This is a genomic window from Bacillus cereus group sp. BfR-BA-01383 (assembly GCF_022663495.1).
GTDB lineage: Bacteria > Bacillota > Bacilli > Bacillales > Bacillaceae_G > Bacillus_A > Bacillus_A cereus_AU.
Window position 1 is genome coordinate 1 of the sequence record NZ_JAKUFP010000010.1, and the last position, 57,671, is coordinate 57,671.

The following is a 57,671-nucleotide window of genomic DNA, read 5'->3' on the forward strand; positions in this document are numbered from 1 at the left end:
CTTGTTTGTCTTGTTTGTCTTGTTTGTCTTGTTTGTCTTGTTTGTCTTGTTTGTCTTGTTTGTCTTGTTTGTCTTGTTTGTCTTGTTTGTCCTGTTTGTCTTGTTTATCTTGTTTGTCTTGTTTATCCTGCTTATCTTGTTTGTCTGGTTTACCTGGCTTACCTGGTTTACCTTGTTTGTCTTGTTTGTCCTGTTTGTCCTGTTTATCTTGTTTATCTTGTTTGTCTTGTTTGTCCTGTTTGTCTTGTTTGTCTTGTTTGTCTTGTTTGTCTTGTTTGTCCTGTTTGTCCTGTTTGTCTTGTTTATCTTGCTTGTCCTGCTTATCTTCAGTTTCTTGCTGGTCTAGCTCAAATTTGTCAGAGTCTAATTCAGAAGGCTTGTCTTTTTTAAAGCTCGTTATTCTATAAATCTTTATTTTGTTCTGTTTTCTATGTTTTGGCATAGGAATCCCCTTTCGAATTGTGTTATTTTATTCTATTTTATGTAATTTAGTAGCGTGTGCTTGGACGATAGTTAGACGAGTATCTTGAATAGGTATTTGTTTTTGATTTGAGTCGAAATATTATATTTTTCGTTATTATATTTTCACGCTTTTAAAAAAAATTAGTGTTTTTTGTTTTAAACAGAACTAGACAACTAAACACTAACCTATTTTCATACAGTTATGTGTTAAAAGCGTGTTGTTTTATAACACACTGTGTGTTTTTTGAGGGACACACTAATTGAAAGCGTTAACACACAAGGGGAATGCCCGGAAAAGCGTTGATTTTAGTGGTTTTAAAAAGTTGGCACGCTAATTGCATTAATAAATAGCGTAAAGAAAAATAAATAAACATAAATTTTTTATACTACACAAGGGGGATTTTCAAATGAATATTTTATTATGTTGCTCAGCAGGGATGTCTACAAGTTTACTAGTTACAAAAATGGAAGCGGTTGCAAAAGCTCGCGGTCTAGAAGGAAAGATTTGGGCTGTATCTGGGGATGCAGTAAAAACGAATATCGATCAAGCAGATGTATTATTACTAGGACCACAAGTTCGTTACATGCTTTCTTCAATGAAAACGCTTGCTGATGAGAGAAACGTTGGAATCGATGTTATTAATCCAATGCACTACGGCATGATGAATGGAGAAGCAGTTTTAGATCACGCATTAACACTTAAAAAATAATTAGGGGGGAAGCGAAATGCAAAAGTTTATTGCATTCATGGAGAAATATATTGTTCCTGTCGCTGGTAAAATCGGATCGCAACGTCACTTAGCTGCGATCCGTGATGGATTTATTGCAGTTATGCCACTTATTTTAGTTGGTGCACTGGCATCACTAATTAATGGTTTTCCATCTGAAGCTTTCCAAGATTTCATGAAAGGTTTGTTTGGTGAAACGTGGAAACAAGTTGGCGGTGGAATGTGGACTGGTTCTTTCGCGATTCTAGCACTAATCATAGCATTTACAACAAGTTATAACTTAGCAAAATCTTACGGCGTTGATGGTTTGTCAGCAGGTATTATTTCATTTGGTGCGTTAATTATTCTTACGCCAACAACACCGAAAGAAGGCGGATTGAACTTAGCTTGGACAGGTGCACAAGGGTTATTCGTAGCAATTATTGTGGCACTCCTTGTTACTGAGGTATTCCGTTTCTTTGTACAAAGAAATATTACTTTTAAAATGCCTGATGGAGTACCACCAGCAGTTTTAAGATCTTTCGCAGCTATAGTTCCAGCATTTGTTATCTTAACAGTAGTTGCAGGTATTCAATTAGCAGTGAAATTAGCTGGTACAAGTGTTCATGAATTTATCTTTAATACGATTCAATCACCACTGCAAAGTTTAGCAGGGACATTACCAAGTGCAATTGTCATTGTACTCCTTGTTCATCTTCTTTGGTTCTTCGGTTTACATGGTCCAAATATCGTTGGTGGTATTATTGAGCCATTATACTTACCGGCATTAGAGAAAAACATGAAGTTATTCCAAGGTGGTACATCTGCATTTGATGTTCCAAACATTATTACAAAACCATTCTTTGATACTTTTGTATATCTTGGTGGTTCTGGTGCAACATTAGCATTCTTGGTAGTGGTATTACTTGTAGCAAAAAGTGCACAACTACGTGGTGTATCGCGTCTATCAATTGGTCCAGGTGCATTCAACATTAACGAACCAGTAATCTTTGGTACACCAATTATTTTAAATCCAATTTTATTCTTACCGTTTATCCTAACACCAATTATATTAGTAATTACTTCTTATACAGCTATATCTATTGGTTGGGTACCAAAAACAGTTGTGATGATTCCATGGGCAACACCACCAATTATTAGTGGGTATCTTGTAACAGGTGGACATATTTCTGGTGCAATTCTACAGTTATTCAACTTTGTAATTGCGATGGTAATCTATTATCCATTCGTTGTATTATGCGACCGTTCTGTTGTTCGTACTGAAAAAGCAGCAGCACAAGGCAATAATAATTCTTTACCTATGTAACATAGAAATTGTTCTCACAGACAACATCGTCTGTGAGAACAATTACCTTTATATCATGTTCAAAAAGATGAAATACATCTATAAGAACACCAAACTATCATCAATAAAATAATAATTTAATAGACATGTTCAAACTGAAGGGGTATTTAAATCGGTTGAACCATAATAGAGAGGGCGGTAATTATGATGACTACAGCAGAACAAATTCCATTCCAATTGATTTTAAATAGTGGTAATGCACGAAGCTTTGCAATGGAGGCACTTCAATTTGCCAAACAGGGGAAAATGGCGGAAGCGGATGAAGCGATGGTAAAGGCGAAAGAAGCGATTAATGAAGCGCATCATTTCCAAACAGAGCTCATACAATCAGAAGCAAGAGGAGAAAAAACAGAGATTAGCGTTCTTTTAATTCATGCACAAGATCACTTAATGAATGCGATTACAGTGAAAGAATTGGCAGCAGAATTTATCGACCTTTATAAAAAGCTTGAAGCGAAAGGGGAATAAAGCATGACTGGAATTAAAATTGCTACAATCGGCGGTGGATCTAGTTATACACCAGAGTTAATTGAAGGATTTATTAAACGTTATGATGAGCTTCCTGTTCGGGAAATTTGGTTAGTAGATATTGAGGCAGGAAAAGAAAAGTTAGAAATCGTTGGTAACTTAGCGAAACGTATGGTGAAAAAATCAGGCTTACCAATCGAGGTGCACTTAACACTTGATCGCCGCGAGGCATTAAAGGATGCTGATTTCGTAACAACGCAGCTTCGCGTTGGTTTATTAGAAGCGCGTGCAAAAGATGAAGCAATTCCCTTAAAATATGATGTGATCGGTCAGGAAACGAATGGCCCTGGTGGTTTATTTAAAGCACTGAGAACGATTCCTGTTATTTTAGATATTTGTAAGGACATGGAGGAACTTTGTCCAAATGCATGGCTTATTAACTTTGCAAATCCAGCAGGTATGGTAACTGAAGCTGTACTTCGCTATACAAATATTCAAAGAGTAGTTGGTCTATGCAACGTTCCAATCGGAATTCGTATGGGTCTTGCGAGATTACTTGAAGTAGATGCAAGTCGCGTACATGTAGATTTCGCTGGTTTAAATCATATGGTATACGGACTAGATGTATACTTAGATGGCGTAAGTGTAATGGATCGTGTGTTAGAGCTTGTAACAGATCCAGAAAAGCAAATTACGATGGAAAACATTGCTGCGCTTAACTGGGAGCCAGACTTTATTCGCGGTCTTCGTGCAATTCCATGTCCATACCATCGCTACTACTACAAAACACGTGAGATGCTAGAAGAAGAGAAAGAAGCTTCGATTGAAAAAGGTACACGTGCAGAAGTAGTAAAACAATTAGAAGATGATTTATTCGAGTTATATAAAGACCCGAATTTAGATATTAAGCCACCACAATTAGAAAAACGTGGCGGAGCTTATTATAGTGACGCGGCATGTAGTTTAATTACTTCTATTTACAATAATAAAGGTGATATCCAGCCTGTTAATACACGAAACAACGGAACAATTGCAAGCTTACCACATGATTCTGCTGTTGAAGTGAACTGTATTATTACGAAAGAAGGTCCAAAACCAATTGCAGTTGGAGATTTTCCAGTACCAGTTCGCGGTTTAGTACAGCAAATTAAATCATTTGAGCGCACAACAATTGAAGCTGCTGTTACAGGGGATTATCATAAGGCGCTGCTTGCTATGACAATTAATCCACTTGTACCATCAGATAAAGTTGCAAAACAAATTTTAGATGAAATGTTAGAGGCTCATAAAGAGCATCTTCCACAATTCTTTAAAAAGATAGAGAAGTGAAAAGCGGCGCTATTTAGCCCGCTTTTTTTATTTCGATAGGAGGTATTAGGATGATTAAGTTAATTGTAAATGCAGACGATTTCGGTCTTACAGAAGGTACAAATTACGGCATTATTGATGGACATAAAAACGGGCTCGTAAATTCAACGACGATGATGATGAATATGCCAGGGACAGAGCATGCGGTAAGCTTAGCGAAAGAATATAAAACGCTAGGAGTAGGAGTGCATCTCGTATTAACGGCAGGAGAACCACTTCTTAAAGACGTTCCAACACTGGTGAGTAGAGACGGAGCATTTCATAAACAAAACGTCGTATGGGAAGGAAATATAAGTCCAGAAGAGGTAGAAAGAGAATGGACTGCTCAAATTGAGAAGTTTTTATCTTACGGATTAACACCGACTCATTTAGATAGTCATCATCATGTACATGGATTAAAGATTTTACATGATGTTCTTGAGAGATTAGCAAGTAAATATCATGTTCCGATTCGTCGTTGTGAGGAAGAGCGAGCGGTACGTCCATTTTCAGATGTGTTTTACAGTGATTTTTACGCTGAAGGTGTGGCGGAAGATTACTTTGTGAAGTTAAAAGAAAGAGTACAAGTTGAACAAACGGTAGAAATCATGGTACATCCAGCTTATATTGATCCAGAGCTTGTGAGACGTTCTTCTTATGTAATGGATCGTGTGAAAGAATTGCGCATTTTAACGGAGAGTGAGCTGCCTGAGGGAATGGAGCTTGTGAAGTTTTAATAGGGAAACGACGGTTAAATAGGGCCGTCGTTTTTTGAATTACAAAATGGAAAGAAAATATCCGCCGAAGGCACCGAGTATAACGATAACCCAAGGTGGCGCTTTCCAAAAAGCGAGTAAGCAAAAAAGAAGAGAAGCAAATACGAAATCTACAGAATTCATAATTGTACTCGTCCAAATTGGATCATAAAAAGCTGCAAGTAAAATACCGACAACGGCTGCATTTACTCCAAGTAGTGCGCCTTGTATGTAAGGTGCTTTCCTTACGCTGTCCCAAAATGGTAAAACACCAATAACGAGCAGGAAGGCAGGAAGAAAGATAGCGATTGTTGCGATTACTGCCCCGGCGGTTCCATTTAGCACTGCTCCTATATAAGAGGCAAATGTAAATAGTGGACCTGGCACCGCTTGGGTTAATCCGTATCCAGCTAGAAATTGTTCTTTTGTCATCATCCCGTTTTGTACGAACTCGCTCTCAAGAAGGGGAAGTACGACGTGTCCTCCGCCAAATACAAGTGCACCAGAGCGATAGAAGCTATCAAATAAAGAGATGAAATAAGAGAACGGCCTTAACATGGGTAGCAGTAGTAATAGCCCGAAGAATAAGACGAGACAAGAAACTGCTATCGTTTTTGAAATAGGCACTTTTATAGTTTGAGATTGGCTAATTGGTTGGTTACGATATAAAAACCAGCCGATACAGCCAGATATTATAATGAGAATGACTTGTGTCCAGCTATTTGGCCATAATAAGGCGATTGCAGCAGTGACAATAGCAATCGTTGCACGATTTCGGTCTGGTGTTAACTTTTGAGCCATTCCCCATATTGCATGTGCGACAATTGCGACTGCAACAAGTTTCAGTCCGTGAATCCAGCCGGAACTTCCAAGTTCGAACTGATTAAGGAATGAAGCAAAGAAAACTAAAACGAGCACAGATGGTAGAGTGAATCCAATCCATGAAATAATGGCTCCTAATAATCCGCCGCGTAATAACCCAATCCCCATACCGACCTGGCTACTAGCAGGTCCAGGAAGAAATTGACATAGTACTACTAAGTCGCCGTAACTTCGTTCATCTAGCCATTTTCTTTTTTTTACGTATTCGTGATGGAAGTAGCCGAGATGGGCGACAGGGCCTCCAAATGAAGTAAGTCCTAATTTAAATGATACGAGAAAAATTTCTATTAATGATTGAATAGAATAGTTGTTGTTTTTCAAAACTACCTCCTAGAATGTTGTTCTAAGTGCATTATACAAGAGGCTATAAAACAAAAGAAACGATTCTAATGTAAAGATTGTGTGAATCTTTTCTTCGTAATTAAAATTGAAAAAGTCATAAATGATTATGTCTAAACCATAAAGTAGTAGAAGTAGTGCTGGGAAATTTATATAAGGAGAATGCCTTATGACAACACACTTTTTTGCTAGGCTAATGGGGAAGAGAGAAGTACCTCCTGTAAATACAGAAGCTTTTGGGGTAGCAGAGTTTATTTTCAGTGATGATTTAACGAAGTTGCATTACAGAGTAATACTAAAAAATATAGAAAAGGTCACATCGTGTCAAATTCATTTAGGAAAATCTGCTCAAATTGGCCCTATTGTTTGCTATTTATACGGTCCGCTAGAACAGGGGATTAGTTTGAACGAGGGGAGTATTACTGGTGTTATGAATGCGGAGGATTTCGAGGGGCCTTTACAAGGGAAATCATTTGTTCATTTTCTCCAAGAAATTATTCAAGCTAATGTATATGTTAATGTTCATACGAAATCACATAAAAGGGGAGAAATAAGAGGGCGGATTAGAAAAATAAAGAAGTAAATGAAAAGGCTGTTCATTTTGGAACAGCCTTTTCTTCTTATATAAGGTGCTATTTTTAGCGATTATTGTCAGTAAATTGATATATTTTGAAAATCGCTCGTATAATTTCACTTACTACGTATTACACTATCGCTTAGTTTAATTTTTAACAGGTTGATTTTTGATGAAGAAGTCCATGACATAAAATACTTCATCATCCGGTATTTGTATTTCAAATGTATTTTCAATCGGTTGTAATGCTTTTTTCACTTTCATATACATCCAGTATTCATCTTGTCTTCTTTTCTCTTTATCTGGATGAGGGAGGAGACTTTCTCCTTTTTGAAGACGGTCAACCATACAGCTCATATGAAGAATTACCCCCATTAAACTATCAGGAGTTAGTTGTAAGGAAATTAATTCTTGAATTGTATTTAGTGCGTAACGAATTGTTTTGATAAGTAATACGCCATCGTTACGCTGCATTTGTTGTTCAAGAATATCAGCCATTTTTACATATGTTTCCTCATACGTAATTAATTCTTGAATTGGCTGGATCGCTGTGTAGTTCACAATATCTTGGAAATGATATGTTAAGCATGGTACTTGCACATCGAAATTCGTGACGATACAAATGATATTACGCTCTTTTTTTATGTTTTCAATCATTTTCGTTAAATCTTTTTCATGGATGATACTAATCGGAATAATTTCAATTAATTCTTTATCAAATCGCAAATAGTTCTCTAACATTTTTTGAATTGCTAAAGCACTTCCTTCACCAGTTAAACAAGCTGTTAAAATAACAGATTTCATTGGAGAGAGTGGCTTTTTCTTTTCTTCTTGTACGTTTAAGTAAAACGGTGTTAAATTTTTCACTGTCTCATATAGTGCGTCTAATGAATAACCGAGCTGAGCTTTTCGTGCTGCTTCCAGTGCGTGTGGTGTACTTGTCATAGAAAGAACACGTACAGGAATTTTGAACTCGGTTTCTAATATATCACCGATATAAGCGAGCGACCCCATATCAACAAGTAAGAGAAGCCCATTTACATTTTGAAGTGTTTTCATATACATTTTCACACGCTCTAAGAAATCTTTCGGTGATTCATGTAACGGCATATCAATACCGGTTACTTCTTCAATGCCGAGAAGTTCATTTGCGACGTTTGCCATTTCTGTTGCGATGCCATTACCGTGTGCTAATATTAATACTTTTACTTCTGTTTGTGAGGCAGGGATTGGATCAACAACGAAGAACATTGTTAAAAAGCCCGCTTCATCAATAGGCATTGTTATTTGTAATTCTTCCTCGAGTAGTTGAATGCATTGCATAGCTACGGAAAAAGCTTCTTTATATTTCGTACGAATTTGATTCAATTGCGGGTGGTGAATTTGTTTCCCGCTTTGTAAGCGTTGTAGAGTTGTCTGTACATGTAAACTTAAAGCGAGAAATACTTTTTCATCAAACGTCTTAGATAAATGTTTTTCAGCGAGCTCCGCGATTTTTTCACATACGGAAACGATATTGCGATCCACAATTTTAAAAACATTTTCATGACTTGTCTTTTTAGACATTTGGTTAAAATATTGTACGAAAAAGCTTTGAATATCATTTTCTATTAGTAGTTCTAATTCTTCCTCTTCAATACCGCGTGCTTGAAGTTCTTCGTATTTATAATCAATGTAATCGTAAATAGAAGAACGTTTTTCATCTTCTGTTTTATGGTTACTCCAGCCTTCATCAACTGTAAATACAAATGTTTCATTTGGTATTTGGTACAGGTGACGGCTCTTTCTTTCAATAAACAGTCCTTCCTTCATATACCAAGGTAAATCTGTACTTGAAACATAGACAGAATCACGTTTCTTTGTCACAAAATCCGAATAAGCTTTCGCACAGGCAATTTGTACATCCGTTTTTAATTGACCGATGTTATTGGGACAATTATAAAAGACGAAAGCACGCATTGCATTCGGGCTAACATGAATTTCTTTCCTTAGACGAATTGCTTCATTTGTGAAAAATAGTTGCAGTAAAGCAAAGCGTTCTTTATGTGTACGCTCACGAAGTGGTGGAAGCGTGACAGTCATCGGTATACGTCTTGTAAATGTTTTTAATAAAAATGAATTTGGTTCTTCTGTTGTTGCAGTAATGATTAATACTTGTGCCCTTCGCTCATTTTCTGTTTCTCCAAGGCGGCGGTATACCCCGCGGTCAATAAAGGTGAAAAGCATTTCTTGCCCCTCTGGAGGAAGACGATGTACTTCATCCAAGAAAAGAATCCCTTCATGTGCTTTTTCAATTAACCCTTTTTGATCACTTGCACCTGTGTAAGCTCCTTTTTTAATCCCAAATAACTGTCCAAGTAGTAACTGTGGATTGTTTGCATAATCAGCGCAGTTAAAGACGATAAATGGTGCATTTTTGGGAAGTTGTTCAACTTCAATTGCATATTCGTGCATTAAAGAAGCGAACATAGATTTTCCGACCCCTGTTTCTCCTAGCAGTAAAGTATGCATACCATTTGGAGGATAGAGAATAGAAGCTTTCGCTTTTTCAATTGCGATTTTAAGGCTTGTATTTTCAGTTGCAAATGTATCTAATGAAGTGACATCCCTTGAATGCGTTTCCAACGAAGTGTTCGTTTCTATATAAAAACGAACAGGGCGCGTATTTGTTTTTAATAAACGTTTATCTTTTACAAGTTTGTTTAAGTCGCTACTTACATTGGCACGATCTAGTTGTAGAAGGGTAGCAAGTTCTGATGCGGTTACACCTTCTGTATAATTCCCTTCTTGTATTGCGTTAAAAATGAGATCTATTCGTTTCATTTCTATTCACCTCGAAACTTCATCACTATTTAAAATTTTACACAAAAATGGGAAGGGTGGGAAGAGAAAAATAAAACAGCTTTAGTACATAAGCACTAAAGCTGTTACAACCTTGTGTCTTTCCAAAAATTCACTTCGAGATGGGAAGATGGATTATAGGGAAGAAGTTTGTATCCTTGTGATTGTAAATAATCAATTACTTTTGGAAGGATTTGTACGGTGACACTCGAATCATGCATTAAAATAACTTCAACTTGTTCATCGCTCTGATTACGCACTCTTTCTAGTATGGCAGAAGGGTTGTCATAGCTTTTCCAGTCATATGTATCAATGGTCCAATCCCACATTTTATACTCGGCTGATACAAGTGCGTCACGGTAATTCTTTTTTAAGTAAGGCATACTACCGTATGGGACACGAACGAGGTGTGTATTTAACTTTGTAATTTGCTGGACAATGTTTTGCGCTTGTTCCATTTCTGTAATTAAAGTAGAAGGATCGCCAGTGTAAAGGCGTTTTACATCGTGTGACATGCTATGAAGCCCGATATAATGTCCGTCTTTAATTAATCGCTGCATTGTCGTTTTGTAGTGCGGTACTTTTCCTCCAATAACAAAGAAAGTTGCCTTTCCGTTCTTTTCTTTTAAAATGTTTAAAATTTGCGTAGTATATTTGTTTGGTCCGTCATCAAATGTTAAGTACGCAATTTTTTTTGTAGGAGAGGTAGTTTGAGTGTTTTGGTAATCTTCTGCTTGAATGTCTGTAGTTGCTTCTGTATTAGATGATGCGTACATAGTAATAGTTAAAAATAAAATTATACATTGAAGTAATCGCTTGATCATAACATTCACCCTCAGTTTGACAATCAAGATGTAAAAAAGAAAATGTGATTCTTTTCTTATTATGTATATCTTTCTCCAATAGAGGAACTCTCAAACAATCTATATTTTGGAAATATAAAGCGAAACAATAATCAGTGGGGGTTTTGTTCATCCCCCACTAATTATTAGACCACACCAATCAGGATAAAATAAGGATAAAAAATAGCATCCTCTTCAAAGAAAGAGGATGCTATTTGAATATTTCATAATTGTAAAGGCTATACTATAATTAGTCTTCACGTTTCTTCACTTTTTTATAGAAGGAAATAATTGGTTTGTAACGTTCGTGTACAAGACCGATTACTTCAGCAATAATTTCTGTAAAGAAGATTAAAACGAAAAGAAGAATAATGGATAACCATAATGTCGCACTACTGAAAATAATAGCATTTACGCTAAAGAAAATACCAAATGCGTAAATAATTAGTACCGTTTTACGATGAGAGAATCCCATTGCAAGTAAGCGGTGATGTAAATGCGATTTATCTGGTGCTGAAATAGGTTTTTTATTGACGATACGGCGAATGATTGCAAATGTCGTATCAAATACAGGTACACCTAAAATGATAACTGGAACGATAAAACTGAATAACGTTACGCTTTTGTATAATCCAAGTAACGATATAACAGAAATACAGTATCCTAAAAATAGTGCCCCTGTATCTCCCATGAAAATCTTCGCTGGATGGAAGTTATAGAATAAAAATCCAAGTGTACTTGCAAGTGCAATTAGTGCTAGAGGTAAAATGATAGCTGTTCCAGTACCCCATGGGCTAGTGAAGGCCATATATGCTAGCGTTGCCAGTACAATAGATGAAATACCAGCAGATAATCCATCTAAGCCGTCAATTAAGTTAATTGCATTCGTAATACCTACAATCCAAAATACTGTAATTGGATAAGCAAGCCATCCAAGTTCAGTGTCCCCAAGGATTGGAATATATAATACTTGCACTAATAATCCACTTTTTACAATCATGAGGGCAACTAATAGTTGTCCACCGAATTTTACCTTCGCAGATAGTTCGTACATATCATCTAAAATCCCGATGATAACAATGATGATAGCACCTAAAGTTATCGATAGCATTCTTTGTTCGTATAATCCACCAACAACAAATCCTACAGCTACACCGATAAAAATTGCTAACCCGCCAAGACGAGGCATAATTTTTTGGTGTACTTTACGTGCGTTTGGTTTATCTGTTGCTCCTATTTTGAAAGCTAATTTAATAACTAAAGGAGTAACGACGAGTACAGTGATGAATGATGCCAAAATGGCATAAATCACTTGTGAGTCCATTAATACCCCACCTTTTATAGTTTAACGTAATTTTTCTAATTGTATTTATCTGAAAATTATGATGTTTGTTTACAGGCTCATAACATATGGTATCACAAAAAGATTAGAATTCAATCTTTTTTTCTTTTTACGGTAAATGGAAGCAGATAGAATATATGACAATTGTATACAGATTGTTGGGTCATTTAAGAATGTTACTCGTATTAGGCTTTGAAATATGACATTTCATGTTTCTCTTCGATAGTAAATACTTTTATTTCAGTATTATAAGTGTTACACGTAGAAATGAGTAAGTTCCGTGTTAAAATGTGGGAATTTATAATGCCTCATTTAATTTTACAAAAACTTTAAAAAAAATTGGAAAAGTAATTCATATAATAAAAAGAAGTAAAAGAGTTTTCTCATTTTTAATGTGAGAGGGGGAAGCACAGGGAGAATGCTGTGTATTCGTATATTTTCTACTGTATATTCCTGTGCGAAAGGGAAATGAAAATTACGATAATAGGTACCGGATACGTTGGATTGATTACAGGAGTAGGGTTGGCGATATTGGGGCATTCGGTTACGTGTTTTGATATAAATGATGAAAAAATTGAACAGATAAAACTAGGGAATTTGCCTATTTATGAAGCTGGTTTACATGAATTAATAAAGGTTGCATGTGAGAAAAATCGTTTAACTTTTACAACAAGTAGAGTACATGCATTTAACAATGCAGAGTTTATATTTATTGCAGTTGGAACACCCTCTTTATTAGATGGGACAGCGGATTTAACATATATTCAAAGTGCCTGTGATGATATTGGAACATATGCGACTAACGACATTGTTGTTGTTACGAAAAGTACGGTTCCTGTAGGGACGAATGTTGCGATGAGAGGATGGATTGAGGAGAAGTTACAAAATAGACATGCATTGCATATCGTATCGAATCCAGAATTTTTACGGGAAGGTTCAGGTGTTTACGATTTTTTTCAGGGAGACCGTATTGTAATTGGTGCGGATAATGAGGAAGTAGCGAGAAGAGTGGAGAGTTTGTATAGTGAATTACGCTTAAAAACGTATGTGACAGATATTCAAAGTGCAGAGATGATTAAATATGCGTCGAACGCTTTCTTAGCTACAAAGATTAGTTTTATTAATGAAATTTCAAATATATGTGCGAAGGTAGGCGCAAATGTATTAGATGTTGCAAAAGGGATGGGAATGGATAAGAGAATTGGTGCATCTTTTTTTAATGCTGGTATTGGATACGGGGGATCATGTTTTCCGAAAGATACGAAAGCACTTGTGCAAATTGCAGGGAATGTGGCACATGATTTTCGCTTGTTAAAAGCAGTTATTGAAGTGAATAATAAACAACAGTTGGTATTGATTGAAAAGGCGAAGAACGTAATAAATATGAACAAGAAGCGGATTGCGGTTCTTGGAGCGGCATTTAAGCCGAACACTGATGATATTAGAGAAGCACCATCTCTTATTATAATAGAGGAATTACTTAATATAGGTGCGGAGGTAGTTCTGTATGACCCGAAGGCGACTCGAAATGTGAAAAATATATTTGGAGAAACTATACAATATAGTGAATGTATAGATGAATCAATTAGAGGAGCGAGTGCGGCATTTATCGTAACGGAATGGGAGGCTATTCGGGCTTATCCGCTAGAAAAGTACGTACAACTTATGAGAGAGCCTATTTTATTTGATGGAAGAAATTGTTATACTGATGAGGATGCCAAGAGGCAAGAGATAGATTATTATTCGATTGGCAGAAAAAGTATTTGTAATCGAACTGTTTCTGTTATTCGTTAAAAAGGCATGTATCCATGCATTTTCTTATATGTCATAATAGAAGTTGTAACTAGCGAAAGAAAAGAGGCAATAAAATGACTGAACGTTTAAAAGTAATGACAATTTTCGGGACACGTCCAGAAGCAATTAAAATGGCACCTCTTGTGTTAGAGTTGCAAAAACATCCAGAAAAAATTGAATCGATTGTGACTGTAACAGCACAACATCGTCAAATGTTAGATCAAGTATTAAATATCTTTGGGATTACGCCAGATTTCGATTTGAATATTATGAAAGACCGTCAAACTTTAATTGATATTACAACACGTGGTTTAGAAGGTTTGGATAAAGTAATGAAAGAAGCGAAGCCGGATATTGTACTTGTACATGGTGATACAACGACAACATTTATTGCGAGCTTAGCTGCCTTCTATAATCAAATTCCAGTAGGGCATGTTGAAGCCGGACTTCGTACATGGGATAAATATTCTCCATATCCAGAAGAGATGAATCGTCAATTAACAGGTGTAATGGCGGATCTTCATTTCTCACCGACAGCAAAATCAGCAACGAACTTACAGAAAGAAAACAAAGATGAGTCACGCATTTTCATAACAGGAAATACAGCGATTGACGCATTAAAAACGACTGTAAAAGAAACATACAATCATTCTGTACTAGAGAAACTTGGAGATGATCGTCTTATACTTATGACAGCTCACCGTCGTGAAAACTTAGGTGAACCGATGCGTAATATGTTCCGTGCAATTAAGCGTCTTGTTGATAAGCATGAAGATGTACAAGTTGTGTATCCTGTTCATATGAACCCTGTTGTTCGTGAAACAGCAAATGATATTTTAGGTGAACATAACCGCATTCACTTAATCGAGCCGTTAGACGTAATTGATTTCCATAACGTTGCAGCTCGTTCATACTTAATGTTAACTGATTCTGGCGGGGTACAAGAGGAAGCCCCATCACTCGGTGTGCCAGTTCTTGTTCTTCGTGATACAACAGAGCGCCCAGAAGGTATCGAAGCAGGTACACTGAAATTAGCAGGAACAGACGAAGAGACAATCTTTAATCTTGCTGATGAGTTGTTATCAGATAAAGAAGCTCATGATGAGATGGCGAAAGCATCTAACCCTTACGGTGACGGCCGTGCATCAGAGCGTATTGTAGAAGCGATTTTACAACACTTCAATAAGTAAACAAAAAGAGCCGAATCGCATAGGATTTGGCTCTTTTTGTTATTGCTGGTTTCTCATAATCCACTCTGCATGAGCATTTGTAGAAGGAGGCGGCTCAGGTGGTGTTTTGTTCTCACTCGTGTCTTTCTTTTCTTTTTCGTTAGTATTCGAATTAGGATTTGAGTCGGTTTTTGTAGTTGGAGTTTTTTCTTTTTCTCCTAGTTCTTTTTCAATTTCGTTACGCACCGTTTCTACACTGATTGGATCTGGAAGGAAGTAATAAATACCGTCTATTTTTTTGTCTTCTCCTTCAAGCTTTAACGTTTGCATTGTAGAAGGATCAAATCCAGAGAGTGTATTGTAAAGAGCAAGTCCGTCTGAAATAGGAATGTCGGTTTTTATATATTTTCCAACAACAGTCGTTAAGTCTTTAATTTTAAATACAGTAGAGGCCGAATTTAGCTTTTGAGCAACAGCAGCTAGTAACTGCCTTTGTCTAGTTGCCCGACCATAATCGCCATTTGGATCCTGCTTTCGCATACGGACATAAGCGAGTGCTTCTTCACCGTTTAAGTTTTGTTGCCCCTGCTTAAATTGAATTTTTTTGTAGTAATCCACGTCAGAACGTTCCCAAAAATCGAAGGGGACATCAACGGTAACACCGCCAACAGCATCAACGATACCTTTAAAGCCTTGGAAATCAATTTTAATATAATGGTCTACAGGAACTTTTAGAAAGCCTTCGACGGTTTTGATCGCCATTTTTTCTCCGCCGTAAGCATGCGCAGCGTTAATTTTGTCTTCTTTGTCCTTTCCAACAATTGGAACACGAGTATCGCGAGGAATACTCATAAGCGAAACCTTTTGAGTTTTCGGATTGACTGTCGCAAACATCAATGAGTCTGTACGACCATTTTGCCCGTCTGTTGCATAGTCCTCTATACCCATAATGAGGACTGTAAAAGGTTCCTTTGTAATTTCGACATCTTCGGTTCTTAAATCCGATTTTTCACGAGTAAAACCACTATACATCCCCATGAGAGAAGAGTAGGAATTTAATACATAAAGTCCTACACTGCCAAATAAAAATGCGAAAATAAGGAAGAAGAAAAACTTCCTTCTACGTTTCTTTTTTATTCTGCTATTTTGGAGATGGTAATAACGTTCTTCCATATATAATCTCCTTAGTTCATTTGTAGGGAAGTAATTCACTACATTAATCTTTAAAGGTGATAAGTTAGCTAGGCTTAGATAACATCTTGTTCTAAGTACAACATATCTCCTTCTGTAATTGTACATTTCCCATTTGTTAATTCAATCATCCAATCTGTGAATGTTTGTTTTCCGTCTTCTTCTACATACGTATCAAATGTGACATTTTCTAGATAATGTATATCTTTAATGGCATATTTCGAATTACGTAATTCATTTTCTAGCTTGCCAAGTAATGTGTAGTCAATTTCGGTCTGCATAACACGCATTAGTTTTCGCTGGACAACACCGACATGATTAATACCTTCACTTGTACATTTTCCATATGCACGAATTAATCCACCTGCACCAAGTTTAATGCCGCCAAAATAGCGTGTAACGACAACGACGGTATCTTTTAGACCGCGTTTTTTTAGCACCTCTAACATAGGTACGCCAGCTGTACCGCTAGGCTCGCCATCGTCATTTGCTTTTTGGATTTGATCTTGTTCACCAATTAAATACGCGGAACAATTATGTGTTGCATTCCAATTTTGTTTTTTTATTTTTTGTATAAATTCTTGAGCTTCTTCTTCGGTTCTAGCTCGGCTAATATAGCAGATAAATCTTGATTTTTGGATGACAATCTCGTTTTCGCCGTAGTCTTTTATTGTTAAATATTGTAATAGCACTCGTATACGCCCCTATCTATCAAAATGACTAGTACTTTACATTTTAAGAGCGGGCGTTTTTATATTCAAACATTTTTTGCAAATACGTTGAAATTTTTGATGAGTATTTCACCTTTTTGTTGTAATTTGTCGGGATTGTGAGTATAATTTTTGACTGGCATTTTTATGTATAGATGCACCATTTTTATTTTTCGTGTAAACTTAGGGAATAAAAACTTTTTTATAAGGCAGGTACGCAAATGAAAACAGCTATTGTTACTGATAGTACAGCATATATACCGAAGCATATTCGTAAAGAACTCAATATATATATGATTCCATTAAACGTTGTGTTTGGAACGGAATCTTATCAAGAAGAAGCTGAAATTTCAGTAGATGATTTCTATGTGAAAGTACGTGAGCAAGAAGAACTTCCGAAAACTTCTCAGCCAGCAATCGGAAAGTTTGTTGAGTTATATGAAGAATTATCTAAGGATTATGATGCGGTTATTAGCATTCATCTTTCAAGTGGAATTAGTGGTACATATCAAACTGCAACGACAGCTGGGCAGATGGTAGAGGGTATTGATGTATATACGTATGACTCTGAAATTAGTTGTGAAGTACAAGGATTCTATGTACGTGAAGGAGCAAAACTAGCAAGTGAAGGAAAGGATCCAAAAGAGATCATCGCCCGTTTTGATGAAATGAAGCAAACGATGGACGCTTATTTTGTGGTCGATGATTTACATCATTTACAACGCGGTGGACGATTAAATAGTGCGCAAGCTTTCATTGGTAGTTTGTTACAAGTGAAGCCAGTTTTATATTTCAGAGATAAAATTATTATTCCATTTGAAAAGATTCGTACACGTAAAAAAGCGTTAAAACGAATCGTTGAAATTTTTGATGAGCAAGCAAGTAAAGGTGTACCTATGGAAGCAGTTATCATTCATGCGCAACGTGAAGAGGAAGCGAATGAATGGAAGGAAGAATTAGAAGCAAAATATCCTCATGTCACAATCCGTACAGGTTATTTTGGTGCGGTAATTGGTACGCATTTAGGTGAAGGTGCACTAGGTCTTGGATGGTATACGAAGTAATAAAGATATAAAAAGCTCTCTTACTTGAAGAGGGTTTTTTTACGGATATTTTACGTTTAGTTGACAAGTTAATATTTGGAAATGGTAAAATGTACGTAAAATAAAATAATGAGGAAAGTTTTATAACTTACTTTTTACAAGAAACTATATTATAATGGAAGAGAGGTGAAACATATGGAGCATAATTCTTGTTTATGTCCAAAGTTTGAGTCAGCTTTTACGTTGCTTAGTAAAAAATGGACTGGCTTAATTATTAAATCGTTGCTCGAAGAATCGAAACGTTTTAGAGAAATCGCAGATATTATACCGAATATGAGCGATCGTATGTTGTCAGAGCGTTTAAAGGAATTGGAAAGCGAAGGCATTGTAGTTCGTAATGTTTATCCAGAGGTACCAGTTCGAATCGAGTATGGCTTAACTGAAAAAGGGAAAGCGTTAGAAAGTGTTATGGATGAAGTCCAAAATTGGGCTGAGAAATGGATGAAATAGCATTTCGATTTCATTTGTATATTTAACAAAACGTAAGGGACAGGATACCTTACGTTTTTTCTTTGCATATAAAAAGTGGTGTGAATCTTTTGAAATTCTACACATACATACAAAATTATACGTATTTTGCGATAGAGAGACATATAATATTACATTTGTTTTACAAAAGCGTAACATTGGTAAAAAAAATCCCGAATTATGGTATAAATTTTATAGGTTATATACGGAAAAAGAAAAAAGAAAGCGGTGTAAAAAATAAAATGAAAAAGCTAAAAATGGCATCTTGCGCATTAGTTGCAGGGTTAATGTTTTCAGGATTAACACCAAATGTATTTGCAGAAGATAAAATTTCTGACGTGAAATCACAAATTAATACACAAAATGACACTTTACATAAACAACAACAAGAACGTGATGAATTACAAAAGCAAATGAATGACTTAAACAAAACAATTCAAGGTTTAGATAAGTCTGTTCAAGAGAATGCTTCAAAACTTGATGAAACAACGAAAAAAGTTGCTGATACTGAGCAATTAATCGAAAAGAAAAATAAAGACATTGCAGAACTACAAACGAAAATTGCAAAACGTGAAGAGTTATTAAGAAAACGTTTAGTTGCACTTCAAGAACAACCAAACACGAACGTTGTAACAGAAGTTCTTGTAAACTCTAAAAACGTTGCTGATTTAGTTGATCGTTTAACTTCTGTTTCTAAAATTCTTGAGTCTGACGAAGATATCATGAAAACACAACAAGAAGATCAAGCGAACGTGAAAAAAGATGTTGCAACGGTAAAAGAAAAACAAAAAGAATTAAAAGAAGCACAAGCTCAAATTGAAACTGCTAAGAAAGAACTTGACGCTGAAAAAGCGAAAAAAGAAACAGCGGTAAATGATTTAAGCGGTAAAATGGATACAGTTGTAACTTCAATGACAAGTACGGAAGGTCAATTGAAAGAGCTTGAAAAACAAGCATTACAATTACAACGTATGGCTGAACAAGAAGCGCAAGAAAAAGCTGCACAAGAAGCTGCTGCTCAAAAACAAGCAGAACAAGCTGCTAAAGACGCACAAGCTCAACCAGCACAAGCACAAGCGCCTGCAGAGCAAGCTCAAGCTACACCAGCAAACAATGGTGGACAAGCTAAAAAAGAAGAGCCTAAAAAAGAGGCACCTAAACAAGAAAAGAAACAACAAGAGCCAGCACCAGCTTCAAATGCGGGTGGCGTAATTGGTAAAGCGCAACAATACTTAGGTATGCCATATGTTTGGGGAAGTGCATCTCCATCAAACGGTGGTTTTGACTGTAGTGGATTTATTTCTTACATCTATGGTGTAGGTCGTCAAGACGTTGCAGGTTACTGGAACTCAGTTTCTAAAGTAAGTAGCCCACAACCTGGAGATTTAGTATTCTTCCAAGGTACTTATAAACCAGGTCCATCTCACATCGGTATTTACGTTGGTAATGGCCAAATGATTCATGCTGGTGATAAAGGGATTGCTTACTCTAGCTTAAGCAGTAGCTACAACCAAAAACATTTCTTAGGATACGGTAGATTCTAGGATTTATAATTTAATAAAACACGTGTATAAAGTCGATAGCTTACTATTTTATAAGTAGGTTATCGGCTTTTTTGAGTTTTTACGAGATTATGAGAAAGGTTTATAGTAATGCTGGAGGTGATTGCTGATGTTAGCTGGGAAACAGTTACTATTAGAGGAACTCTCTTCAGATTTACGGGAGGAATTACATGATTTGCAAAAGAGGGGAGAGGTTGTATGTGTACAAGGCGTAACAAAGAAGGCTTCTAAATATATGTGTCAACGCTGCGGGAATATAGAGCAACGACTATTTGCATCATTTTCATGTAAAAGGTGCAGTAAAGTATGTACATATTGCCGGAAGTGTATAACGATGGGGAGAGTTAGTGAATGTGCTGTACTTGTTCGCGGGATCGCTGAAAGAAAAGGAGAGAAAGGGATAAGTCCTTTACAATGGAAAGGGACTTTGTCTACTGGTCAGGAGTTGGCGGCAAAAGGTGTTGTGGAAGCCATCAAGCAGAAAGAATCGTTTTTTATTTGGGCTGTGTGCGGGGCTGGAAAGACAGAAATGTTGTTTTATGGTATTGCAGAGGCACTTCAAAAGGGAGAAAGAGTTTGTGTCGCAACGCCGAGAACAGATGTTGTACTGGAATTAGCACCGAGATTACAAGAAGTATTTCCGCATATCAATGTAGTTGCTTTATAAGGCGGGAGTACAGAACGAGAGAATGAAGCAGCGTTAGTGGTTGCAACTACTCATCAACTGTTGCGTTACTATAGAGCGTTTCATGTCATGATTATAGATGAGATAGATGCTTTCCCGTATCATGCTGATCAAATGTTACAGTACGCGGTAAAACAAGCGATGAAAGAGAAAGCGGCTCGCATTTATTTAACGGCAACTCCAGATGAAAAGTGGAAGCGTAATTTCAGAAAGGGGAAACAAAAAGGTATCGTTGTCTCTGGACGATACCACCGTCATCCGTTGCCAGTTCCTCTATTTTGCTGGTGCGGAAATTGGAAGAAAAGCCTCGATCATAAAAGAATTCCTCAAGTTTTACTACAATGGTTAAAAATGTACTTAAACAAAAAGTACCCTATCTTTTTATTTGTTCCTCATGTGCGATATATAGAAGAAATGAGCCTGTTATTGCAGTCATTAGACAATAGAGTTGAAGGTGTACATGCAGAAGATCCGGTGAGAAAAGAAAAAGTAGCGGCTTTCAGAAAGGGAGAAATTCCGTTATTAGTTACAACAACAATTTTAGAGAGAGGGGTAACTGTGAAGAATTTACAAGTAGCGGTTTTAGGAGCGGAAGAAGAAATATTTTCAGAAAGTGCGCTCGTACAAATTGCAGGCCGGGTAGGTCGTAGTTTTGCGGAACCGTATGGCGAAGTCGTGTATTTTCATTATGGTAAGACAGAGGCGATGGTACGCGCGAAAAAACATATTCAAAGTATGAACAAAAATGCTAAAGAACAAGGATTGATTAATGCATTGTCTACTTTGTGATGAGTATATTTGGGAAACAGTTAGTTGGAACACCTTTTTTGTAAAGCTTCATAAGCAATATATGTGTGATAGATGTGAGCGGAAACTTTCCTATATTATAGGAGAAATTTGTAGAGAATGTGGGCGACCCTTAGAACTTGTTTCTGCCTCGTTTGAAGAAGATGGCATTTGCCCGGATTGCGTAAGGTGGATGAATGAAGAGGGATATCGGTCCTTTAAAAATCGTTCGTTGTACATGTACGATGATGAGATGAAAGAAATATTAGCGCTGTTTAAGTTTCGAGGCGATGCAGAGTTAGTTCATATTTTTCATTGGCCTTTTCGAAGTCTTTTTCAAAAGTATTTCCAGAATGTTTCAACCGTTATCGCTGTTCCACTTAGTAGAGAACGGGAATACGAACGTGGCTTTAATCAAGCGGAGTTATTAGCAACTTGTTTACCTGTCAGTATTTCATATCCATCATTAAATAGAAGAGAAACAGAAAAGCAAAGTAAGAAGACGCGGCAAGAAAGACTGTCAGGAAGTAATCCTTTTTATTTTCAGGGGGAAGAGATGTTTCATGGACAACATATTTTACTCGTTGATGATGTTTATATACGACAGGAATTACAGTTAGGCAAATTGGAAGCCTTTTATACGATAGAGGAGCAAGGGAAGTTTCTAGTTTGACGCTCTGTAGAAGTTAATCTGTAACTGTCGAAAGGGATAATAAAAAGACGATAAGTCTTCTTTGACTTCATATCTTGTCATTCGTTATAGTCAAAATATGGGGCGAGTGCCCTGATTTTTAGAGTGAAGGGAATGGAATGAACATGCAAGGAAGAGTGAAATGGTTCAATGCGGAAAAGGGATTTGGGTTTATTGAGCGTGAAGATGGTGATGATGTATTTGTCCATTTTTCTGCTATTCAGCAAGATGGATATAAGTCATTAGAAGAAGGACAACAAGTAGAGTTTGATATTGTAGATGGAGCACGTGGACCACAAGCAGCTAACGTTGTGAAACTGTAGGGATATTGTTTTTGGGAGAGAAAGCTACGTTTGTGGCAACGTTATATATATGTAGTAGAACCTCTTGGTTTTTGCAAGGGGTTTTTGTTATGAGTAGAGTTGTCAAAAAGTTGTTTCTTTTCTGTAACGAATTGTCCACAGTTATATTCGTTACTCACGATGTTAATAGGGTAAAATAAAGATAGAAACGATGCATCTTTTCATTTCAACAAAAAACGATAAAAAAATCGCAATTCCACTAATTTTTTTAAAAAAGTTAGAAGGAGTTTTTAAGCCAATGTCGAAATTATAGTACATAGGCTTGAAAGGAGGAATTCATCTATGAAATTCAACATTCGTGGTGAAAATATTGAAGTAACTCCAGCATTAAAGGAATATGTAGAGAAAAAACTAAGTAAGTTAGAGCGTTATTTTGATACATTCCCAGAGATTAAAGTTAATTTAAAAGTATACTCTGACAAGCAACGTGTCGAGGTAACAATTCCGTTTACTGATTTATTACTTCGTGCAGAAGAATCTAATAGCGATATGTACGCTGCTATCGATTTAGTAGTTGATAAAATTGAGCGACAAATTCGTAAACATAAAACAAAAGTAAATCGTAAATTACGTGAAAAAGGTTCTGTGAAAACTAACTTTATCCTTCCAGAAGCAGTAGCTGTTCTGGATGAGGTAGAAGAGGATGAATTAGAACTTGTACGTACAAAACGATTCGATTTAAAACCGATGGACGTTGAAGAAGCGATCCTACAAATGGATATGCTAGGACATAATTTCTTCGTCTTCACAAATGCTGATACAAATGAAACTAATGTTGTATATGGCCGTAAAGATGGGAAATATGGTTTAATCGAAACTAAATAATAATTCGAAAGCGCAGCCGAAATGGCTGCGCTTTTTTATATATTTTTGTATTTTATGATGAGATTTAGAATTCATGTCTCGTTACTGTCAATTGTATTACAATTCCAAAAGGATCTCGAACAATGGCATAACCAGGGCTGAAGGAGTTTTTTTCAAAAGGTGTTAAAATATGAACTTCTTCATGTTTAATTAGATTATGATAGAGTGCTTCAATGGCTTGGAAGTCTTTAGATTGAATACATAAAGATGAGCTATTACTTAATTGCCAAGGGCGTGTGGAATCAACTGCCTGCTCCGCAATCATAATTTTATTAGTGCCAATTTGTAAAACGGAATGGGTAATATAATGTTCTTGGCTTTCTTCATATGTGAAATTTGGATCTATTTCTTTCATCTCTTTATAATTCTTTTTAAATAAAACTTTTGCACCTAAATGTTGTTCGTAAAATGCAATTGCTTTTGCACCTTGCCCGTTTAATGATAAAAAAGGGATTACTTCAAAATTCATTGTATTGCCTCCTTCATATATGTTTACACTTATTACTATACAAATATAAGGTGCCAGCATATGGCACCTATAGGGAGAGTTTATGAAAAAAGTTGAACGTTTAAATCAGATGCTGCGTTTTATAAATCAAAAACAAATATTCACATTGAAAGATTTAATGGATGAGTTTCAAATTTCGAAAAGGACAGCGTTACGTGATATTACATCATTAGAGGAAATGGGTACACCTCTTTTTGCCGAATATGGTCGGTATGGAGGATACCGTTTAATAAAATCAATGACATTACCACCAATTTCATTTACAAACCATGAAGTTTTTGCGCTTTATTTTGCAATGCAAGCGTTAAAAAGCTTTGTAAGTAGTCCCTTTCAAGTATCGTTCCATTCCATTAATAAGAAATTTTTAGACAGTGTTTCGTCAAAACAGCGCGTGCAAATTGAAAACTTGCAAAAGAGAGTTGCTTTTTATCATTTGGAACAGGCGCATGAATGTGGTTATCTAGAAGACCTTTTATTAGCTGCTGTTCGAAAAGAGGCATTAAATGTGAACTATGTTACGCCGAAGCAAACGACAATGCGTCGTATTCAGCCAATTTCGATTTATGCAATGAAAGGTTATTGGTATTGCCAAGCTTATGATTTAGATAAATCGGCTTATCGAGTTTTTCGTTGTGATCGTATTAGGTCGTTAGAAGTGGTAGGAGCTCAGGGTAGTGTGGATTTAGAAAATATAAATATACATAACGCACATAGTCTTTGGAAGGCAACTGAACAAGCTATTCACTTTAAATGCTCGATTACTGCAAGGGGGATAGAGATATTTAAACAGCAACAATATCCTTCGATGAAGTTATGGGAAGAACCCGGAGATACATATTTAATAGGAACTTATGAGCCTGCGGAAATTAACTTTATTATTTCTTATTTGGCCAGTTTTGGTAAAACTATAAGAATAATTGAGCCACCCTCTTTAAAAGAGAACTTGAAAGAATACTACTTAGATTTAATACAAAATTTGTAACATGAATTTGAAATGAAAAGATAGAGAAAAGAAATATTAGTTTGTTGGAACAAATGAAATAAAAACTTTTTCTGAATATAAGGCTAGACATTCTGCCGATTGTTGTCATAGTTATAAGACAAGTGTTACAATTATCCTTAGGTATATACATTTTAGTTTTTTTAATTAGGAGAAAAATTGGCATAACATACATTTGATTTTTATAACGACTGATTGTAATAGAGAAAAAGAAAAACAATCGGAAGTTTTATTTTAATAAAAAGAGGAGCGTATTTCCTATGATCGGTATTTTAAAAAAGGTGTTTGATGTAAATCAACGTCAAATTAAACGTATGCAGAAGACAGTTGAACAGATTGATGCATTAGAATCATCTATTAAGCCACTAACTGATGAACAATTAAAAGGAAAGACGCTTGAATTTAAAGAACGTCTAACAAAAGGTGAGACAGTAGATGATCTACTTCCTGAAGCTTTTGCGGTTGTTCGTGAAGCTGCGACTCGTGTTCTTGGAATGCGTCCGTATGGAGTACAGTTAATGGGTGGTATCGCCTTACATGAAGGTAATATTTCTGAGATGAAAACGGGTGAGGGTAAAACATTAACGTCTACTTTACCTGTATATTTAAATGCTTTAACAGGAAAAGGTGTTCACGTTGTTACAGTCAATGAATACTTAGCACAGCGTGATGCGAGCGAAATGGGACAACTTCATGAGTTCCTAGGCTTAACGGTAGGAATTAACTTAAACCATATGTCGCGCGAAGAGAAACAAGCTGCTTATGCTGCTGATATTACGTATAGCACTAATAATGAGCTTGGATTCGATTACTTACGTGACAATATGGTGTTATATAAAGAGCAGCGCGTTCAACGTCCACTTCATTTTGCTATTATCGATGAAGTCGATTCTATTTTAGTCGATGAAGCACGTACGCCGCTTATTATTTCTGGACAAGCTCAAAAATCAGCAGAGCTATACATGTTTGCGAATGCATTTGTTCGTACGTTAGAAAATGAAAAAGAGTATTCATTTGATGTGAAGACGAAAAATGTAATGTTAACAGAAGATGGTATTACGAAAGCGGAGAAAGCTTTCCATATTGAAAATTTATTCGATTTAAAACATGTAGCGCTTCTTCACCATATTAATCAGGCACTTCGTGCGCATGTTGTTATGCACCTTGATACAGATTATGTTGTACAAGAAGGCGAAATCGTAATTGTAGACCAATTCACTGGTCGTCTTATGAAAGGTCGTCGTTATAGCGAAGGTTTACACCAAGCTATTGAAGCAAAAGAAGGCGTAGAAATTCAAAATGAAAGTATGACGCTTGCAACAATTACGTTCCAGAACTACTTCCGTATGTACGAAAAGTTATCTGGTATGACTGGTACAGCGAAAACGGAAGAAGAAGAATTCCGTAGTATTTACAATATGAATGTTATCGTAATTCCAACGAATAAAGATATTATTCGTGATGACCGTGCGGATTTAATCTTCAAATCAATGGAAGGTAAATTCAATGCAGTTGTTGAGGATATTGTAAATCGTCATAAACAAGGGCAACCAATTCTTGTTGGTACAGTTGCAATTGAAACGTCAGAGCTTATTTCAAAAATGTTAACACGTAAAGGTGTACGTCATAACATCTTAAACGCAAAAAACCATGCACGTGAAGCAGATATCATTGCAGAAGCTGGTATGAAAGGTGCTGTAACGATTGCGACAAACATGGCTGGTCGTGGTACGGATATTAAGCTTGGGGACGATATTAAAAACGTTGGTCTAGCAGTTATCGGTACAGAGCGTCACGAAAGCCGTCGTATTGATAATCAGTTACGTGGTCGTGCTGGTCGTCAAGGGGATCCTGGTGTGACTCAGTTCTACTTATCAATGGAAGATGAATTAATGCGCCGCTTCGGTTCAGATAATATGAAATCGATGATGGATCGTCTTGGTATGGATGATACACAGCCAATCGAAAGTAAAATGGTTTCTCGTGCGGTAGAATCTGCGCAAAAACGTGTAGAAGGAAATAACTATGATGCGCGTAAGCAGTTACTACAGTACGATGATGTACTTCGTCAGCAACGTGAAGTTATTTATAAACAGCGTCAAGAAGTAATGGAGTCTGAGAACTTACGCGGCATTATTGAAGGTATGATGAAATCTACGATAGAACGTGCTGTTGCACTTCATACGCAAGAAGAAATCGAAGAAGATTGGAACATTAAAGGTCTTGTCGATTACTTAAATACAAACCTTCTGCAAGAAGGAGATGTAAAAGAAGAAGAGTTACGTCGCCTTGCTCCAGAAGAAATGAGCGAATCAATCATCGCGAAATTATTAGAGCGTTATAACGAAAGAGAAAAACTTCTACCTGAAGAGCAGACGCGTGAATTCGAAAAAGTTGTTGTATTCCGTGTTGTAGATACGAAATGGACAGAGCATATTGATGCGATGGATCACCTTCGTGAAGGTATCCATTTACGCGCTTACGGTCAAATCGATCCACTTCGTGAGTATCAGATGGAAGGGTTCGCAATGTTCGAGTCAATGATTGCTTCTATTGAAGAGGAAATCTCTCGTTACATTATGAAAGCTGAAATTGAACAAAACTTAGAGCGTCAAGAAGTTGTTCAAGGTGAAGCTGTTCACCCATCTAGTGATGGCGAAGAGGCAAAGAAAAAACCGGTTGTAAAAGGTGACCAAATGGGCCGCAACGATTTATGTAAATGCGGTAGCGGTAAAAAATATAAAAACTGTTGTGGCATTGGGAAGTAATACGAAAAGATAGTTTGTTTAGACCGCTTTGCAAATTTTTACATCAAAAATGTATAATTAAGAAGGATTAAACTCTCTCCGGAATAAGTGGAGAGAGTTTCCCTTGTTTTCATACGAAAGTAACAGCAATTACATAGAGGTGAAGGAAATGGAATTAGTAGAAATTAGACAAGAATTAGAGAAAATGGCTAAGAGATTAGCGGCTTTTAGGGGGTCTCTTTGACCTTCCTGCTAAGGAAAAACAAATCGCAGAATTAGAAGAAACGATGATGGGTGCAGGATTTTGGGATGACCAACAAGGCGCTCAAGCTGTAATTAACGAAGCAAATGCGTTAAAAGATATGGTTGGAAAGTTCCGTCAGTTAGACGAGACGTTCGAAAACTTAGAAATAACGCACGAACTTTTAAAAGAAGAGTATGATGAAGATTTACATGTGGAATTAGAATCAGAAGTAAAAGGCCTAATTCAAGAAATGAATGAATATGAGCTTCAGTTACTATTAAGTGATCCTTATGATAAAAATAATGCGATTTTAGAATTACACCCAGGTGCAGGTGGAACAGAGTCACAAGACTGGGGTTCTATGTTATTACGTATGTACACACGTTGGGCTGAAAAGCGCGGCTTTAAAGTAGAAACGGTTGACTATTTACCAGGTGACGAAGCAGGTATTAAGAGTGTTACTTTATTAATTAAAGGTCATAACGCTTACGGTTACTTAAAAGCAGAGAAGGGTGTACACCGTCTTGTACGTATTTCACCATTCGATTCTTCAGGTCGTCGTCATACATCGTTTGTTTCTTGTGAAGTTGTACCTGAGTTCAATGATGAAGTTGAAATTGAAGTGCGTACAGAAGACTTGAAAATTGATACGTATCGTGCAAGTGGAGCTGGTGGGCAGCACGTTAATACGACGGATTCAGCAGTTCGTATTACGCATACACCGACAAATACGGTTGTTACATGTCAGTCAGAACGTTCTCAAATTAAAAACCGTGAGCATGCGATGAAAATGTTAAAAGCGAAACTGTACCAAAAGAAATTAGAAGAACAACAAGCACAATTAGATGAGATTCGTGGAGAGCAAAAAGAAATCGGATGGGGTAGCCAAATCCGTTCTTATGTATTCCATCCATATTCTCTTGTAAAAGACCACCGTACAAATACAGAGGTTGGTAACGTACAAGCGGTAATGGACGGAGAAATTGATCCATTTATTGATGCTTACTTACGTTCGCGCATTTAATAATAGAAAAAGCCAACAAAGTTGTTGGCTCATGCTGAGGAAATAGAGGGTATACAGCGTTTTATTTTGTTTATATAGATGAAGTAAAGAGGAAGAGAAGTTGGAAACGACAACTTCTCTTTTTGGTGGGATTATATGTAGAATACAATGTTGTATATTGTTTTGTAAAAAGTAGAGAATAGTAAAATAGGGCAGGAATAGAGTAGGACTTTATGCTGAATTTTTCTAGTTTGATTTCTGGGAAAAGGTACTTTGTTGAAGTTTTTATGATGTTCACAGAATTGAAACAATTTATGGAAGCTTTGTTTTATCAGGGTTCTCACTATATTTTTGACGAAGATGAAATATACCTTAGTTTTTCTATATAAAGATAATGCTTATAATGAAAAATGAGTGTGTTAGGAATGAAAAGAATATCAATAATGGGGAGCGATAGAAGTGAAAAAGAAATTGTTGGCTATTGCGTTAGGGACATCAGTCATTTTTGCTTTAGGAGCGTGCGGAAATAAGGAAGAGAGTAAGCCTTCTAAACAATCTGCAAGCACAGATAGCGCAGAACAAATTTTCCAAAGAAGTTGTGCTGGATGTCACGCGAAAGATTTATCGGGGGCAACTGGACCTGATTTAAGAAAAGTAGGCGGTAAGTACGATGCTGCAGATATCGAAGAAATTATTAAAAAAGGCCGCGGTTCAATGTCACCAGGACTTATTCAAGGTGAGGACGCGAAAAAAGTAGCTGAATGGTTAGCTGAACATAAATAAGAAAATGTTTAATAAACGAGCTGAGTGTATAATTTGCCCGAAAAGCATTTCGGGTTAATAAATTACAGCAGCTCGTTTCCCTTTTTAGAGGATGTAACATAACTGTAACAAAACTGTATCCGAATTGGAAACCGATTGATGTTACAATGGGGTTTGTAGAATTTTGATGAAATATATTACATAGAGCAGCGTTGCTAATAAAAGGCATGTAAGGAAGCTGCCTTCAACAAGAATGGTACACAGAGAATAAAAGTTTTTGTTTTATTTTCAAATGCACAGAAAAGTATTTCGAAAAAAAATCATTAAGTATTGGGTGATAAATAATGATAAAAATGACGAATGTTTATAAGGAGTACCCAAATGGTATGAAAGCCATTGCTGGTCTCACAGTTAACATTAAGCAAGGTGAATTCGTATATGTAGTTGGACCGAGTGGAGCCGGAAAATCTACATTTATTAAAATGATGTATCGTGAAGAGAAGCCATCCACAGGATCAATTAATGTAAATGGACTTGTAATTGAAACATTGGCAGAAAGAGATGTTCCATATTTCCGTCGTCAATTAGGTGTAATCTTCCAAGATTTTAAATTACTACCTAAATTAACGGTATATGAGAATGTTGCGTTTGCCTTAGAAGTAATTGAAGAAGAGAAAGAAGCAATTCGTGAACGTGTGACAGAAGTGTTAGGTCTTGTAGGCCTTGAAGATCGTGCAGATGCACTTCCAGGTGAACTTTCAGGTGGAGAGCAACAACGTGTTGCGATTGCGAGAGCGATTGTAAATAGACCAAAGGTTGTAATTGCCGATGAGCCAACAGGTAACTTAGATATTGAAACGGCTCTTGATATTATGAAGATTTTTACGCGCATTAATGAGCGTGGTACAACGATTGTTATGGCGACGCATAACTCAGATATCGTAAATACAATTCGTCATCGTGTAATCGCGATTGAAGGCGGAAAAATTGTTCGAGACGAGATTGAGGGAGGGTACGGATATGAAGACTAAGACCCTTAGTCGACATTTGCGAGAAGGTGTAAAGAATCTATCCCGTAACGGATGGATGACGTTTGCTTCTGTTAGTGCAGTAACGGTTACATTATTACTTGTAGGTGTCTTTTTAACAGCTATTATGAATATGAATCATTTTGCGACGAAAGTAGAGCAAGATGTGGAAATTCGTGTGCATATTGATCCAGCAGCAAAAGAAGCTGATCAAAAGAAATTAGAAGAAGATATGAGTAAGATTGCGAAAGTAGATTCTATTAAATATTCTTCTAAAGAAGAAGAGTTGAAACGTTTAATTAAAAGTTTAGGTGATAGTGGAAAAACGTTCGAGTTATTCGAGCAAGATAACCCACTGAAAGACGTATTCGTTGTAAAGGCGAAAGAACCGACAGATACGGCGGCAATCGCGAAGAAGATTGAGAAGATGCAGTTTGTAAGTAATGTTCAATACGGCAAAGGTCAAGTTGAAAAATTATTTGATACTGTAAAAACTGGTCGTAACATCGGGATTCTGTTAATTGCCGGTCTTCTATTCACAGCGATGTTCTTAATCTCTAACACAATTAAAATTACAATTTATGCTCGTAGTACTGAGATTGAAATTATGAAACTTGTTGGTGCAACAAACTGGTTTATTCGTTGGCCATTCTTGTTAGAAGGATTATTCCTAGGAGTATTAGGATCAATTATTCCAATTGGCATAATTTTAGTTATGTATAATTCATTGCAAGGTGTGTTTAATGAAAAACTTGGCGGAACAATTTTCGAACTTCTACCATACAGTCCGTTCGTATTCCAATTAGCTGGTTTACTAGTGTTAATTGGGGCGTTAATCGGTATGTGGGGAAGTGTAATGTCAATTCGTCGCTTCTTAAAAGTATAAAAAGTTGCAAACATAATTCGTACAAGCTTATCATATAGTAGAAATAGGTAAAGGCATCACACGCTGTGTGATGCCTTTTGCTACACCACCTGTGTGTTTTGGAAAGGGGAATTCCGCATTGAAACGTAGAGTTGCAATTATTGGAATGGTTGTTGCATTTTTAATTGGTGCTGGCGGAATGTTTGCAGGAATGTCTGCATTTGGGGTTAACCCAGCGGAAGTAACGCAAACAATTTCGAGTGGGAACGCTAGCACAACGCAAGGAAATTTGGCAAAAATTAATGAGGCGTATGCACTAATTGATTCACGTTATGTGGAAGACGTGAAAGATGAAAAATTAGTTGAAGGTGCAATACAAGGTATGTTGTCTACGCTGAAGGACCCTTATTCCACGTATATGGATAAAGAAACAGCCAAACAGTTTAGTGAATCGCTTGATCCTGAGTTAGAGGGGATTGGGGCTGAGGTGAATAAGACGGACGGTAAGCTTATTATCGTATCGCCAATTAAAGGTTCACCAGCAGAAAAGATAGGAATTAAACCGAATGACCAAATTTTATCTGTAGATGGAAACAGTGTGAAAGACTTATCACGTGAAGAAGCGGTATTAAAAATTCGTGGTAAAAAGGGAACGACTGTCGCGATTGAAATTAAGCGTGCAGGAGTAACTGATCCGATTGTATTTAAAATTAAGCGTGAAAAAATTCCAATCTTCACGGTGTTTAGTTCTGTGAAGCAAGAAAGCGGAAAAGATATCGGTTATATGCAAATTACTTCTTTTGCTGAAAATACAGCGAAAGAATTTAAGGATCAGTTAAAAGAATTAGAGAAGAAAAACATACAAGGCTTAGTTATTGACGTGCGTGGTAATCCTGGTGGCTATTTAAATAGTGTAGAAGAAATACTAGGAGAAATTATGACGGATAAAAAGCCGATGTTACAAGTAGAGCAGCGTAATGGCGAGAAAAAGAAAATCTCTACAGAATTGAAAGAGAGAAAGCCATATCCAATTTCAGTGTTAATTGATAAAGGAAGTGCCTCTGCTTCAGAAATTTTAGCTGGTGCGCTGAAAGAAGGAGAAGGTTACGATTTAATTGGTGAAACAACGTTTGGTAAAGGGACCGTCCAGCAGGCCGTTCCGTTTAAAGATGGCAGTAACATTAAATTAACGATGTTCAAATGGTTAACTCCAGATGGAAACTGGATTCATAAAAAAGGAATCGCGCCAACTGTAGAAGTGAAGCAACCAGATTATTATCATGCGACACCAATTCAAATCGAAAAGACACTTTCATACAATTCAAATGATGTGCAAGTAAAACATGCACAAGAAATGCTGAAAAGCTTAGGTTATGTACCAGGACGTGAAGATGGATACTTTAGTAAAGAAACAGAATCAGCGCTGAAAGCATTCCAAAATGCGAATGAGATGGAAGCAACGGGACAACTCGATAAAAAGACCGCTGAAGCGATTCAAACTAAAATCATTGAAAAGATTCGTTCCGGAGAAAATGATTTACAATTACAAACGGCATTAAAATTAATGGCAAAATAAGAAAGGATACAGGCATTTTGATGCCTGTATTTTTTTATGTGTTAAACAAACGTTTCTTTAGTTATGATAAGATAAAAAGAAAGAATGATATAAATGGTGGTGAATGAATTCGTGGAGGCATGGCTTTTTGAAATACTACGGGCAGTTGGACGTTTTTTCTTACACCCTGCTGTCTATGTATTTTTAATTAGTAGTATCTTTGTTGGATACTTACGTATATTAAGAGAACGAAAAGATTTTTCTTTTAAAGTATATGATATTTGGTTTGAACTACGAACAACGCTATTTGCAGGTGTTAAGTATGGATTAATCGTATCTATTATTACAATTGGTCTTGGACTTACTGTTTCCAAAGCGAGCTTATGGATAATTTTACTTTGGACGATATTATTTGGATTAACTGCTATGTATCGATATTTATCTGTAGCGTATACTTTCGGAATCGCTATTGCATTCGTGTTATTATCGTCTAAGATGCCAGTTTCCTTCTTACAGCTTGGAGAAGGGGAAGAGGGTACGATTGTATCCCTTGCTATTTTACTAGGCGTTATGCTCGTTGTAGAGGGCTTATTAATCTCTAAAAATGCAGTGCGATATTCTACGCCAAAAATTAAAAAAGGTAAGCGTGGGTTACGAATTGGACTACATGAATCGAATCGTCTATGGCTTGTGCCAGTATTTATTCTTATACCGGGAGACGCGGTGACAGGATTTATTTCTTGGTGGCCTGTCGTTTCAATAGGTTCAACTACATACTCTTTATTCCTCGTTCCATTTTTAATTGGATTTATGAGGAAGATTAGAAGTTATGAGCCGACGGAAGCTCTATTATTTACAGGAAGACGTGTCTATGGATTAGCAGGACTTGTGCTTGTTTTAGGAATTGCAAGTTACTGGTGGCACGTACTGGCAATTATCGCGATGGGAGTCGCAATGCTTGGACGTTTCACGATCTCGATGCAAGAAAAAATTGTAGATGAGACAAGACCGGCCTATTTCGCCGCACGTAATGATGGACTTGTCGTATTAGATACAATTCCAAATACAATTGGAGCAGAGCTGAAGTTACTGCCTGGAGAAGTTATTACGAAAGTAAATGGAGTTATTCCACGAAGTGCAGAGGAATTTTATGATGCGCTTCAAACGAAGACGACAGGAGCATTTTGTAAACTGGAAGTATTAGATACAAATGGCGAGCTTCGCCTTGCTCAAACAGCATTATATGCCGGGGGACATCACGAATTAGGTGTTGTGTTTGTTCAGCAGGATCATGAGTGGGATTCAGAAGCGATGTAAATAGAAGTGAGGGTGTCACCACTAGGTGACACCCTTTTTGGTTTTGGTAGTAAATGAAATCTATATCGACTTTCCAATAAAAAATGACAACTCTCGCAAAAATCATTTTTAGTTTCATAGACGAATCACTTGAATAATTACTTGATAATGGTTATCATTTAGAGAGTCTTTTAAATTTTGGGAAATGGAGGAAAGATATGCTACGTAAATTTTTTTCTTACTATAAACCGTACAAAGGTTTATTTATACTCGATTTTTCTTGCGCAGTTATCGCAGGATTACTGGAACTTGGCTTTCCGCTTATCGTAAATCAATTTATTGATAAGTTATTGCCAGGGCAAAACTGGACGCTTATTTTATGGGCGTGCTTCGGGTTATTTGCAGTTTATATGTTAAACGCAGGCCTACAATATGTCGTTACATACTGGGGACATATGCTTGGCGTTAACATTGAAACAGATATGAGGCAGAAATTATTTGATCACATTCAAAAGCTATCATTCAGATTTTTTGACAATAATAAAACAGGTCATTTAATTTCACGTCTTACAAACGATTTAATGGAAATTGGAGAAATTGCTCACCACGGACCAGAAGATTTGTTCATCGCTGTAATGACTTTAGTTGGGGCATTTTCATTTATGATGATGATCAACTGGAAGTTAGCACTGTTAACATTCTTCGTAATTCCATTCTTATTATGGTTGGCACTTTACTTCAATAAAAAAATGACGGGCACGTTTAGACGATTATTCTCAGACGTTGCTGATTTCAATGCGTGTATTGAAAATAACGTCGGTGGTATTCGCGTTGTACAAGCATTCGGAAATGAAAAGTTTGAGAAAGAACAGTTTGCTGTAAACAATGCTCGTTTCCGTACAACGAAATTAATGGCGTATAAAATTATGGCGCTAAATTCGTCAATTAGTTATATGCTTATGCGTCTCGTAACGCTCTTCGTATTAATATGCGGCACATGGTTTGTTCTGCAAGGTGAGTTAACGTACGGTGGATTTATCGGATTCGTTTTATTAACGAATATTTTCTTCCGCCCAATTGAGAAAATTAACGCGGTTATTGAAAGTTATCCGAAAGGGATCGCTGGTTTTAAAAGATATGTAGAACTTCTTGAAACAGAGCCTGATATTGTAGACTCTAAAGATGCGATAGAAGTAAAACATGTACACGGTGATATTCAATATAACAACATTACGTTCGGATATGAAAACAAAGAACCGATTTTAAATGATATTAGTTTGAAAATCCATGCAGGTGAAACAGTTGCGTTCGTTGGACCATCAGGAGCAGGGAAAACAACGTTATGTAGTTTACTACCACGATTTTATGAGCAATCGTCTGGTTCAATCCAAATTGATGGCATTGATACGAAAGAGATGACATTATCGTCACTTCGTAAACAAATTGGAATTGTACAACAGGATGTGTTCTTATTCTCAGGAACGATCCGTGAAAATATTGCTTACGGAAATTTAAAAGCGTCAGAGGCTGACATTTGGCAGGCGGTAAAGAGAGCCCAGTTAGAGGATTTAATTTACTCACAGCCAGACGGTTTAGATACAGTTATCGGTGAACGCGGCGTGAAACTTTCAGGTGGACAGAAGCAGCGCCTCGCAATTGCTCGTATGTTCTTGAAAAATCCGCCAATTTTAATATTAGATGAAGCAACTTCTGCACTAGATACAGAGACGGAACTTGCGATTCAAAAATCACTTGCTGAATTAGCCGTTGGTCGTACAACATTAGTGATTGCACATAGACTTGCAACGATTAAAAATGCTGATCGCATCGTTGTTGTAAATAAAGACGGTATTGCAGAACAAGGTTCGCATGATGAATTAATTGAGCAAGGCAGAGGATATAGTAGGTTATACGAAGCTCAATTTAGTTCGTAAATATAATTTCTGCTGGATTGGCACATCATATAAGTAGATGGAAATCTTATATGGGAGGCTACAAAGCATGATTGTAACAACAACATCTACAATTCAAGGGAAAGAAATTATTGACTATATCGATATCGTGAACGGGGAAGCAATTATGGGTGCGAATATCGTTCGTGACCTTTTCGCTTCTGTCCGTGATGTTGTCGGCGGTCGTTCTGGCGCTTATGAAAGTAAATTGAAAGAAGCACGCGACATCGCAATGGAAGAGATGAAAACTCTAGCAAGACAAAAAAATGCGAACGCTATTGTTGGCATCGACGTGGATTACGAAGTAGTTCGCGAAGGAATGCTAATGGTTGCAGTGAGCGGGACTGCTGTCCGTATATAAAGTGAAAAGCCGTGCTGATGCACGGCTTTTTGTTTTGCTTTCGTGTCTAACATTATAGATCGGTGGATATTCTATGTCGAAGTCTCGATATTTCTTGGGAAATGCGGAAGATCCCGTCGATATATAGGGAAGACATTAGAGCGCTTCTTTACATTTTTGAATTTGGACTAATAATTTTTCGTATTCTTGTTCGAGAAATGTGATGTCATCGTGATGATTTGGTATAGAAATCCGGCTGATGATTTCAGTTAATTTTGTTTGTAACCTCAATAATTCTTGTTCAGTAACGTTTACAGAAGCTTCGGTTGTTCTTTTTGTGTATTGCTCGTAATTGCCGTGGAATATTCTTGGCTCGCTCTCATCTATTTGTAGAATATGGTCTGCAACAGAACGAATGAAGGCACGGTCATGGCTAATGAAAAGTATAGTCCCAGGATATTCTTGTAACATGCTTTCTAATTCTTCTTGCGTTGCTAAGTCTAAATAGTTTGTCGGTTCATCGAGCAGAAGCATATTATAGTTTCCTAAAAATACTTTTGCGAGTGCAACCTTCATTCGTTCACCGCCACTTAAGACGTGCACAGGTTTATGAACATCTTCACGGCGGAATAGGAGCCGTGCAAGTATTGTTCGAACGAACGACTCCGTATAATTTGTTTCTTCTAGAACATTTTCTAAAATTGTTTTATCTGTTTTTAAAATTGATAGTGTTTGTTCAAAGTATCCAACTTTACAACTTTTCGAAAGCTGAATGCCGCGCTCGTTTGCGAGAAGCATGTTGAACAAAGTGGTTTTTCCACTTCCATTTGCCCCTAAAATAGCAAGCTTCGCACCAGGGGCAATAGTCCCACTCATATTTTTAAATAGTATGCGGTCACTTATTTTCTTTGTTACTTTATTAAACTGTACCACCACTTTACTATGAATTGGTGTATGGTATTGCACGTCAAACTGAGCTTGAGAAAGATCCTTCGGTTTTTCCTTCTTTTCTAATTTTTCAAGACGTGTCTCTAATGCTTTCGCTGCTTTGCTAACATTTTCTTGCCCATGAGCCCCGCTTAACTTATAAAGTTTAGATTCAGATGAACTGAACCGCGTTGGGATTTTTGTCATACTAGAAGCACTTTGCTTTCTTTGTAAAATTGACTGCTCTAAACGATTTTTTCCTTTTATATATTGCTCATATTCTGCTTGTTTTTGTATTCGCTCACGTTCTTTTTGCTTTCGATAGTTTGAATAATTCCCTTTATACTCTTTAATAGTGCCGTCTTCAATTTCGATGATTTTTGTACATATAGTATTTAGAAAATCACGATCGTGTGATATTAAAACAAGTGCCCCTTTATAAGATAAAAGTGCCTTTTCTAATTGCTCTGTACCGAACATATCTAAGTGGCTTGTTGGTTCATCAGCGAATAGAATGCCTGCATCTTGTTCGAGAGCGTGGGCAATTTTTAGGCGTATTCGTTCACCGCCGCTCATTGAATCTGTAACGTTTGAAATACTCCATTTGCCTTTTGTGAGAGAAGAAGCGGTTTCCGGTAGTTCTTCACTAAGCTGAGGAATGATGGAGATAGAACTATGGTGAGTTACTGTACCTTCGTCAGCTTCTATTTCTTTACTTAATATTTGTAGTAACGTAGATTTTCCAGCTCCGTTGACTCCGACAATTCCTATACGATCGTTTGCTTGAATTTCCAGTGATGGTAATGTAAATAGTTTGCGATCACCAAAGCTCTTTTCAATATTACGTGCGAATAAAATAGTCATAAAAAAACCTCCCTAGTTTCACTAGAGAGGATAAACGTCGCCCTTGCATGTAAAAATCGTACATAAATAAACGATTTTTTACATGATCGTTTCGAAAGAAAGTATCGACAAATGGACAGACTAATCCTCTGCTAGTTTTCATCATTTTTGTTCACTATTTGTGATGGATGAAATAAATAAGAGAATTAGAACTTCATTGGTCAAAGTACCTTCCTTTCATAATATTATTTTTATTGTATGCGCATACAAAAGAGTTTGTCAAACTTATTTCTGTTTGTGATTTTTGAATTCGCTATTATACAGTTGTGCCTTTGCAAGTGCTTCAGCATCATTTTTGATTTCATCTAATCCATTCGCATCCCCAATAACATACCCTTCAAATGATGACCCAACAAAATCAAAGATATATTGGAACTGAGCAATAAGTGGCAATGCCTTCAGTTTCGGATTATCCCCACCAACGATGACAACGTACATCTTTTTCCCTTTCATTTTCTCTTTAAAATGAAGAGATGTATCGCGCAAGCTTTGTGACCAGCAATCGATGAAGTTTTTCATATGACCGCTCATTCCGTACCAGTATAACGGTGTAGCAAAGATAATCGTGCCGTGCTCTAGCATACGCTCGATTAACTGCTCGTAGCCATCATTTACAGGTTGGAATCCTTCTGCATTATGACGTTGATCTGTAATAGGATGGACTGTATGGTCTCGCAAGTAAATTTGTTCTGTTTCGATTCCATCAATCATCATATGTGTTAGAGCTTCCGTATTTCCGTTTTGTCTGGAACTGCCGTGTATAACAAACATGTCATCATTCCTTTTCTTTTGCTTGTTTTAGGAGTGAAACGTGTTTTTGCAAATTCGTTTGAATGCTGGAAAGTAATGAGATTTGTCTTGTTACTTCATTGAGTTTATCTTCATAAAGTGCAAGGATACTGCTACAAGGATTTTCGTACAGGTGCGGTGCGATCTCAAGGCAGCGCAGCATCCTCGCAGTCTCTTCTAAATTTAAGCCAAGCTGTAAGTACATTTGGATAAGCTCTACTTTTTCAATGGCACTGTCATCAAAATCACGGTAGCCATTTGCGAGGCGCTTAGAAGGGAGTAATCCCTTTTCTTCATAATGTCTTAGTGATCTTTCGCTAACGCCAGTTTCTTTTGATAACTCTCCGATTCGCAATGTGTTTCACTCCTTTTACATGTATTGTAAACCTTCACATTAATGTGAAGGTCAATGCTGTTTTTTCGCAAAAGAATCTACATGATTTAAGAATACTTGAATGGCTTTAGATGGAATAAAATATTTGCCGCGCACGATGGAGAATGGACGGATTAGTTGTTCATTTGGAACTTCGACATGGAATAGTTCTTTGGCTATTAGTTCTTTCCGCACAGTCCAATCTGAAAGGATAGCGATGCCAAGCCCGGCAGCGACGGCTTCCTTTACGCTTTGAATGCTACTAAATGTAAAGAAGCGTTTCATTTTTAAATGATGTTGATGAATAAAACGATCGCTATAAGCACGTGTACCAGAACCACTTTCTCTTAATACCCATACTTGGTCTTGGAGTGTGGTTTTATTTATTTCATTTGTGCGGAGCAGTGGATGATTTGGCGGAACGACGAGTTTCATTTCATCTTGCATAAACGTTTCAACGTCTACGTCAGCGTATACGACCTGGCCTTCCACTAAGCCGATATCGATTTGATTGGAGCGAAGGCTTTGCAAAACTTCTTCTGTATTTGAGATAAATGTATGAACTTCGACGTGTGGATTTTCATTCGCATAGTTAGCGAGTATTTTCGGAAGTAAGTATTCACCAATTGTAAAACTAGCACCAATGCGAAGTGTCCCTGTTACAACGTTATGTAGTTCGTTAATTTCCTGCTTAGCATCTTCATAAAGAGAGAGCATTTGCTTTGCATGTATGTATAATATGTTTCCAGCTTCCGTAACTTGGACGTGCTTCGGGGATCGCTGAATAAGTGTAGTTCCAAATTCGTTTTCTAAGTTGCGTATATGCATACTTACGCCGGGCTGGGAAAGATTTAATAATTCTGCTGCACGTGAGAAATGTTTCTGTTCAACGACAGTAACGAAAATCTTTAAAATATCTACGTTCATTTGCTAGGCTCCTTTCGTTTTCTTTCATCTTATCATAAGTATTTCTGATGATAGAGATTCAATATTGATATTAAACTTATTATTAAAACCCTCTTATAATGTAAGTAGAAAGAACATGCATGTTCCAATACGATTATTGGGGTGGTACAAAGTGGAACAAACACTTGTTATACAAAAGAAGAAGGGCTTTGGATTTTCGCAAGGTATTGGAATTACGTTATTAATCGCCATTGTCGCGAAATATTTAGCAGAGCTTCCATTTTTAAATATTATGGGACAATTAGTAATTGCTATTCTAATTGGGATGGTTTGGCGAGCATCTATCGGGATTCCGCAAGAAGCGATAGTAGGAACGAACTTTGCAAGTAAGAAGTTGCTTCGCTTTGGGATTATCTTACTTGGAATGCGGTTAAATCTTGTAGATATTGCGAAGGCGGGACCGAAAGTGTTGGTCATCGCAGCGGTTGTGATTACATTTACAATTTTCGTTGTATATGGACTAACGAAAGTATTTAAAGTAGAAAAGAAACTTGGGATTTTAACAGCGTGCGGAACAGCGATTTGCGGCGCGGCCGCGGTCGTGGCAATTGCACCGCAAGTAAAAGCGAAGGATGATGAAACGGCAGTCGGGGCAGCGATTATTGCAATTTTAGGTACGATATTTACACTTATTTATACGCTATTATACCCAGTGCTGGGCTTATCTCCATATGGATACGGCGTGTTCTCAGGCGCGACGCTGCACGAAATCGCGCATGTTATCGCCGCTGCAGCACCAGGCGGTAGCACGGCTGTAGATATCGCAGTTATCGTAAAATTAACACGTGTTGCGATGCTCGTGCCAGTAGCGATTTTAATTGGATTATGGTTTGGTAAGAGCGAGGGAAGCGAAGAAAAAGGTTCTTGGCGTGATCTCCCAATTCCATGGTTCATCTTCGGATTTTTAGCGATGAGCGCGGTGCATTCACTTGGTGTGATTCCAGAAGTTGTTGCTGGATATATTGTAGTCATTGCTTATATGCTGATCGCAATGGCGATGGCAGGGCTTGGTTTAAATGTAGAGTTTAAAACGTTCCGTAAATTAGGAAGTAAGGCATTTGTGGCAGGGTTAATTGGCTCGGTTTGTTTATCGGTTCTCGGATACGTTCTTGTATGGGGATTAGGATTTATGTAGTAGGGAAGGACTATGGCAAAATTGTAAACTTTTTGTTGAGATAGCGATAGTAAATGAAAGTATATCGACGCAAATGGAAATATATCGAACACAACTTGAATTATATCGACGTTTCGACAAGGAATATCGACTTAACGACAAAAGATGACAAAACTTATTGAGAAATGCAAAGGGCCGTCCCAGAATATTTTTGGGACGGTCTTTTTTTACCTTTTTTTGTAAAGATATCTTTACTTGGATTTGGAAAATAATTATAATTTAAGTAAAGATATCTTTACTTTTAAAGGTGGATCCTATGGGTGTAAAAAATAAAATTAAAGAATTAAGAAAACAAAATCATATAACACAAGTTGAAATGGCAAAGGCGATGCAGGTGACGCGTCAGACAATCGTGGCGATTGAAAACCATCATTACAACCCAAGCTTAGAGTTATCCCTAAAAATCGCCAAATATTTTGGAATGAGGGTAGAGGAAATATTTACGCTGGAGTAAGGGGAGAGAAAATGAACGATGAGTTTGAGAGATTTCAGTCGGATAAAGCGTTTAAATATGTAGGGTTATTTTTCGTGATAAGTTTAGCGATATGGAGTTTATATAATTTAATTGTTTATGGAAATGCTGGTATACCGTTTGTTTTATTTGTACTAGGGCAGTTTGTTTATTTCGTCGTGAACTATTGGCCGAAGTGGAAATATAGAAATAAAAAAAGAGGCTGATCATGTATGGGTAAGCAAGAGATTATGAAATTCGTAGGGAGTTTGCTTTTAGCGGGGATTCTTTTAAATACGAGCTTAGTCATTTTAAATATTTCGTGGGGAGCGATATTGATTTCAAATGTAGTCCTTATTAGTTTATACGCTGTGTCTGAGTATAGGGAGAAAACGCGATTAAAAGAAGAAGGTGTACCTGCATTAGATGAGAGGGTCATGAAAAACATGCAGCAATATTTTATGGTTTGTATGGTAGCTTTCTTTTTACCTCGTACCTTTTCGTGAATAAGTATTTAGATAGACAGCTCGTGGATGTAAATGAATCATTATATATAGTTATTTTTGGACTGTTAATTAGTATGGCATTGACGAGTGTATTAGCAACAAGGGAAAACAAATAAATATATAAAGGGGAAACGGGATGGGATTAGCGGTATTATGCGTTGCGACGGCTATATTTGCAATTTTGTGGGGGATGCAAAACTTCTCTCGTAATCCAGTGCCAAGTGTATGTATTATGATTGGTGCTGTAGGTTTATCATACTATTTATTAGTTTTAGCGCATTATCATAAAATAGCAACAAGTGTTGTTGTTGTGGCAATTATTTTATCTTGTGGACGTGCTATACAAAAGAGTTTTCTTCCATAAAAGCTGTTTATACAAAAGGTATAAATAGCTTTTTGTATTTTTTTACAAACTACTTGAAAGTTACGTTACGTCACCTTTTATAATGAAGGAGAAGAGGTGATGGAGTTGATTTCAATTCAAGAACTAACGAGGGAAACAGGGGTTACAGTAAGGACGTTACGTTATTATGATCAAATCGATTTATTAAAGCCGGGTGGGAAAACGGATGGGGGACATCGGTTATATAGCGAGAGAGATGTTATTCGTTTGCAGCAAATTTTATTTTTAAAAGAAATGGGTTTTTCATTAAAAGAGATTATGAATATGTTAATAACGGGTGAGCTCAATTTAAAAGTATCGCTTGAAAAGCAACTTAAGTTTGTACAAGAAGAACAGAAAAAATTTAATCGAATGGAACGTATTTTACAAGCGGTTGTTTATTCAGTAGATGTGGAAGGAGAACTAGATTGGAAAGTTATGTTTGAACTTATTCAGCTTTCGAAACAGTCTCCTCGAATACGTGAGATGTTCCAAAATGAAGTTTTTTCTAAGGAAGAACAAAAGTTGCTTCATAATTTGCCGAACATGAGTGAAGAAGATCCGAATGTTTTAGAGTGGGTAAATTTATTAAAGCAACTACGTAACTTTATGAAAGACGGTAAAGAAGCATCATGTGATGAGGTACAAGGTGCAACAAAGAAATTAATGCAGAAGTGTTTAGAGATGGCAAATGGTGATGAAGCATTTTTAGATAAATTGTGGGAAGTAAGAAAGTCAAAAGAGGATTCACAGAAAATGAGTATGTATCCAATTGAGGAAGAACTTCTAGTATATATGGATGAGGCTTTTCGTATATATGATGAAAGGGAGAGGGATAAATGAGTATACTCGCAGAATATCGATGGTATTTTTTAATTGGTGCAGAGATTGTATTTTGGTTATCAGCTATCGGTTTCTTTTTACTCCGTTACGGATTCCGTTTGAAAAAGGCGAGTGTTATTATGGGGATTGTGCTACTCATAAATGAAGTGTTTATTTTAACTTTAGGGGTAGTAGACTATTATCAAACAGGAAAGTTCTCTAACTTTCAGATCATTACTGTCATTATTTTATTATATGCGGTCTTCTACGGGAAAAAGGATTTGAAGAAGCTTGATATATTTGTACAAAAATTAGTTGCGAAATGGCGGAATGAAACAGCGCCTATTATTGAAGAACAGGTAGAATTAACGGGTATGGCCTATGCGAAACAGGAAATGAAAAATTTGGTATTACATCTTAGTTTGTTTGTTGTTGTTCATATTTTCTTTTTCTTCGCGTATGGGTTTATTCCAGTCGAACAGTGGGGTATTTGGTTAGAGTCAGGAATTGTTTTAAATAAAGCTGCGAGCCGTGTGAGTCAAGTGTGGGCGATTATATTTTTAGTGGATACAGTTATTTCATTTTCATATGTTGTTTTTCCGAAAAAAGGGAAAGTAGCTTTTTGTAAATTTAGTATAGGTTTCTTTTTTAGGGTATACAAATAGTTTGTGTGGGAGAGGATGACAGTAGGAAAAAGAGATAGTTGTAAAAGGATTGTCAAAGAGGCATGTGAAGTAGATATTGCTTATAGGTTAGTAGAGTACATGAATGAGGAAAGGTGTAATGGATATGAGTTGTTACATGTCCCTTTAAAATAAAATTTGTAAAGGAAGGAAGTATTTATTCCTTCCTTTTTCTATGTATATATTGTCGAAAGTTTTACCGAATATCTGTTCGTTTTTTTAGGTTTTTTATGGGCGTTCGTGGTAAAATAATAATACAGATTTTTATGAGGAGGTCGGATTTTACTTGGAACATCAATTTGAAATTGTCTCAGCGTATTCCCCGCAAGGTGATCAGCCGGTAGCTATAGAGAAGCTTGTAGAGGGAATTAATAGTGGAAAGAAAAAGCAAGTGTTGCTTGGAGCGACAGGAACGGGTAAGACATTTACGATTTCAAATGTCATTAAAGAAGTGCAGAAGCCAACACTTGTGATGGCTCATAATAAAACATTAGCAGGACAGTTATATAGTGAGTTGAAAGATTTCTTTCCTAACAATTCTGTTGAGTATTTTGTTAGTTATTACGATTATTATCAACCAGAAGCGTATGTACCGCAAACAGATACGTTTATTGAAAAAGATGCGCAGATTAATGATGAAATTGATAAATTACGCCACTCGGCAACGTCTGCTTTATTTGAACGCGATGATGTTATTATCGTTGCGAGTGTTTCTTGCATATACGGTCTAGGTTCTCCTGAAGAGTACCGCGAGTTAGTTGTTTCACTTCGAGTTGGTATGGAAAAGGACCGCAATCAATTGCTTCGTGAACTTGTTGATGTACAGTATGGACGTAATGATATTGATTTCAAGCGTGGTACATTCCGTGTGCGCGGAGATGTAGTTGAAATCTTCCCAGCATCACTTGACGAGCATTGTATTCGAATTGAATTTTTCGGTGATGAAATCGATCGTATTCGTGAAGTAAATGCGTTAACAGGTGAAGTATTAGCAGAACGTGATCATGTAGCAATCTTCCCAGCATCTCACTTCGTTACACGTGAAGAAAAAATGAAGGTCGCTATTGAAAATATCGAAAAGGAATTAGAAGAGCGTTTAAAGGAATTAAATGATAATGGTAAGTTGTTAGAAGCGCAGCGTATAGAGCAACGTACACGTTATGATTTAGAAATGATGCGCGAGATGGGCTTTTGTTCAGGGATTGAAAACTATTCCCGTCATTTAACACTTCGTCCAGCAGGTGCAACGCCGTATACGTTATTAGACTATTTTCCGAAGGATTTCTTAATTGTTATGGATGAGTCACACGTATCAGTGCCGCAAGTAAGAGCGATGTATAACGGGGACCAAGCACGTAAACAAGTGCTTGTAGATCATGGATTCCGTCTGCCATCAGCTTTAGATAATAGACCACTCATGTTTGATGAGTTTGAAGAGAAAACGAATCAAGTTATTTACGTTTCGGCAACGCCAGGACCTTATGAGTTAGAGCAGTCACCGGAAGTAATAGAACAAATTATTCGTCCAACAGGGCTTTTAGATCCACCAATTGATATACGACCAATTGAAGGGCAAATTGACGATTTATTAGGAGAAATTCAAGATCGTATTGCAAAAAATGAACGTGTATTAATTACGACTTTAACGAAAAAAATGTCAGAGGATTTAACAGATTACTTAAAAGATGTAGGAATTAAAGTAAACTATCTTCACTCTGAAATTAAAACGTTAGAACGTATTGAAATTATCCGTGATCTTCGCCTTGGTAAGTTTGATGTACTTGTCGGTATTAACTTACTACGAGAAGGATTAGATATTCCAGAAGTGTCGCTCGTTGCGATTTTAGATGCAGATAAGGAAGGGTTCTTGCGTTCAGAGCGTTCATTAATTCAAACAATTGGCCGTGCCGCACGTAATGAAAATGGCCGCGTTATTATGTACGCAGATCGCATAACGAGATCGATGGGAATAGCAATTGAAGAAACACAACGTCGTCGTAATATACAAGAAGCTTACAATGAAGAGCATGGTATTACACCGAAGACGATTCAAAAAGGAGTACGCGATGTAATTCGTGCGACAACAGCTGCTGAAGAGCCAGAAACATACGAAGCAACTCCTGCTAAGAAAATGACGAAAAAAGAGCGTGAAAAGACAATTGCGAAGATAGAAGCAGAGATGAAAGAAGCAGCAAAAGCGTTAGACTTCGAGCGTGCAGCTGAATTAAGAGATTTACTATTAGAATTAAAAGCGGAAGGGTGAAAAGAGTGAGCATGAGCAAGGATTTTATTGTTGTAAAAGGTGCTAGAGCACATAATTTAAAAAATATTGATGTAACCATTCCGAGAAATCAGCTTGTTGTTGTAACGGGATTGTCTGGTTCAGGGAAATCATCATTAGCATTTGATACGATTTATGCAGAAGGGCAGCGCAGATATGTAGAATCGTTATCTGCGTATGCACGCCAGTTTTTAGGGCAAATGGATAAACCTGATGTGGATACGATTGAAGGGTTGTCACCAGCGATTTCGATTGATCAAAAAACGACGAGTCGTAACCCGCGTTCAACGGTTGGAACAGTAACGGAGATTTATGATTATTTACGTTTATTATTTGCGCGAATTGGTACGCCAATTTGTCCAAATCATGGGATTGAAATTACATCACAAACAGTAGAACAGATGGTAGACCGTGTGCTTGAATACCCTGAACGTACGAAATTGCAAGTACTAGCGCCTATTGTGTCAGGGCGTAAAGGTGCGCATGTGAAAGTGTTAGAAGACATTAAGAAACAAGGTTATGTCCGTGTACGTATTGATGGTGAAATGCTGGATGTATCTGAAGAGATTACGCTAGATAAAAATAAGAAGCATTCCATTGAAGTCGTGATTGACCGTATTGTTGTAAAAGAAGGAATTGCGAGCCGTCTTGCTGATTCACTTGAAAGTGCATTAAAGCTTGGCGGGGGACGAGTGTTAATCGATGTTATGGGAGAAGAGGAACTTCTATTTAGTGAACATCATGCTTGTCCGCATTGTGGCTTTTCGATTGGAGAATTAGAGCCACGCATGTTCTCGTTCAACAGTCCATTCGGGGCATGCCCTTCTTGTGATGGACTTGGCTCCAAGTTAGAGGTGGATTTAGAACTTGTTATTCCAAATTGGGATTTATCATTAAATGAACATGCGATTGCTCCTTGGGAACCGACAAGTTCGCAATATTACCCACAACTTTTACAATCTGTATGTAATCACTACGGCGTTGATATGGATATGCCTGTGAAAGATATACCGAAAGATTTATTTGATAAAGTATTGTACGGAAGCGGTGAAGAGAAAGTTTATTTCCGCTATGTAAATGAATTTGGTCAAGTAAAGGAAAATGAGATTTTATTTGAAGGTGTTATTCCGAATATAGAGCGTCGTTATCGTGAGACGAGTTCTGATTATGTTCGTGAGCAAATGGAGAAATATATGGCGGAGCAAGCTTGTCCGAAGTGTAAAGGCGGACGCTTAAAACCTGAGAGTTTAGCTGTTTTCGTTGGTGAGAAAACAATTGCTGACGTAACGAAATATTCTGTTCAAGAGGTACAGGAATTTTTCTCAAATGTTGAGTTAACAGAGAAACAACAAAAAATTGCTCATTTAATTTTAAGAGAAATTCAGGAGCGCGTTGGGTTCTTAGTGAATGTTGGTTTAGATTATTTAACGTTAAGTCGTGCTGCAGGAACTTTATCAGGGGGTGAGGCGCAGCGTATTCGTTTAGCGACACAAATTGGTTCGCGTCTTACGGGTGTACTTTATATCCTTGATGAGCCTTCAATCGGTTTACACCAGCGTGATAACGATCGTCTTATTCGTACATTGCAAGAGATGCGTGATTTAGGCAATACGTTAATCGTTGTTGAGCATGATGAAGATACGATGATGGCAGCTGACTATTTACTTGATATCGGACCTGGTGCAGGTATTCATGGTGGTCAAGTTGTGTCAGCAGGTACACCAGCTGAGGTGATGCAAGATGAGAATTCATTAACAGGGAAATATTTAAGCGGTAAAGAGTTCATTCCAGTACCACTTGAAAGACGTAAAGGTGACGGACGTAAAGTGGAGATCATCGGTGCGAAAGAAAATAACTTAAAAAACGCGAAAATGTCATTCCCTCTAGGTACATTTGTAGCAGTAACAGGCGTATCTGGATCTGGAAAAAGTACGATGATTAATGAAGTATTATATAAAGCGTTAGCTCAAAAGCTATATAAAGCGAAAGCGAAGCCAGGGGCTCATAAAGAAATTAAAGGTCTTGAGCAGTTGGATAAAGTTATCGATATTGATCAATCACCAATTGGGCGTACACCACGTTCCAACCCAGCGACGTATACAGGTGTATTCGATGATATTCGTGATGTGTTTGCACAAACGAATGAAGCGAAAGTACGCGGGTATCAAAAAGGACGTTTCAGCTTTAATGTAAAAGGTGGCCGTTGTGAAGCGTGTCGTGGTGATGGAATTATTAAAATCGAAATGCACTTCTTGCCAGACGTGTATGTTCCGTGTGAAGTTTGTCACGGTAAACGTTACAACCGTGAAACATTAGAAGTGAAATATAAAGATAAGAACATTTCTGAAGTACTAGCAATGACGATTGAAGATGGAGTAGAGTTCTTCGCGAATATCCCGAAAATTAAGCGTAAACTTCAAACGCTTGTAGATGTAGGGCTTGGTTATATGAAATTAGGGCAACCAGCCACGACGTTATCAGGTGGTGAAGCGCAGCGTGTGAAATTAGCTTCTGAATTACACCGTCGTTCTACAGGGCGTACGTTATACATTTTAGATGAGCCAACGACTGGTTTACATGCACATGATATTGCACGTCTTCTAGAAGTGTTGCAACGTCTTGTTGAAAGCGGGGAGACGGTACTTGTAATTGAGCATAATTTAGATGTTATTAAAACAGCTGATTATATCATTGATCTTGGACCAGAAGGCGGAGACAAAGGTGGACAAATCGTTGCTTCCGGAACGCCAGAGCAAGTAGTGAAAGAAGAGCGCTCATATACAGGTAAGTATTTAAAAGAGATTTTAGATCGTGATAAAGCAAGAATGAAAGAGAAAATAAAAGAAGTAGAGTTATCGCAATAAGTTTATTAATGAAAGCCGAGTGGGAATGACACTCGGTTTTTTCAAAGGCGACATTTATATTGTAGACAGAGACTTTACTTGGACCTTTGTAAAAACTCATGAACATAGATGGTGTGGTCCTTATTTCACAAAAAAATGTTAGTAGGTATACAAGCATGAAGGATAGAATAAGTATAAGTATTTATAGTATACTTGCGTTTATTATCTATTAGCGTATGATGAATTATATATGTTAAAAGGATGTGTAAGAAAATGAGATGGATTGTATCACTTCTTGTAAATAGCGTTGTGTTAATCGCTGTATCCGGCCTTTTAAAAGGGGTTGCACCAGACGCATTTTACGTAGCAAATATACAAACGGCAATTATTGCGAGTATTATATTGGCGGTTTTAAATGTGTTTGTAAAGCCGTTTTTAATTTTAATTACGCTACCGATTACTGTTATAACGTTCGGTTTCTTCTTAATTGTTATTAATGCGATTACGTTAAAAATGGCAGATTCATTATTAGGGGATGCTTTTAATATATCCGGATTTGGTGTAGCGATTGTTGCGGCAATTTGTATTTCGATTTTTAATATGATAATTGAAAAGGCAATTGTTGAACCGTTATATGAAAAAAAGAGAAAATGACAAAAAGAAAAACATTTCATCATTCGTATGAAATGTTTTTTTCTATTTATTAGAAACCGTATTTCTTGTTTCCAGAAAAAAATGGTACAATATCCGGTAGAATGGAATTTTACATCAAATGAGACTGAACCCGCAGCGGAGTGGAGGTTTATACATATGCCGAAAGTAAGGACAAAAGATCTAATTGAACAATTTCAATTGGAGTTAGTAAGTGGTGAAGAAGGAATTCATCGTCCAATTGATACAAGTGATTTATCACGACCTGGAATTGAAATGGCAGGATTTTTCACATATTATCCAGCTGATCGTGTGCAACTTCTTGGGAAAACGGAGCTTACGTTCTTTGACACGTTAACGCCAGAGCAAAAACAAGAGAGAATGAAAGCGCTTTGTACTGAGGAGACGCCGTGTATTATTGTAACTCGTAATCAAGATGTGCCGGATGAGCTACTGCAAGCATCACGTGAATCAGGTGTGCCTTTATTACGTTCTTCTCAAACGACGACGAGATTATCAAGTCGTTTAACAAACTATTTAGAAGGTAAGTTAGCGCCAACAACAGCTGTTCATGGTGTGTTAGTGGATATTTATGGCGTTGGTGTTTTAATTACAGGACAAAGTGGTGTAGGGAAAAGTGAGACGGCGCTTGAGCTTGTAAAACGTGGTCATCGTTTAGTTGCGGATGATAGCGTAGAAATTCGTCAAGAAGATGAAGACACATTAATAGGAAGCTCACCTGATTTAATTGAGCACTTATTAGAAATTCGTGGTCTAGGTATCATTAACGTAATGACGTTATTCGGTGCAGGGGCAGTGCGAAATTATAAGCGTATTACACTTGTTATTAATCTTGAAATTTGGGATCAAAAGAAAAATTATGATCGCTTAGGTCTTGATGAAGAGAAGATGAAGATTATTGATACAGAACTTACGAAGATTACACTTCCAGTTCGTCCTGGTCGAAACTTGGCTGTTATTATTGAAGTGGCAGCGATGAACTTCCGTTTAAAACGTATGGGAGTCAATGCAGCACAGCAGTTCTCTGAACGATTAATGAGTGCGATTGAGTTAGGAAATCAGGAGTAAACTTTGGAGAGGGAGGTCATACATATGCTGTTAGGTTCTGTACCACAGCTTGACCGTGTAGCAATCCAGCTCGGACCGTTCCCTGTTTATTGGTATGGAGTTATTATCGGTACAGGTGTGCTATTAGGTCTTTGGCTAGCAACTCGCGAGGGAGAAAGGCTAGGTATTCCAAAAGATACATTTATTGACCTTGTATTAATTGCAGTACCAATCGCTATTCTTTTTGCGAGAATGTACTATGTCGTTTTCGAATGGGAATATTATTCGCAAAACCCAAGTCAAATTATTAGAATCCGTCAAGGTGGTTTGGCGATTCATGGTGGTTTAATTGGGGCTGTTATTACAGGAATTCTTTTTGCGAAACGACGCGGGCTTTCATTCTGGAAGTTAGCGGATATTGCCGCACCAAGTATTTTACTAGGACAAGCAATTGGCCGATGGGGAAACTTTATGAACCAAGAGGCACATGGTGGCGAAGTAACGAGACAGTTTTTAGAAGGGCTTCATTTACCACAATTTATTATTAATCAAATGTATATTGATGGTGTGTATTATCACCCAACGTTTTTATATGAATCATTATGGAACTTTGCAGGTGTTATTTTACTACTCGCATTACGAAAAGTGAATTTACGCCGCGGGGAATTATTCTTCACATATTTAATTTGGTATTCAGTTGGGCGCTTCTTCGTAGAAGGTTTGCGTACAGATAGTTTAATGTTAGGACCACTTCGTATTGCACAAGTAATGTCTATTGGAATTGTTGTTATTTCTATTATTTTCATTATTGTGAGACGAAAAATGGGGCAAGCTGATAAAAGATATTTAGAAAATTAGAGAAAAGTAGCATCTTATTATAAGATGCTGCTTCTTTCATATTCAGGAAAGTGAAGGGACGAAAGGCGATGCAAATAAATACAGTGTTATTTGATTTAGATGGGACTTTAATTAATACAAACGAACTTATTATATCTTCTTTTTTACATGTGTTACATACATATTATCCAAATCAATATAAACGTGAAGATGTATTGCCATTTATCGGTCCATCTTTACATGATACTTTCAGCAAGATTGATGAAAGTAAGGTTGAAGAGATGATTACATGTTATCGCCAATTTAACCATGATCATCACGATGAATTAGTGGAAGAATATGAAACTGTATATGAAACAGTTCAAGAGTTGAAGAAGAAAGGTTATAAAATTGGTATTGTTACAACAAAAGCAAGACAGACGGTTGAAATGGGATTAAAGCTTTCGAAACTTGATCAATTTTTTGATGTGGTCGTGACAATTGATGATGTGGAACATGTGAAACCACATCCAGAACCACTTCAAAAAGCGTTGAAATTATTAGAGGCAAGACCAGAAGAAACATTGATGGTTGGTGATAATCATCATGATATTGTCGGCGGACAAAATGCGGGTACGAAAACAGCGGCGGTTTCATGGACATTGAAAGGAAGAGCATATTTAGAAGCTTATAAACCGGACTTTATGCTAGATAAAATGAGTGATGTAATACCGATTTTGTCCGGCCTTAATCGTTCATAAAGGTCCAAGTAAGCAAGTAGGGGCTGTGTGTCCCTACTAACTTAAAGTTTCACTTTTTTTAGTAGAGGAGAGAGTTAAGTGCGACGGACAACGCGCTATCCTGTTTCAGGAGAGAATTCATTATGGAATGTGTATAAAACAGTCTCTTTTTGGAAGGTAATGAAGAATTTTATTATCATTCAAATTGCACGTTACACACCATTTTTATCTGTGAAGAATTGGTTGTATCGTACGTTCCTACGAATGAAAGTAGGAAAAAAAACATCATTTGCACTTATGGTTATGCCAGATATTATGTTTCCAGAAAAGATTACTGTAGGTGACAATTCAATTATCGGATACAATACAACGTTTTTAGCACATGAGTATTTAATTCGTGAATATCGACTTGGAGAGATTGTTATAGGAAATGAAGTGATGATCGGAGCGAACACGACAATCTTACCGGGGGTAGTGATTGGAGATGGCGCTATTGTTTCAGCTGGAACACTTGTCCATAAAGATGTACCAAGCGGCGCTTTCGTAGGTGGAAATCCAATGCGGATTATTTATACGAAAGCGCAAATGGCTGCTAGGGAAGATTCATGTTGAAAATGTAACATTTCTCCTCTTTTTTTATGAATAAAAAGGAAATAATTGAGTATAATATACTGTTTTGTTTTTTACGGAATCGTTTATACTTATAGATAGAAGAATGTGTGAGCGAAGAAAACAAAAAACTGGAGGATATATGGGGAAAAATCAAAGAATATATAAGGAGAATGGACAAGTTATCTCTTTTAATCAATTAGCGGACTTCTTTTATAAAAAAGGGATGAGGGCTTACAAAGGGCAAAAATTGCAAGATGCAATTAAATATTTTCGAAGAGCGGCACAAAGTGAGAAGGAGCCGTTTATTTTATGCCAATTAGCAATAACATTATCTGAAGTTGGTGAATATCAAGAGTCAAATCAAATCTTCTTAAAGCTAATTAAATCTAACCCAGAACTCGAACAGTGCTATTATTTTATTGCAAATAATTATGCATATATGGGGCTATTTCAGCAGGCGAAAAAGTATGCGGAGCGCTATTTAGATATTGCAGAAGAGAAGGAATTTGTAGAAGATACATTAGAATTGCTTGAGATTATGGAAGAAGAAGCGATGGGTACGGAAGAGATTGAGGATGAAGATGATTTAATTGTTATGCAGGAAGAGGCGAATCGTTATATTCGTAATGGACAATTAGAAGAAGCAATTGCTACGTTAGAAATTGTTACGAAAGATTATCCGGAATTTTGGTCAGGTCATAATAATTTAGCCATTGCACATTTTCAATCTGGAAATGTAGATAAGGCACTTAAGTTAACGGAAATGATTTTAGAGAAAAACCCTGGAAATATGCATGCGCTTTGTAATACGCTTATTTTTCTATATTCAATTGGAGAACATAAACAAGTGGAAGCATTAGCAGGACAGTTAGTTTCAGTATATCCGATTTCATTTGAACATCGTTTGAAGCTTGGAACGACACTTGCAACAATTGGTCATTTCGAGCATGCATATAAATGGTTCAAAGTATTAAAGCGTCAAGGATACGAAGGCGATGTTAGTTTTTATTATTGGTTTGCGTATTCTGCGTATATGGTAAAAGATCAGCAAGTAGCTGAAAAAATGTGGCAACATGTTGTCGAATTGCACCCTGATAAAAAGGGAAAAGAGCCGTGGAACGCGCTAAATTTAGCCGATGAAGGACAAAACGTGTTATTTGAAGAATTACGAAAGACATTTCAGCAAAGTGCGACGCTAGAGGAGCAAATGCTAGCTTTATATTTAATGAATGAATTGTCAACGCCAGAGAAGGTAGGATTCTTCTTTGATATAACGCAAGCGAAGAATGGTGTTCCAATCGTATCGCAACTTGCAAAGTATTTCTTTTTACTTAATAGCCATAAAAGCATTCCAGCTGATTTACAGCAATTTGAACAGTGTGTGCGAATTGCGGATGCATTATACAATTATACGAAAAAAGATGATGAATTAATTGAAGAGTGTTTAAACTTTTGGTTTTGTACGTTCATACGTTTATATACATCTGGAGCGACCTTTACAAATGTGTACGGTTGGTCGGCAGCAATTGAATATATTGTGCGCGGCGAACAAAAAAATAAGATGACACAGTCTGAGCTTGGAGATGTATATAATGTATCTGTAGCGACTGTACGAAAGTATGTGCAGGCTGTGAAGCGTACGCACACATAGGGTAGGCAAATCATTGGGAAAAAAATGATGCTAACAGTATAATGAGGGTAACTTAATTGTGTAGGAATGGATAGGAGTGAATAGTGTGTCAGAAGAAAAAATTTATGATGTCATTATTATTGGTGCAGGACCAGCTGGTATGACAGCTGCAGTATATACATCTCGTGCGAATTTAAGCACATTGATGCTTGAGCGTGGTATTCCAGGCGGACAAATGGCAAATACAGAAGATGTAGAAAACTACCCAGGTTATGAGTCTATTTTAGGACCAGACTTATCAAATAAAATGTTCGAGCATGCGAAGAAATTTGGTGCTGAATATGCATACGGTGATGTGAAAGAAATCATCGATGGTAAAGAATACAAAACAATTATTGCTGGTAAAAAAGAATATAAAGCACGTGCAATTATCGTTGCAAGCGGTGCAGAGTATAAAAAAATCGGTGTACCAGGTGAAACAGAACTTGGTGGCCGCGGTGTATCGTATTGTGCGGTATGTGATGGTGCATTCTTTAAAGGGAAAGAACTTGTTGTTATTGGCGGCGGAGATTCTGCTGTTGAAGAGGGTGTGTTCTTAACACGCTTCGCATCAAAAGTAACAATTGTTCACCGTCGTGACAAGCTTCGTGCACAGAAAATTTTACAAGATCGTGCTTTCCAAAATGAGAAAGTAGATTTCATTTGGAATCACACTATAAAAGAAATTAATGATAAAAATGGTAAAGTAGGAAGTGTAACACTTGTAGACGTAAACAGTGGCGAAGAAAAAGAATTCAAAACTGACGGCGTGTTCGTATACATCGGTATGCTACCTTTATCAAAACCGTTTGTTGAATTAGGTATTACAAATGAGAATGGTTACGTTGAAACGAATGAGCGTATGGAAACGAAAGTTCCTGGTATTTTCGCAGCTGGTGATGTTCGCGAGAAAATGCTTCGTCAAATTGTAACTGCAACTGGCGATGGTAGTATTGCAGCGCAAAGCGCACAACATTACGTAGAAGAATTAGTAGAGGAACTAAAAGCTGTAACAGAAAAATAAGGGGTAATATACCTTTTGAGAAGAAAGCTACTAATAGGAGCTTTCTTCTTTTTTTTTTTTTTTGTGTGTGTGTGAAAATGTCAAAAATTTGTCAAAAACAATAAGGATTATAAGCTTTCTTATTGATATACTGGAATTTACGGAAAAAATCACTATAAGAAATGAGGAATTTATTCAGTATGGAATGGCGTAATATATATCGTGGATTTTGTATGGGCGTTAGTGATTTAATTCCTGGTGTGAGCGGCGGTACAATCGCTGTTGTGTTAGGAATTTATGAACAATTGCTTGCGGCAATTAGCGGGTTCTTTAGTCGTGAATGGAAAAAACATTTGGGATTTTTAATTCCTCTTGCTGCTGGTGTGGCGGCAGCGTTTTTAACGCTAAGTCACGTTATTAAATATTTACTTGAAAATCATCATGAACCGACTCAATTTTTCTTCCTCGGTTTAATTATTAGTATATTACCAATGTTAATGAGAGAAGCTGATGCAAAGGCGACGTTTAAAGGTAAGCATATCGCTTTATTAATTGTTGCAGCAATTCTTGTTGCAATAACAGCATTCTTTAAGCCAGATAAGGCAGCAGATCCAATTACGACGTTAACAATTCTAAATGCAATCGGTTTATTTTTCGCAGGATGGATGGCTAGTATGGCTATGCTTCTTCCTGGAATTAGTGGATCGTTTATTTTATTAATTATCGGTGTGTACCCAACAGCGATTAATGCGTTAACTACACTCAATTTACCATTAATCGTAGTTATTGGTGCCGGTGTTATGGTTGGATTTGTTGTAAGTAGTAAAGGAATTAGTTTTTTACTAGATCGTTATAAAAGTATGACATTTGCGGCAATTATTGGGCTTGTTATCGGTTCGATTGTAATTGTGTTCCCTGGTATTCCAACTGGTGGATTTTCAATTGTAAGTTCAATTATTACCTTTATTTTAGGATTTGCGATTGTGGCTTATTTCGGTAAGAAATAAGAGCTCTAATCCCCTTGACGATAAAATTCGTTAAGGGGGTTTTTTATATGATTCATTGAAAGTCAAAGCATTTAGATTGTTTGTTATGGAAAGCTTTTCTACAATTGTTGAGTAGATATGCTTAACGAAAGAGGACCGGCTCCTTCGTTGTAGCAAACTGTTTTTGATAGTATAATGAAATGAGTATGCAGTTAGGAATTTTACTGCAAGTAGCTGAGGTGAAGAAACATGCAAAGAGTGACAAACTGTGTGTTAATTAGAGATAATGAAGTACTCTTACTTCAAAAACCTCGCCGAAATTGGTGGGTTGCACCGGGCGGGAAAATGGAGCGCGGTGAGACGGTAAGAGATTCAGTTGTTCGCGAATATCGTGAAGAAACAGGTATTTATTTAAA

51 protein-coding genes and 5 pseudogenes (1 of these 56 running past the window's edge) are annotated in these 57,671 nt (G+C 37.0%); 44 read left to right on the forward strand and 12 right to left on the reverse strand.

Annotated features, from left to right (window positions below; translation table 11 throughout):
- Window positions 1–442 (reverse strand): annotated as a pseudogene (locus tag MR065_RS11925) (polyamine aminopropyltransferase); the annotation flags it as partial.
- Window positions 443–869: 427 nt separating this feature from the next.
- Between MR065_RS11925 and MR065_RS11930 the strand changes: the two are divergent.
- From MR065_RS11930 to chbG, 5 genes are all read left to right on the forward strand, one after another.
- Complete coding sequence (locus MR065_RS11930; RefSeq protein ID WP_227571913.1) at window positions 870–1,172, forward strand: PTS sugar transporter subunit IIB; 303 nt, start codon at window positions 870–872, stop codon at window positions 1,170–1,172.
- A gap of 16 nt (window positions 1,173–1,188) precedes the next feature.
- Window positions 1,189–2,496, forward strand: coding sequence for a PTS cellobiose transporter subunit IIC (gene celB / locus MR065_RS11935; RefSeq protein WP_242213794.1), 1,308 nt, complete (start codon window positions 1,189–1,191; stop codon window positions 2,494–2,496).
- A gap of 183 nt (window positions 2,497–2,679) precedes the next feature.
- Window positions 2,680–3,003, forward strand: a complete 324-nt coding sequence (locus tag MR065_RS11940) for a PTS lactose/cellobiose transporter subunit IIA (RefSeq protein WP_000989050.1) — start codon at window positions 2,680–2,682, stop codon at window positions 3,001–3,003.
- 3 nt (window positions 3,004–3,006) lie between these two features.
- The gene (gene celF, locus MR065_RS11945) at window positions 3,007–4,332 is read left to right on the forward strand and encodes a 6-phospho-beta-glucosidase (RefSeq protein ID WP_242213795.1); all 1,326 of its coding nucleotides are present in this window, start codon (window positions 3,007–3,009) and stop codon (window positions 4,330–4,332) included.
- A 50-nt stretch (window positions 4,333–4,382) separates the two neighbouring features.
- The gene (chbG, locus tag MR065_RS11950; RefSeq protein ID WP_242213796.1) at window positions 4,383–5,087 is read left to right on the forward strand and encodes a chitin disaccharide deacetylase; all 705 of its coding nucleotides are present in this window, start codon (window positions 4,383–4,385) and stop codon (window positions 5,085–5,087) included.
- A 39-nt stretch (window positions 5,088–5,126) separates the two neighbouring features.
- On the opposite strand, the gene MR065_RS11955 is transcribed toward chbG, so the two are convergent.
- Entirely contained in the window at window positions 5,127–6,308 is a 1,182-nt protein-coding gene (locus tag MR065_RS11955) for a chromate transporter (RefSeq protein ID WP_242213797.1), read from the reverse strand.
- Window positions 6,309–6,495: 187 nt separating this feature from the next.
- On the opposite strand from MR065_RS11955, the gene exsM reads away from it, so the two are divergent.
- Entirely contained in the window at window positions 6,496–6,909 is a 414-nt protein-coding gene (gene exsM / locus MR065_RS11960; RefSeq protein WP_097904121.1) for an exosporium regulatory protein ExsM, read from the forward strand.
- Window positions 6,910–7,047: 138 nt separating this feature from the next.
- On the opposite strand, the gene MR065_RS11965 is transcribed toward exsM, so the two are convergent.
- The 3 genes from MR065_RS11965 to MR065_RS11975 form a co-directional block, all read right to left on the reverse strand.
- Window positions 7,048–9,723: a sigma-54-dependent transcriptional regulator gene (locus tag MR065_RS11965; RefSeq protein ID WP_242213798.1), complete on the reverse strand. Its 2,676-nt coding sequence runs from the start codon at window positions 9,721–9,723 to the stop codon at window positions 7,048–7,050.
- A 104-nt stretch (window positions 9,724–9,827) separates the two neighbouring features.
- A complete protein-coding gene (locus MR065_RS11970) occupies window positions 9,828–10,565 on the reverse strand; it encodes a polysaccharide deacetylase family protein (protein ID WP_242213799.1) in 738 nt (245 codons plus the stop codon).
- 268 nt (window positions 10,566–10,833) lie between these two features.
- Window positions 10,834–11,907 (reverse strand): glycosyltransferase family 4 protein, encoded by a 1,074-nt coding sequence (locus MR065_RS11975; RefSeq protein WP_242213800.1) that lies wholly within the window; start codon window positions 11,905–11,907, stop codon window positions 10,834–10,836.
- A 441-nt stretch (window positions 11,908–12,348) separates the two neighbouring features.
- On the opposite strand from MR065_RS11975, the gene MR065_RS11980 reads away from it, so the two are divergent.
- Together MR065_RS11980 and wecB are read left to right on the forward strand one after the other, a co-directional pair.
- On the forward strand, window positions 12,349–13,719 hold the full coding sequence (locus MR065_RS11980) for a UDP-glucose dehydrogenase family protein (protein ID WP_313895159.1): 1,371 nt from the start codon (window positions 12,349–12,351) through the stop codon (window positions 13,717–13,719).
- A gap of 74 nt (window positions 13,720–13,793) precedes the next feature.
- On the forward strand, window positions 13,794–14,909 hold the full coding sequence (gene wecB / locus MR065_RS11985; RefSeq protein ID WP_242213802.1) for a non-hydrolyzing UDP-N-acetylglucosamine 2-epimerase: 1,116 nt from the start codon (window positions 13,794–13,796) through the stop codon (window positions 14,907–14,909).
- 39 nt (window positions 14,910–14,948) lie between these two features.
- Here wecB and MR065_RS11990 read toward each other — a convergent pair whose 3' ends face one another.
- Both MR065_RS11990 and MR065_RS11995 read right to left on the reverse strand, forming a co-directional pair.
- The gene (locus MR065_RS11990; protein WP_242213803.1) at window positions 14,949–16,061 is read right to left on the reverse strand and encodes an LCP family protein; all 1,113 of its coding nucleotides are present in this window, start codon (window positions 16,059–16,061) and stop codon (window positions 14,949–14,951) included.
- A 74-nt stretch (window positions 16,062–16,135) separates the two neighbouring features.
- Window positions 16,136–16,771, reverse strand: a complete 636-nt coding sequence (locus tag MR065_RS11995) for a YigZ family protein (RefSeq protein ID WP_242213804.1) — start codon at window positions 16,769–16,771, stop codon at window positions 16,136–16,138.
- A gap of 239 nt (window positions 16,772–17,010) precedes the next feature.
- On the opposite strand from MR065_RS11995, the gene MR065_RS12000 reads away from it, so the two are divergent.
- The 7 genes and pseudogenes from MR065_RS12000 (at window position 17,011) to hpf (ending at window position 23,271) form a co-directional block, all read left to right on the forward strand.
- The gene (locus MR065_RS12000; protein ID WP_242213805.1) at window positions 17,011–17,853 is read left to right on the forward strand and encodes a DegV family protein; all 843 of its coding nucleotides are present in this window, start codon (window positions 17,011–17,013) and stop codon (window positions 17,851–17,853) included.
- A gap of 174 nt (window positions 17,854–18,027) precedes the next feature.
- Window positions 18,028–18,342, forward strand: a complete 315-nt coding sequence (locus MR065_RS12005; RefSeq protein ID WP_000400858.1) for a winged helix-turn-helix transcriptional regulator — start codon at window positions 18,028–18,030, stop codon at window positions 18,340–18,342.
- A 155-nt stretch (window positions 18,343–18,497) separates the two neighbouring features.
- The gene (locus tag MR065_RS12010; protein WP_242213891.1) at window positions 18,498–19,904 is read left to right on the forward strand and encodes a C40 family peptidase; all 1,407 of its coding nucleotides are present in this window, start codon (window positions 18,498–18,500) and stop codon (window positions 19,902–19,904) included.
- A gap of 127 nt (window positions 19,905–20,031) precedes the next feature.
- A pseudogene (gene comFA / locus MR065_RS12015) lies at window positions 20,032–21,396 on the forward strand (ATP-dependent helicase ComFA).
- Window positions 21,377–22,083 (forward strand): annotated as a pseudogene (locus MR065_RS12020) (phosphoribosyltransferase family protein). Before comFA ends, MR065_RS12020 begins: the two co-directional pseudogenes overlap by 20 nt.
- A 126-nt stretch (window positions 22,084–22,209) precedes the next feature.
- The gene (gene cspC, locus MR065_RS12025) at window positions 22,210–22,407 is read left to right on the forward strand and encodes a cold shock protein CspC (RefSeq protein WP_001990088.1); all 198 of its coding nucleotides are present in this window, start codon (window positions 22,210–22,212) and stop codon (window positions 22,405–22,407) included.
- 321 nt (window positions 22,408–22,728) lie between these two features.
- A complete protein-coding gene (gene hpf / locus MR065_RS12030) occupies window positions 22,729–23,271 on the forward strand; it encodes a ribosome hibernation-promoting factor, HPF/YfiA family (RefSeq protein ID WP_097904131.1) in 543 nt (180 codons plus the stop codon).
- 64 nt (window positions 23,272–23,335) lie between these two features.
- On the opposite strand, the gene MR065_RS12035 is transcribed toward hpf, so the two are convergent.
- A complete protein-coding gene (locus MR065_RS12035) occupies window positions 23,336–23,779 on the reverse strand; it encodes a VOC family protein (RefSeq protein WP_242213806.1) in 444 nt (147 codons plus the stop codon).
- An 82-nt stretch (window positions 23,780–23,861) separates the two neighbouring features.
- Here MR065_RS12035 and MR065_RS12040 point away from each other — a divergent pair, with 82 nt between their 5' ends.
- The 10 genes from MR065_RS12040 (at window position 23,862) to MR065_RS12085 (ending at window position 36,631) form a co-directional block, all read left to right on the forward strand.
- Window positions 23,862–24,800 (forward strand): helix-turn-helix transcriptional regulator, encoded by a 939-nt coding sequence (locus tag MR065_RS12040; protein ID WP_242213807.1) that lies wholly within the window; start codon window positions 23,862–23,864, stop codon window positions 24,798–24,800.
- A gap of 278 nt (window positions 24,801–25,078) precedes the next feature.
- The gene (secA, locus tag MR065_RS12045) at window positions 25,079–27,586 is read left to right on the forward strand and encodes a preprotein translocase subunit SecA (protein WP_242213808.1); all 2,508 of its coding nucleotides are present in this window, start codon (window positions 25,079–25,081) and stop codon (window positions 27,584–27,586) included.
- A 148-nt stretch (window positions 27,587–27,734) separates the two neighbouring features.
- A protein-coding gene (prfB, locus tag MR065_RS12050; protein ID WP_242213809.1) for a peptide chain release factor 2 occupies window positions 27,735–28,833 on the forward strand; the annotation gives its coding sequence in 2 pieces (ribosomal slippage) (window positions 27,735–27,806 and window positions 27,808–28,833; 1,098 coding nt in all).
- 438 nt (window positions 28,834–29,271) lie between these two features.
- Window positions 29,272–29,595, forward strand: a complete 324-nt coding sequence (gene cccB, locus MR065_RS12055; protein ID WP_242213810.1) for a cytochrome c551 — start codon at window positions 29,272–29,274, stop codon at window positions 29,593–29,595.
- Window positions 29,596–29,918: 323 nt separating this feature from the next.
- Window positions 29,919–30,605 carry a cell division ATP-binding protein FtsE gene (gene ftsE, locus MR065_RS12060; RefSeq protein WP_000594324.1) on the forward strand — a complete coding sequence of 229 codons (687 nt, stop codon included), beginning with the start codon at window positions 29,919–29,921 and terminating at the stop codon, window positions 30,603–30,605.
- The gene (gene ftsX, locus MR065_RS12065; protein ID WP_242213811.1) at window positions 30,595–31,488 is read left to right on the forward strand and encodes a permease-like cell division protein FtsX; all 894 of its coding nucleotides are present in this window, start codon (window positions 30,595–30,597) and stop codon (window positions 31,486–31,488) included. Before ftsE ends, ftsX begins: the two co-directional genes overlap by 11 nt.
- A 118-nt stretch (window positions 31,489–31,606) precedes the next feature.
- The gene (locus tag MR065_RS12070; RefSeq protein WP_097904137.1) at window positions 31,607–33,043 is read left to right on the forward strand and encodes a S41 family peptidase; all 1,437 of its coding nucleotides are present in this window, start codon (window positions 31,607–31,609) and stop codon (window positions 33,041–33,043) included.
- A gap of 111 nt (window positions 33,044–33,154) precedes the next feature.
- Window positions 33,155–34,339, forward strand: a complete 1,185-nt coding sequence (locus MR065_RS12075) for a PDZ domain-containing protein (RefSeq protein ID WP_242213812.1) — start codon at window positions 33,155–33,157, stop codon at window positions 34,337–34,339.
- 197 nt (window positions 34,340–34,536) lie between these two features.
- Window positions 34,537–36,252, forward strand: coding sequence for an ABC transporter ATP-binding protein (locus MR065_RS12080; RefSeq protein ID WP_242213813.1), 1,716 nt, complete (start codon window positions 34,537–34,539; stop codon window positions 36,250–36,252).
- A gap of 67 nt (window positions 36,253–36,319) precedes the next feature.
- The gene (locus MR065_RS12085) at window positions 36,320–36,631 is read left to right on the forward strand and encodes a YbjQ family protein (RefSeq protein WP_000637520.1); all 312 of its coding nucleotides are present in this window, start codon (window positions 36,320–36,322) and stop codon (window positions 36,629–36,631) included.
- Window positions 36,632–36,766: 135 nt separating this feature from the next.
- Here MR065_RS12085 and abc-f read toward each other — a convergent pair whose 3' ends face one another.
- From abc-f to MR065_RS12105, 4 genes are all read right to left on the reverse strand, one after another.
- Complete coding sequence (abc-f, locus tag MR065_RS12090) at window positions 36,767–38,401, reverse strand: ribosomal protection-like ABC-F family protein (RefSeq protein ID WP_242213814.1); 1,635 nt, start codon at window positions 38,399–38,401, stop codon at window positions 36,767–36,769.
- A gap of 264 nt (window positions 38,402–38,665) precedes the next feature.
- Window positions 38,666–39,211 carry a flavodoxin family protein gene (locus MR065_RS12095; RefSeq protein ID WP_242213815.1) on the reverse strand — a complete coding sequence of 182 codons (546 nt, stop codon included), beginning with the start codon at window positions 39,209–39,211 and terminating at the stop codon, window positions 38,666–38,668.
- Between the two features lie 4 nt (window positions 39,212–39,215).
- Window positions 39,216–39,584, reverse strand: a complete 369-nt coding sequence (locus MR065_RS12100) for a MerR family transcriptional regulator (protein WP_242213816.1) — start codon at window positions 39,582–39,584, stop codon at window positions 39,216–39,218.
- Between the two features lie 51 nt (window positions 39,585–39,635).
- On the reverse strand, window positions 39,636–40,529 hold the full coding sequence (locus MR065_RS12105; protein WP_242213817.1) for a LysR family transcriptional regulator: 894 nt from the start codon (window positions 40,527–40,529) through the stop codon (window positions 39,636–39,638).
- A 151-nt stretch (window positions 40,530–40,680) separates the two neighbouring features.
- On the opposite strand from MR065_RS12105, the gene MR065_RS12110 reads away from it, so the two are divergent.
- From MR065_RS12110 to MR065_RS12200, 19 genes and pseudogenes are all read left to right on the forward strand, one after another.
- Window positions 40,681–41,703, forward strand: coding sequence for a YeiH family protein (locus tag MR065_RS12110; RefSeq protein WP_141557867.1), 1,023 nt, complete (start codon window positions 40,681–40,683; stop codon window positions 41,701–41,703).
- A 295-nt stretch (window positions 41,704–41,998) separates the two neighbouring features.
- A complete protein-coding gene (locus MR065_RS12115) occupies window positions 41,999–42,196 on the forward strand; it encodes a helix-turn-helix transcriptional regulator (RefSeq protein WP_242213818.1) in 198 nt (65 codons plus the stop codon).
- Between the two features lie 11 nt (window positions 42,197–42,207).
- Window positions 42,208–42,420, forward strand: coding sequence for a hypothetical protein (locus tag MR065_RS12120; RefSeq protein WP_242213819.1), 213 nt, complete (start codon window positions 42,208–42,210; stop codon window positions 42,418–42,420).
- Between the two features lie 6 nt (window positions 42,421–42,426).
- Window positions 42,427–42,815 (forward strand): annotated as a pseudogene (locus MR065_RS12125) (ATPase).
- Window positions 42,816–42,835: 20 nt separating this feature from the next.
- Window positions 42,836–43,063, forward strand: a complete 228-nt coding sequence (locus tag MR065_RS12130; protein WP_242213820.1) for a hypothetical protein — start codon at window positions 42,836–42,838, stop codon at window positions 43,061–43,063.
- Window positions 43,064–43,162: 99 nt separating this feature from the next.
- The gene (locus tag MR065_RS12135) at window positions 43,163–43,924 is read left to right on the forward strand and encodes a MerR family transcriptional regulator (RefSeq protein ID WP_242213821.1); all 762 of its coding nucleotides are present in this window, start codon (window positions 43,163–43,165) and stop codon (window positions 43,922–43,924) included.
- Window positions 43,921–44,568, forward strand: coding sequence for a hypothetical protein (locus MR065_RS12140; RefSeq protein WP_242213822.1), 648 nt, complete (start codon window positions 43,921–43,923; stop codon window positions 44,566–44,568). The genes MR065_RS12135 and MR065_RS12140 overlap by 4 nt, the downstream gene beginning before the upstream one ends.
- Window positions 44,569–44,872: 304 nt before the next feature.
- Entirely contained in the window at window positions 44,873–46,849 is a 1,977-nt protein-coding gene (gene uvrB, locus MR065_RS12145; RefSeq protein WP_242213823.1) for an excinuclease ABC subunit B, read from the forward strand.
- 11 nt (window positions 46,850–46,860) lie between these two features.
- Complete coding sequence (gene uvrA, locus MR065_RS12150; RefSeq protein ID WP_242213892.1) at window positions 46,861–49,731, forward strand: excinuclease ABC subunit UvrA; 2,871 nt, start codon at window positions 46,861–46,863, stop codon at window positions 49,729–49,731.
- Window positions 49,732–49,771: 40 nt separating this feature from the next.
- Window positions 49,772–49,873 (forward strand): annotated as a pseudogene (locus tag MR065_RS12155) (DUF4275 family protein); the annotation flags it as partial.
- A gap of 110 nt (window positions 49,874–49,983) precedes the next feature.
- Window positions 49,984–50,364 (forward strand): phage holin family protein, encoded by a 381-nt coding sequence (locus MR065_RS12160; protein WP_097904151.1) that lies wholly within the window; start codon window positions 49,984–49,986, stop codon window positions 50,362–50,364.
- A 156-nt stretch (window positions 50,365–50,520) separates the two neighbouring features.
- Window positions 50,521–51,450 (forward strand): HPr(Ser) kinase/phosphatase, encoded by a 930-nt coding sequence (hprK, locus tag MR065_RS12165; RefSeq protein ID WP_097904152.1) that lies wholly within the window; start codon window positions 50,521–50,523, stop codon window positions 51,448–51,450.
- A gap of 24 nt (window positions 51,451–51,474) precedes the next feature.
- Window positions 51,475–52,287 (forward strand): prolipoprotein diacylglyceryl transferase, encoded by an 813-nt coding sequence (gene lgt / locus MR065_RS12170; RefSeq protein WP_242213824.1) that lies wholly within the window; start codon window positions 51,475–51,477, stop codon window positions 52,285–52,287.
- A gap of 68 nt (window positions 52,288–52,355) precedes the next feature.
- Window positions 52,356–53,006, forward strand: a complete 651-nt coding sequence (ppaX, locus tag MR065_RS12175; protein WP_242213825.1) for a pyrophosphatase PpaX — start codon at window positions 52,356–52,358, stop codon at window positions 53,004–53,006.
- A 78-nt stretch (window positions 53,007–53,084) separates the two neighbouring features.
- The gene (locus MR065_RS12180) at window positions 53,085–53,597 is read left to right on the forward strand and encodes an acyltransferase (RefSeq protein ID WP_242213826.1); all 513 of its coding nucleotides are present in this window, start codon (window positions 53,085–53,087) and stop codon (window positions 53,595–53,597) included.
- A 139-nt stretch (window positions 53,598–53,736) separates the two neighbouring features.
- Entirely contained in the window at window positions 53,737–55,248 is a 1,512-nt protein-coding gene (locus tag MR065_RS12185; protein ID WP_242213827.1) for a tetratricopeptide repeat protein, read from the forward strand.
- A gap of 85 nt (window positions 55,249–55,333) precedes the next feature.
- Window positions 55,334–56,290 carry a thioredoxin-disulfide reductase gene (gene trxB, locus MR065_RS12190; RefSeq protein ID WP_242213828.1) on the forward strand — a complete coding sequence of 319 codons (957 nt, stop codon included), beginning with the start codon at window positions 55,334–55,336 and terminating at the stop codon, window positions 56,288–56,290.
- A gap of 179 nt (window positions 56,291–56,469) precedes the next feature.
- Window positions 56,470–57,276, forward strand: a complete 807-nt coding sequence (locus tag MR065_RS12195) for a DUF368 domain-containing protein (protein ID WP_098268276.1) — start codon at window positions 56,470–56,472, stop codon at window positions 57,274–57,276.
- 228 nt (window positions 57,277–57,504) lie between these two features.
- Window positions 57,505–57,671 carry the 5' end (the start) of an NUDIX hydrolase gene (locus tag MR065_RS12200; protein ID WP_001190080.1) on the forward strand. The gene runs 292 nt beyond the window's last position, so only the first 167 of its 459 coding nucleotides appear in the window; its start codon is at window positions 57,505–57,507; the stop codon falls past the right edge of the window.

Excerpts from the sequence above, each read along its gene's own strand:
- MR065_RS11930 (WP_227571913.1), top strand. The coding sequence starts at position 870 with ATGAATATTTTATTATGTTGCTCAGCAGGGATGTCTACAAGTTTACTA.
- celB (WP_242213794.1), top strand. The coding sequence starts at position 1,189 with ATGCAAAAGTTTATTGCATTCATGGAGAAATATATTGTTCCTGTCGCT.
- MR065_RS11940 (WP_000989050.1), top strand. The coding sequence starts at position 2,680 with ATGATGACTACAGCAGAACAAATTCCATTCCAATTGATTTTAAATAGT.
- celF (WP_242213795.1), top strand. The coding sequence starts at position 3,007 with ATGACTGGAATTAAAATTGCTACAATCGGCGGTGGATCTAGTTATACA.
- chbG (WP_242213796.1), top strand. The coding sequence starts at position 4,383 with ATGATTAAGTTAATTGTAAATGCAGACGATTTCGGTCTTACAGAAGGT.
- exsM (WP_097904121.1), top strand. The coding sequence starts at position 6,496 with ATGACAACACACTTTTTTGCTAGGCTAATGGGGAAGAGAGAAGTACCT.
- MR065_RS11965 (WP_242213798.1), bottom strand. The coding sequence starts at position 9,723 with ATGAAACGAATAGATCTCATTTTTAACGCAATACAAGAAGGGAATTAT.
- MR065_RS11970 (WP_242213799.1), bottom strand. The coding sequence starts at position 10,565 with ATGATCAAGCGATTACTTCAATGTATAATTTTATTTTTAACTATTACT.
- MR065_RS11975 (WP_242213800.1), bottom strand. The coding sequence starts at position 11,907 with ATGGACTCACAAGTGATTTATGCCATTTTGGCATCATTCATCACTGTA.
- wecB (WP_242213802.1), top strand. The coding sequence starts at position 13,794 with ATGACTGAACGTTTAAAAGTAATGACAATTTTCGGGACACGTCCAGAA.
- MR065_RS11990 (WP_242213803.1), bottom strand. The coding sequence starts at position 16,061 with ATGGAAGAACGTTATTACCATCTCCAAAATAGCAGAATAAAAAAGAAA.
- MR065_RS12000 (WP_242213805.1), top strand. The coding sequence starts at position 17,011 with ATGAAAACAGCTATTGTTACTGATAGTACAGCATATATACCGAAGCAT.
- MR065_RS12005 (WP_000400858.1), top strand. The coding sequence starts at position 18,028 with ATGGAGCATAATTCTTGTTTATGTCCAAAGTTTGAGTCAGCTTTTACG.
- cspC (WP_001990088.1), top strand. The coding sequence starts at position 22,210 with ATGCAAGGAAGAGTGAAATGGTTCAATGCGGAAAAGGGATTTGGGTTT.
- hpf (WP_097904131.1), top strand. The coding sequence starts at position 22,729 with ATGAAATTCAACATTCGTGGTGAAAATATTGAAGTAACTCCAGCATTA.
- MR065_RS12035 (WP_242213806.1), bottom strand. The coding sequence starts at position 23,779 with ATGAATTTTGAAGTAATCCCTTTTTTATCATTAAACGGGCAAGGTGCA.
- MR065_RS12040 (WP_242213807.1), top strand. The coding sequence starts at position 23,862 with ATGAAAAAAGTTGAACGTTTAAATCAGATGCTGCGTTTTATAAATCAA.
- secA (WP_242213808.1), top strand. The coding sequence starts at position 25,079 with ATGATCGGTATTTTAAAAAAGGTGTTTGATGTAAATCAACGTCAAATT.
- ftsE (WP_000594324.1), top strand. The coding sequence starts at position 29,919 with ATGATAAAAATGACGAATGTTTATAAGGAGTACCCAAATGGTATGAAA.
- ftsX (WP_242213811.1), top strand. The coding sequence starts at position 30,595 with ATGAAGACTAAGACCCTTAGTCGACATTTGCGAGAAGGTGTAAAGAAT.
- MR065_RS12080 (WP_242213813.1), top strand. The coding sequence starts at position 34,537 with ATGCTACGTAAATTTTTTTCTTACTATAAACCGTACAAAGGTTTATTT.
- MR065_RS12085 (WP_000637520.1), top strand. The coding sequence starts at position 36,320 with ATGATTGTAACAACAACATCTACAATTCAAGGGAAAGAAATTATTGAC.
- abc-f (WP_242213814.1), bottom strand. The coding sequence starts at position 38,401 with ATGACTATTTTATTCGCACGTAATATTGAAAAGAGCTTTGGTGATCGC.
- MR065_RS12095 (WP_242213815.1), bottom strand. The coding sequence starts at position 39,211 with ATGTTTGTTATACACGGCAGTTCCAGACAAAACGGAAATACGGAAGCT.
- MR065_RS12105 (WP_242213817.1), bottom strand. The coding sequence starts at position 40,529 with ATGAACGTAGATATTTTAAAGATTTTCGTTACTGTCGTTGAACAGAAA.
- MR065_RS12115 (WP_242213818.1), top strand. The coding sequence starts at position 41,999 with ATGGGTGTAAAAAATAAAATTAAAGAATTAAGAAAACAAAATCATATA.
- MR065_RS12120 (WP_242213819.1), top strand. The coding sequence starts at position 42,208 with ATGAACGATGAGTTTGAGAGATTTCAGTCGGATAAAGCGTTTAAATAT.
- MR065_RS12130 (WP_242213820.1), top strand. The coding sequence starts at position 42,836 with ATGGGATTAGCGGTATTATGCGTTGCGACGGCTATATTTGCAATTTTG.
- MR065_RS12135 (WP_242213821.1), top strand. The coding sequence starts at position 43,163 with ATGGAGTTGATTTCAATTCAAGAACTAACGAGGGAAACAGGGGTTACA.
- MR065_RS12140 (WP_242213822.1), top strand. The coding sequence starts at position 43,921 with ATGAGTATACTCGCAGAATATCGATGGTATTTTTTAATTGGTGCAGAG.
- uvrA (WP_242213892.1), top strand. The coding sequence starts at position 46,861 with ATGAGCAAGGATTTTATTGTTGTAAAAGGTGCTAGAGCACATAATTTA.
- MR065_RS12160 (WP_097904151.1), top strand. The coding sequence starts at position 49,984 with ATGAGATGGATTGTATCACTTCTTGTAAATAGCGTTGTGTTAATCGCT.
- hprK (WP_097904152.1), top strand. The coding sequence starts at position 50,521 with ATGCCGAAAGTAAGGACAAAAGATCTAATTGAACAATTTCAATTGGAG.
- lgt (WP_242213824.1), top strand. The coding sequence starts at position 51,475 with ATGCTGTTAGGTTCTGTACCACAGCTTGACCGTGTAGCAATCCAGCTC.
- ppaX (WP_242213825.1), top strand. The coding sequence starts at position 52,356 with ATGCAAATAAATACAGTGTTATTTGATTTAGATGGGACTTTAATTAAT.
- MR065_RS12185 (WP_242213827.1), top strand. The coding sequence starts at position 53,737 with ATGGGGAAAAATCAAAGAATATATAAGGAGAATGGACAAGTTATCTCT.
- MR065_RS12195 (WP_098268276.1), top strand. The coding sequence starts at position 56,470 with ATGGAATGGCGTAATATATATCGTGGATTTTGTATGGGCGTTAGTGAT.